Consider the following 57,472-nt stretch of genomic DNA (forward strand, 5'->3'; position numbering starts at 1 on the left):
TGCGCGGCCCTCCGTGACAGGCCGCGGCTCCGGATGCGCGGCCCTCCGCTCCCTTCGGCGTGGCCTCGCTCCGGGTGAGCCCGGCGACGCAGGCCGCCAGGTTGCGCAGGGTCTGCTCGTCGTCACGCGGCGGCGTCCGCGCCGCTCAGCGGCCGGCGTCCAGCAGGGAGCGGCAGTACGGCCGCTGGAACGGCTCGTAGTGCGCGCACGGGTCCGGCTGGTGCATCCACCGCGGTCCGGGGCCCGGAGCCGGCCGGAACGGAGGCCGGCGGTCGCGCTCCCGCCGGGCCGCGGGCCGCTCCGGGCCGCCGCGGCTCCCGGCGCGCGGCGCGGCCTCGGTTCTGCGCGGCGTGCTCTTTCGCGGCGTGCTCTTTCTCGGCGCGGCCTTTCGCGGCGCGGCCTTTCGCGGCGCGGTTCCGGCCGAGCCGCTCCCACCGCCCGCCCCGGCGGTGCCGGCGACCGGTCCCGCCGGGCCGCCGGCCCCCGTCGAACGGCCGGTCCCCGCCGGCGGGCGGACGCCGATCCGCGGCGGCACTCCCGCGGACCAGGCGCGGCGGTCGCCGCGGTGGCCTTCACCGGACGTCGCCGGGTCCTCCCCCCGGTCGTCGGACGCGCTGCGCCGATCGGCCGGAGCCCGCCTCGGGATCGCGGACCGGGGCGGGATCGCGGACCGGGGCGCCGGCCGCGCGTGCTCCCCGGGTGCGCGGGGCGGCGGGGACACCTTCCGGGCGGCTTCGGCGGCGGCCCCCGTCGCGGCGGACGGCTCGGGACGGCTCCACGTGGACGACCACCCGCCGAGGGCGGCCGCGACGGCGAACACGCCGATCAGCGCGGGCAGGACGAGGCGGCCGCGGTGGAGCCGCCTCCGGGCCCCGGCGGGCCCATGCCCGGGTTCCGGTACGGCCTGCGGCGTGGCGGGCCGGAAGAGAGGAGGCAGGACCCGTTCCCCGGGCGGGTCCGCACGGCCCCCGGCCCCCGGCACCGGGATCGCGGCGGACGCGGTGACGGCCCGCTGCGGAGCCGTCGGCGGCCCGGTGTCCGGGCCGGCGGGCGGCCCGCCGTCCGGGCCGTGGGGGTCGTCCACCCCGGCATGAGAGGCGGGACCGTACGGCATGCGGCCGCGTCGTGCCGCGGTGGCGGGGTCGTCCTGCACGTCACCTCCGGTGATCCAGTTTCCCGGGAATCGCAGAGCGTGAACATTCTGTCACGGAAAGTCCTCGCAGGGTCGGCGGCTTCGCCGGATACGGCCATGCGGGCCTGCGCGGCCGCCGCCCAGGGCGGACGGGGTCCCGGATCCCCCCGATGTCCGGGCGCGGCGGCCGTGCACGCCGGGTGCCCGGCACGCACTGTCCGGATCACTCTCCAGAGGACACTATGAACAGATGAAGGTCCGTCATCTCAACTGCGGGACCATGACCCCGCCGGCCGCGCCGCGCATGGTCGCCCACTGCCTGCTCCTGGAGACCGCGCACGGCCTGGTACTGGTCGACACCGGTTTCGCCCTCGGCGAGGACCGCCTGGAGGCGACTTTCCTGCGCACGGCCCGGCCCTCCCTCGACCCCGCCGAGTCCGCCGTACGGCAGATCCGGGACCTGGGCCTCGACCCCGGCGACGTGCGCCACATCGTGCTCACCCACCTGGACCCCGACCACGCCGGCGGGCTGCGGGACTTCCCGCACGCCCGCGTCCACGTGCACGCCGCCGAACTGGCCGCGGCCACCCGCCCCGGCGGCGGCGCGGCCCAGCGGCGCCGCTACCTGCCCGCCCAGTGGGCGCACGGCCCCGACTGGGCCCTCTACGACGACGCGGGAGAGGAGCTGTACGGCCTGCGGGCCCGCCCCCTGGACGGGGTGGAGGGCGTGGCGCTGGTCCCGCTGGCCGGGCACAGCCGGGGCCACTCCGGCGTGGCCGTGGACACCGGGGACGGCTGGCTGCTGCACGCCGGCGACGCCTACTGGTTCCACGGGGAGCTCTCCGCGCCGCCGCACTGCCCGCTGACGCTGCGCCTCGCCCAGCGGCTCATCGCCGTCGACCACGCCCAGCGGATGGCCAACCTGGTCCGGCTGCGGGAACTACCGGAACGGGTCCGGGTCTTCAGCGCCCACGACGCCGCCGAACTGGCCCGCTGCACCACGGGCTGACCGGCCGTACCGGACGGCGCGGAGGCGTGCTCCGCCGCCGGCCGGGGAGCGCGTCAATCCCGGCCTTCCAGGTCGCCCTCCGCCTTGAGGTAGGCCTCCTGCACCCCGGCCAGGATCTCCGGGTCCGGATGCTCCCACATGCCCCGGTCGGCGGCCTCCAGCAGCCGCTCGGCGATGCCGTGCAGCGCCCACGGGTTGGACTCCGCCAGGAACGCCTGGTTCTCCGGGTCCAGGACGTAGGCCGCGGCGAGCCGGTCGTACATCCAGTCGGCGACGACCCCGGTGGTGGCGTCGTAGCCGAACAGGTAGTCGACGGTGGCGGCCAGCTCGAAGGCGCCCTTGTAGCCGTGCCGGCGCATCGCGGCCAGCCAGCGCGGGTTGACCACCCGGGCCCGGAAGATCCGGGAGGTCTCCTCCGACAGCGTCCGGGTGCGGACCGCGTCCGGGCGGGTGCTGTCGCCGATGTAGGCGGCCGGGGCCCGGCCGGTGAGGGCGCGGACGGTGGCGACCATGCCGCCGTGGTACTGGAAGTAGTCGTCGGAGTCGGCGATGTCGTGCTCGCGGGTGTCGACGTTCTTGGCCGCCACCGCGATCCGCCGGTAGGCCGTCTCCATGTCCTCGCGCGCCGGGACGCCGTCGACGCCCCGGCCGTAGGCGAACCCGCCCCAGACCGCGTAGACCTCGGCCAGGTCGGCGTCGTCGCGCCAGTTGCGGCTGTCGATGAGCGGCAGCAGCCCCGCCCCGTACGCGCCCGGGCGGGAACCGAAGATCCTCATCGTCGCCCGGTCGCCGCGGCCGGAGTCGGCCAGCACGTGGGCCCGGACGTAGTTGTCCCGCTCCGGCTCGTCCAGGGCCGCCACCAGCCGTACGGCGTCGTCGAGCATGGCCACGACGTGCGGGAAGGCGTCCCGGAAGAACCCGCTGATGCGGACGGTGACGTCCACCCGGGGCCGGCCCAGCTCGGCCGGCGGGATCGCCTCCAGGCCGGTGACCCGGCGCGACGCCTCGTCCCAGACGGGCCGCACCCCGAGCAGCGCGAGCACCTCGGCCACGTCGTCCCCGGCGGTGCGCATGGCGCTGGTCCCCCAGACCGAGAGCCCGACCGAGCGGGGCCACTCGCCCGTCTCCTCCCGGTAGCGGGCCAGCAGCGAGTCCGCCATGGCCTGCCCGGTCTCCCAGGCCAGCCGGCTCGGCACCGCCTTGGGGTCGACCGAGTAGAAGTTGCGCCCGGTCGGCAGCACGTTGACCAGCCCGCGCAGCGGCGACCCGCTCGGCCCGGCGGGCACGTAGCCGCCGTCCAGGGCGTGCAGGATCGCATCGATCTCGTCGGTGGTGCGCGCCAGCCGGGGCACGATCTCGGTCGCCGCGAACCGCAGGATCCGCTCCACCTGCGCGGGGTCCGCCCCGGAGCCCGCGCCGCCCCCGCCCGGCCCCGCCGCACCGCCCGATCCGGGTACGGCACCGCCGCCCGTTTCAGGTGCGGCGCCACCCGGCCCGGACACGGCACCGTCCGGCCCGAGGACGGCACCGTCCGGCCCGAGGACGGCGGCGACCACGCCGGAGGCGGCGTCCGGGTCCCAGCCGCGGGACTCCATGGCCTCGACCAGCGAGCGGGCCAGCGTCTCGGCCCCGTCGACGCCCGCCCGGTCCGCGCCGCCGTCCTCCGCCAGGCCCAGCGCCTCCCGCAGGCCGGGCAGCGCCTCGCTGCCCGCCCACATCTGCCGGGCCCGGAGCATGGCCAGCACCAGGTCGACGCGGACCTCCCCCTCCGGGGCGGCGCCCAGCACGTGGAGGCCGTCCCGGATCTGCACGTCCTTGACCTCGCAGAGCCAGCCGTCCAGGTGGAGCAGGAAGTCGTCGAACTCCGCGTCGTGCGGGCGGTCCCCGACCCCCAGGTCGTGGTCGAGGCGGGCCGCCTGGATCAACGTCCAGATCTGCGCGCGGATCGCCGGGAGCTTGGCCGGGTCCATGGCCGCGATCGAGGCGTGCTCGTCGAGGAGCTGCTCCAGCCGCGCCATGTCCCCGTAGGTGTCGGCGCGGGCCATCGGCGGCACCAGGTGGTCGACCAGGGTGGCGTGGGCGCGGCGCTTGGCCTGGGTGCCCTCGCCGGGGTCGTTGACCAGGAACGGGTAGATCAGCGGCAGGTCGCCCAGGGCGGCGTCCGGGCCGCAGGAGGCGGACAGGCCCGCGGACTTGCCGGGCAGCCACTCCAGGTTGCCGTGCTTGCCGACGTGCACCACCGCGTGCGCGCCGAACCCGTCGGCCAGCCACCGGTAGGCCGCCAGGTAGTGGTGGCTCGGCGGCAGGTCGGGGTCGTGGTAGATGGCGATCGGGTTCTCGCCGAAGCCGCGCGGCGGCTGGACCATCACCACGACGTTGCCGGCGCGCAGCGCGGCCAGCACGATCTCGCCCTCCGGGTCGCGGGACCGGTCGACGAACAGCTCGCCGGGGGGCGGCCCCCAGTGCTCCTCGATCCGTTCGCGCAGGTCCGCCGGGAGCGTGCCGTACCACTCGGCGTAGGCGCGCGCGGCGATGCGCACCGGGTTGCCGGCCAGCCGCTCCTCGGTGAGCCAGTCGGGGTCCTGCCCGCCCGCCGCGATCAGCGCGTGGATCAGCGCGTCGCCGTCCTGGTCGGCCACGCCGGGCAGCTCGTCCTCGGCGCCGGTGTCGTAGCCGTGCCCGCGCAGCGCGGCCAGCAGCCGCACCAGGCTCGCGGGGGTGTCCAGGCCGACGGCGTTGCCGATCCGGGAGTGCTTGGTCGGGTAGGCCGAGAGCATCAGCACGATCCGCCGCTCCGCGGGCGGGACGTGCCGCAGCGCGGCGTGCCGTACGGCGATGCCGGCCACCCGCGCGGCCCGCTCGGGGTCGGCGACGTAGACGGTGAGCCCGTCGGCGTCGATCTCCTTGAACGAGAACGGCACGGTGATGATCCGGCCGTCGAACTCGGGGATGGCGACCTGGGAGGCGGCGTCCAGCGGGGAGAGGCCGTCGTCGCTGCCCTCCCAGGCCTCCCGGCTGCTCGTCAGGCACAGTCCCTGCAGGATCGGCACGTCCAGCTCCGCCAGCGCCCCGACGTCCCACGCCTCGTCGTCGCCGCCGGCCGACGCGGTCGCCGGGCGGGTGCCGCCGGCCGCGAGCACCGTCACCACCAGGGCGTCGGCCCGGCGCAGGGTCTCGATCAGCGCGGGCTCGGCGGTGCGCAGGGAGGCGCAGTGGACGGGCAGCGCCCGCGCGCCGGCGGCCTCGACCGCCGCGCAGAGCGTCTCGACGAACGCGGTGTTCCCGGCGACGTGGTGGGCCCGGTAGTACAGCACCCCCACGACCGGGGCGTCCGCGGGGACGTCTCGGCGGGCCTCGCGCTCCAGCACGCCCCAGGCCGGGGTCGGCTGAGGAGCGGCGAACCCCTCGCCGGTGAGCAGCACGGTGTCGGACAGGAACCGGTGCAGCTCGGCGAGGTTGGCCGGGCCGCCGTGGGCGAGGTAGGCGTGCGCCTCGGCGCAGACGCCGCCCGGGACCCCGCCGCGGCCGGACAGCTCCATCAGCTCGGCGTCGGGCGCCTGCTCGCCGCCGAGCACGACGACGGGCCGGGGTCCGGCGAGCAGGGCGTCCAGGCCCTCCTCCCAGGCGCGGCGACCGCCGAGCAGCCGGACCACGACCAGGTCGACGCCCTCCAGCAGCGGCGGCAGGTCGGCGGCGGCGAGCCGGGCGGGGTTGCCCAGCCGGTAGGCGGCGCCGCTCGCGCGGGCGCTGAGCAGGTCGGTGTCGGAGGTGGAGAGCAGCAGGATCACGCGGCACGCCCCTCGGGACGGGGGCACGGCGAAGGGCGCACGGGAACTCTTCCTCCCTCGGGGTCCTCGCCCCGGGTCGTCGGCGGACGCGACGGCCGGAGTCTCCTGGCTCCCGGATCGACGCTCCCCCCGGCCTTCCCGTCCGCATGCGGACAGTGGCCCGGTTGGGGGTCGCTCCCCGGTCACAGTGGCGGGACCGCGCCGGATTCACACCGGCTTCCTCCCTTTGCCTTCGCTTGACCATGAGGGTACGGCAGTCCGGCCGTCCGGAGGAACCCGGCGTTACCATCCTCGGCGTGACCGTTCCCGACTTCTCCGGATCTCCCCGTGTGTCCGGCTCCTCCGGCGTCCGCGGCGGGCCGGGGCTCCGCCGTCCCGCACCCGCGCCCGCCGCGCCCGGATCCCCCGGGGCGCCCCGGTCCCCCGCCGGACCCGGCCCGACGGGACGGTCCCGGCCCGACGGGTGTCCCGGGGCGCTGCAGACGCACGCCGCCGCCGACGGCGGGCTGGCGCGGATCCGCGTTCCGGGCGGACGCCTGGCCTCCGCCCGGCTGCGCGCGCTGGCCCGGGCCGCCGCCGAGTGCGGCACGGGGGTCATCGAGCTGACCTCCCGGGCGAACGTCCAGGTCCGCGGGCTGGGCGAAGAGTCCGGTTTCGCGGCGCGGATGGCGGAGGCGGGCCTGCTGCCCTCGCCGTCCCACGAGCGGGTCCGCAACATCCTGGCCTCCCCGCTGAGCGGCTGCGACGGCCGCGGGCTGCTCGACGCGGGCCCGCTCGTCGCCGACTTGGACCGGGAGCTGTGCGCCCGCCCGGAGCTGGCCGCCCTGCCCGGCCGCTTCCTGTTCGCCGTCGACGACGGCCGGGGCGACGTCGCCGGGCTCGGCGCCGACGCGGGCATCCTGCCACTCGGCCCCGATCGGGCCGCGGTCCTCGTCGCGGGAACCGACAGCGGCCTGCGCGTCGCGGTGTCCGAAGCGGTTCCCGCGCTGCTCGCGGTGGCTGGGGCGTTCCTGGCGGAGCTCGCGGACGCGCCGGCCACCGCCTGGCGGATCGGGGAGCTGCCCGGCGGTCCCGGCCGGGTCGCGGCACGCCTCCGCACCGAGGCGACCGGTTCGGCGGTCGCCTCGGCGGGCGCTTCCGCGGGCACCCCGGCGGGCGCTTCCGCGGGCACCCCGGCGCAGACCCCGACGCAGACCCCGTCCGGCACCCCGGCGGAGACCCCGGTGCGCACCCCGGCGCAGACCCCGCCGGGGACCCCGGCGGACGCCGCGGCGCCCCCCGTGACGGACGCCGGGTCCGGCGAGCCGGTGGTGCCGCACCCGTCCGCACGCGGGCCGGTGGGCGTCATCGAGCCGGTCCACGGGCACGGGGACCGGGAGGGATACGGGCACGGGGACCGGGAGGGATACGGGCACGGGGACCGGGAGGGATACGGGCACGGGGACCGGGAGGGATACGGGCACGGGGACCGGGAGGGATACGGGCACGGGGACCGGGAGGGATACGGGCACGGGGACCTCGGCGACCGGGTGGCCCTCGGCGTCGCGGTACCGCTGGGGCGGCTGACCTCGGCGCAGGCGGAACTGCTCGCCGGACTGGCCGCCGAGGTACGGCTCACGCCGTGGCGGGGGGTGGTCGTTCCCGGTCTGACCCGCGGCGAGGCGGCGGAGGCGGCCGTCCGGCTGGCCGACGCCGGGCTGGTCACGGACCCGGACTCGCCGTGGACCGGGGTGAGCGCCTGCACCGGCCGGCCGGGCTGCGCCAAGTCCCTCTCCGACGTCCAGGCCGACGCGGCCTCCGTCGTCGGCCTCGCCGAGGAGAACGCCGCCTCGCGTTCGATGAGATCGCCCCGCACCGGTACGCTCCCCGTGCACTGGGCGGGCTGCGAGCGCCGCTGCGGCCGTCCGGCCGGGCGGGTCGTGGACGTGGTCGCGATCGGCGACGGCTACCGGGTGGACGCGGACGGCCTCAGCCTGGCCTGTGCGGACATCGGACAGACCGCGGCCGCGGTGGCGGCCGCCAGAGGGGAAACGTGATCGACTACGTCCGCGACGGCGCGGAGATCTACCGCCGTTCCTTCGCCACCATCCGCGCCGAGGCCGAGCTGGGCGGGCTGCCCGGCGACGTCGCCCAGGTGGCGGTCCGTATGATCCACGCCTGCGGCATGGTGGACCTGGTCGCCGACCTCGGCTGGTCCCCCGGTGTCGTGGCCTCGGCGCGGACCGCGCTGCGCGCCGGGGCCCCGGTGCTGTGCGACGCGATGATGGTCGCCTCCGGGGTGACCCGCCGCCGTCTCCCGGCCGGCAACGACGTCGTCTGCACCCTCGGCGACCCCCGGGTGCCGGAGCTCGCCGAACGCCTGGGCACCACCCGCAGCGCCGCCGCGCTGGAGCTCTGGCGCGACCGGCTGGAGGGCTCCGTGGTCGCGGTGGGCAACGCGCCCACCGCGCTGTTCCGGCTGCTGGAGCTGGTCGAGGAGGGGGCCGGCCGACCGGCCGCCGTCCTCGGCCTCCCGGTCGGCTTCATCGGCGCGGCCGAGTCCAAGCAGGCCCTCGCCGAGCATCCGGCGGGCCTGCCGTACCTGGTCGTGCACGGCCGCAGGGGCGGCAGCGCGATGGCCGCCGCCGCCGTCAACGCGATCGCCAGCGAGCAGGAGTGACCACCGTGACCGACGATCCGACCGGCCCGACCAGCCCGACCGCGGGACACGACAAGCGTGACGGGTGCACCGGAGAAGACGGGCACGGCACGGGACGGCTCTGGGGGGTGGGGCTGGGGCCGGGCGATCCCGAGCTGGTGACCGTCAAGGCCGCCCGCCTCCTCGGCGCGGCGGACGTGATCGCCTACCACAGCGCCCGGCACGGCCGGAGCATCGCCCGCTCGGTCGCCGCGCCGTACCTGCGGGAGGGGCAGATCGAGGAGGCGCTCATCTACCCGCTCACCACGGAGACGACCGACCATCCGGGCGGTTACCAGGGGGCGATCGACGACTTCTACGCCGCGTGCGCGCTCCGGCTGGCCGCGCACCTGGACGCCGGGCGCGACGTGGTGGTGCTGTGCGAGGGCGACCCGCTCTTCTACGGCTCCTACATGCACATGCACAAGCGCCTGGCGCACCGCTACCCCACCGAGGTCGTCCCGGGCGTCACCTCGGTGAGCGGGGCCGCGGCGGTCCTCGGCCGGCCGCTGGTGGAGCGCGACGAGACGCTGACGGTGCTGCCCGGCACCCTGCCCGCCGAGGTGCTGGCCGAGCGGCTCGCCTCCGCCGACTCCGCCGCGGTGCTCAAGCTGGGCCGGACGTTCACCAAGGTCCGCGACGCGCTGGAGAAGGCGGGCCGCCTGCAGGAGGCCTGGTACGTGGAGCGCGCCACCACCGGCGGGCAGCGCCTGGCCCCGCTGGCGGAGGTCGACCCGGACAGCGTGCCGTACTTCTCGCTGGCCCTGATCCCCAGCCCGGTGAACGCCGGGCCGGTCCCGTCCGCGGATCCGGCCCATGCCGCGCAGCCCGCCGCCGGCGTCGGGACCGGCCCCGCGGACGGGACCGAGCAGGCCGGATCCGCGGCGGGGACCGGCCCGGCCGGCGAGATCCGCGGGATCGGCGGGGTCGGCGAGGTCGGCGAGGTCGGCGAGGTCGGCGGGGTCGGCGGGGTCGGCGGGGTCGGCGGGGTCGGCGGGGTCGGCGAGGTCACGGTCGTCGGCCTCGGCCCGGCGGGACGGCCGTGGCTGACGCCGGAGGCGCAGGAGGCGCTGGCCGCCGCCGACGAGCTCGTCGGGTACGGTCCCTACCTGGACCGGGTCCCGCCCAACCCGCGCCAGCGCCGGCACGCCACCGACAACCGGGTGGAGGCCGAGCGGGCCGCGCACGCGCTGGAGCTGGCCAGGGCCGGGTCCCGGGTGGCCGTCGTCTCCTCCGGTGACCCGGGGGTGTTCGCGATGGCGAGCGCGGTGCTGGAGGTGGCCTGCGAGCCGCGCTTCTCCGGCGTGCCGGTGCGGGTGCTGCCAGGCCTGACCGCGGCGCACGCGGTCGCGAGCCGGGCGGGGGCGCCGCTGGGGCACGACTACTGCGTGCTGTCGCTGTCGGACCTGCTCAAGCCGTGGGAGGTGGTGGCGGAGCGGATCAGCGCGGCGGCGCGGGCGGACCTGGTGCTGGCGATCTACAACCCCGCGTCCAGGAGCCGGACCTGGCAGGTGGCCGCGGCCCGCGACCTGCTGCTGGAGCACCGCGCGCCGCAGACGCCGGTGGTCGTCGGCCGGGACGTCGGCGGGGCGCACGAGCGCGTGACGATGACCACCCTGGCCGAGCTGGACCCGGCGGCGGTGGACATGCGCTGCCTGCTGCTGGTCGGGTCCTCGACGACGCGGGTGGCCGACCGCGGCGACGGCCGCCGGGTGGTCTTCACCCCCCGCCGCTACCCGGCATGACGTGCCCCTCAGGAGCACGGCGGGGCCGTCCCGCCCCGCCGGCTCCGGCTCCGGCTCCGGCTCCGGCTCCGGCTCCGGCCGACCGTCCCACGCGGCCGTCCCCGGTCCTACCCTGCGGCGCCGGAGACCGTCTCCAGCCAGGCGACCGCCTCCTCGACGGTCGGCACCGCGGGCACGCCGCCGGGGGCGGGCGGGCGCCGCACGACCACGACCGGCAGGCCCAGCTCGCGGGCGGCGTGCAGCTTGGCGGTGGTCATCTCGCCGCCGCTGTCCTTGGTGACCAGCACGTCGATCCGGTGCCCGCGCATCAGGGCGAGCTCGCCCTCGCGGGTGAAGGGACCCCGGCTGAGCAGCACCTCCGTCCGGCGCGGCAGCGGCGGCTCGGGCGGGTCCACCGAGCGGGCCAGGAACCACAGCCCGTCCAGGTCCGCGAAGACCGGCAGGCTCCGGCGGCCGGTGGTGAGGAAGACCCGCTCCCCCAGCGCGGGCAGCAGCCCGGCCGCGGCCTCCAGCGACGGCACCGGACGCCAGTCGTCGCCGGGCCCGGCCTGCCAGCCGGGCCGGCGCAGGATCAGCAGCGGGAGCCCGGTACGGCGGGCCGCCTCGACCGCCGAGGCGGTCATCCGGGCGGCGAACGGGTGCGTGGCGTCCACCACGGCACCGATCCGGCGCTCCGCCAGCCAGGCGGCGAGCCCGTCGGGACCGCCGAACCCGCCCTCGTGCACCTCCCCCACCGGCAGCTTCGGGTCGCGCACCCGGCCGGCCAGCGAGGACACCACGTGCGTCCCGGGCCGTCCGGCGAGCGCGGCGGCCAGCCTCCTCGCCTCGTCGGTGCCGCCCAGCACCAGGACGTTCAGCACCCCGTCCCCCCTCTCCCCCCGCGGAGCGTCCGCGGTCTCCGGCGCCGGGGCGCCGGGGTCGTCCTCCCCCGCGCGTGCCCGATCACCGGGACACCGTACCGGCCGGAGGACGGGCGGTGAGCGCGCCCCTGCGCCACGGCTGGACCACCGGCGCGTGCGCGACGGCGGCGACCGCCGCCGCCTACACGGCGCTGCTGACCGGCGAGTTCCCCGATCCGGTGGAGATCGTCCTGCCGAAGGGCCGCCGCCCGGCCTTCGCCCTGGCGCGCGAGTCCCTCACCGCGGGCGCGGCGACGGCCTCGGTCGTCAAGGACGCGGGCGACGACCCCGACGTGACGCACGGCGCGCTGATCTCGGCGACCGTGCGGCACGGCGCCCCGGGCGGCGGCGTGGTGTTCGCCGCCGGTCCCGGCGTCGGCACGGTCACCAAGCCGGGCCTGCCGCTGGAGGTGGGCGAACCGGCGATCAACCCGGTCCCCCGGCGGATGATGCGCGAGCACGTCGCCGAGGTGGCCGCCCGCTGCGGCGGAACCGGGGACGTGGTCGTGGAGATCTCCGTGGAGCGCGGCGAGGAGCTGGCCCGCCGGACCTGGAACCCCCGCCTGGGCATCCTGGGCGGGCTGTCCATCCTCGGCACCACCGGCGTCGTCGTGCCGTACTCGTGCTCGGCGTGGATCGACAGCATCCGGCGCGGGATCGACGTGGCCCGCGCGGCCGGTCACGCGCACGTCGCCGGGTGCACCGGCAGCACCTCCGAGCGGGTGGCCGCCGAGCTGTACGGCCTGCCGGAGGAGGCGCTGCTGGACATGGGCGACTTCGCCGGAGCGGTGCTGAAGTACCTGCGGCGGCATCCCGTGCCCCGCCTGACGATCGCCGGGGGGATCGGCAAGCTCTCCAAGCTCGCCGACGGCCACCTCGACCTGCACTCCGGCCGCTCCCAGGTCAACCCGGGCCTGCTCGCCGAGCTGGTCCGCGCGGCGGGCGGGGACGACGCCCTGGCCGGGCGGGTCCTGGCGGCCAACACCGCCCTGCACGCCCTGCGCCTGTGCCAGGAGGCGGGCCTGCCCCTGGGCGACCTGGTCGCCGGACGGGCCCGTACGACCGCCGCGGGCGTGCTGCGCGGAGCGCCGGTGGAGGTGGACGTGGTGGTCATCGACCGCGCGGGGGCGGTCGTCGGCCGCGCCGGGTGACCGCCGCCCCCGCCGCCCTCCGCGTCCGGTCCCGCCCGCCCCTCGGCGCCCCTCACCGCCCCTCAGCGCCCTTCATCGCCCCTCGGATTCCCTTGACCGCGCGTTCTTCCTGCCGATCGGACGGATACCGCCGGCCGGCGGATTCGAGCAGGGAGGTCCTTGCATGTTCCAGCCACAGAACTGGGGAGTCGGCAGAAGGCTGGGGGTGTCGTTCCTTCTCGTCACCTCGTTGATCATCGTCTCGGTCGTCGTGGGCCGCGCCGGGATGGACAACCAGCACGCCATCAGCATGCGGATGGACCAGCTGAAGCAGGTGGAGGACGACATCCAGCGGCTCAGCTACGCCGCCTCCGACGTCACCGGCTGGCAGGGGCTGGTCGCGGCCGACGCCGGGGCCTTCGGCGGCACGGCGGCCACCGCGCCCGACGCCTACAACCGCAAGGGCGAACTGGAGAGCAAGAAGGCCCTCTACGCCACGATCGACGCCACCCGGGTGGACTACCTGACCGAATCCGAGCGCGCGCGATTCGACACGCTCCGGCCCGCCTGGGACCGCTTCTTCGCCTGGGACGACAAGATCATGGAGCTGCTGCGCCAGGACACCTCAGCGGCCCGGGCCGAGGCCATGAACAGCATCAACGGCGGTGAGGCCGCCGACGCGTACTCCGCCAGCCTGGAGATCAACGCGGCGCTGGTCGCCTCCCTCGCCGAGCGGGTGGACGCACTGCGGGCGGAGGCCGCCGGGGTGCGGGCCGACAGCGAGCGCATCCTGCTCGGCACGCTGGTCGCGGCGCTGCTCGTGGCGGCCGGCTTGAGCGCCGCCGCCACCCGCTCCGTGGTGCGCCCGCTCCGCACGGTCGTGTCCGCCCTCGGCCGGCTGGCCCGCGGGGACCTGACCGTGCGGCTGAGGATGAGCCGCCGCGACGAGCTCGGCCGGCTGGGCGACGCCGTGGACGCCACCGCCGGATCCCTGCACACGACGGTGACGGCGCTGGTGGACCACAGCACCTCCCTGGCCGCCTCCTCGGTGCACCTGTCCCGGGTGGCCGAGCAGATCGCGGCCTCCGCCGAGGAGTCCAGCCTCCAGTCCGGCGTGGTGGCCGCCGCCGCCGCGGACGTCTCGCACAACGTGGAGGTGGTGGCCGCCGGCGGCGAGGAGATGGGCGCGGCGATCGGGGAGATCTCCCGCAGCACCTCCGCCGCCGCCTCCGTGACCGCCGAGGCCGTGCGCGTGGCCGAGACCACCAGCGCGATGATGGCCCAGCTGGAGACCTCCTCGGCCGAGATCGGCGACGTCGTCAAGACGATCACCTCGATCGCCGAGCAGACCAACCTGCTGGCGCTGAACGCCACCATCGAGGCGGCGCGGGCCGGGGAGTCCGGCAAGGGCTTCGCCGTGGTCGCCGGCGAGGTCAAGGACCTGGCCCAGGAGACCGCCAAGGCCACCGAGGACATCGCCCGGCGGGTCCAGGCGATCCAGGCCGACACGACGGCCGCGATGGAGGCGATCAGCCGGATCGGCGAGATCACCGAGCGGATCAACGACCACCAGGCGGCGATCGCCGCGGCGGTGGAGGAGCAGACGGCCACCACCGGGGAGATGAACCGCAACGTGGCCGACGCGGCGAGCTCCAGCAACGAGATCGCGGCCAACATCGCCGGGGTCGCCCAGGCCGCGGCGGTCACCACCGCGGGGGTGGAGCAGTCGCACCGGGCCGCTGCGGAGCTGGCCGAGATGAGCACGTCGCTGCGCACGCTGGTGAGCCGCTTCACCGTCTGAGGGAGGGGCCCGCGGTTCCGCCGCGCGTCGCGCCGCCCGCTACACGTCCCGGCAGCGGGCGGCGGAGTAGAGGTGGCTGTCGGGGAACTCCGCGGCGGTCAGGACGCGGCCGACGACGATCACGGCGGTGCGGACGACCCCCGCGGCCCGGACCTGCTCGGCGATGTCGGCGAGGGTGCCGCGCAGGACCACCTCGTCGTCGCGGCTGGCCCGCGCCACCACGGCCGCCGGGCAGTCGGCGCCGTAGTTGGGGACCAGCTCGCCGACGACCTGCTCGATCCGCTGCACGGCCAGGTGCAGCACCACCGTGGCCCGGCTCCGGCCGAGCGTGTCCAGGTCCTCGCCCGCGGGCATGGGGGTGGCCCGCGCGGAGGTCCGGGTCAGCACGATCGTCTGGCCCACCCCGGGCACGGTCAGCTCCCGCTTCAGCGAGGCCGCCGCCGCCGCGAAGGCCGGCACGCCCGGGACCACCTCGTACGGCACCGCCGCGGCGTCGAGCCGCCGCATCTGCTCGGCCACCGCGCTGAACACCGACGGGTCCCCGGAGTGCAGCCGGGCCACGTCGTGCCCGGCCGCGTGCGCGGCGAGCATCTCGGCGACGATCTCGTCCAGCGTCATCCGCGCGGTGTCCACCAGCCGCGCGCCGGCCGGGCAGTCGGCCAGGAGCTCCGCCGGGACCAGCGATCCGGCGTACAGGCACACGGGTGAGGACGCGATCGCCCGCTGCCCCCGCAGAGTGATCAGATCCGCGGCGCCCGGCCCCGCCCCGATGAACCGGACCGTCATCGCTCCCCCTCCGTCCGCGGGCGCGGGCGGCGCCCCGCCTCCGCCGTCTCCGCCGCCGTCGTCATCGTCTCCACCGTCGCCACCGCCACCGCCGTCGTCATCGTCGTCCGTCCTCCGGTTTGACCGCCGTCCAGACCGTCACCGGCATCAGGGGCCGCCAGCCGGTGAACCCGCCGACCGGGGCCGCCCGGCTGACCGCCAGCCGGACCAGGTCCCCGCCGAGCTCGCCGTACCAGGAGGCCACGACGGACTCGGACTCGACGGTCACCGCGTTGGCCACCAGCCGGCCGCCGGGCCGCAGCGCCGCCCAGCAGGCCTCCACCACGCCGGGCACGGTCACCCCGCCGCCGACGAAGACCGCGTCGGGGGACGGGAGACCGGCGAGCGCGGCGGGGGCGGGCCCGGTCACCACGTTCAGGTCCGGGACGCCGAGCCGGGCCGCGTTCCCGGCGATCCCGGCGGCGCGGGCGGGATCGCGCTCCACCGCGACGGCCCGGTTCGCCCGGTGGCCGCGCAGCCACTCGATCGCGATGCTCCCCGCCCCCGCGCCGACGTCCCACAGCAGCTCGCCGGGGACGGGCGCGAGGCGGGACAGGGTCACCGCGCGCACCTCCCGCTTGGTGAGCTGGCCGTCGTGCGCGAAGGCGTCGTCGGGCAGACCGGGGACGCACGGCAGCGGCGCGGTCCCGGGATCGGCCCGGCACTCGACCGCGACGACGTTCAGGTCGTGCGTCACGGGCAGGGCCCAGCGGCCCGCCGTCCCGGAGACCACGCGCTCCTCGGGGCCGCCGAGCCGTTCCAGGACGGTCACCGGGCTGCCGCCGTACCCGTCGGCGGCGAGCAGCGCGGCGACCCGCGCGGCGGAGCGTCCGTCGGCGGCCAGGACCAGGATCCGGCGGCCCGGGTGGAGTACGGCGCGCAGCGACTCGGCCGGGCGGGTCACGAGGCTGACGACCTCGGTCCGGTCGACGGCCCAGCCCAGGCGGGCGCAGGCCAGCGAGACCGACGACGGGTGCGGGAGCACCCGGATCCGGTCCGGGCCGAGCAGGCGGGCCAGCGTCGTGCCGATGCCGTGGAACATGGGATCGCCGCTGGCCAGCACGCAGATCCGGCGGCCGGAGTGCGCGGCGATCAGGCCGGGCAGCGCGGGCACCAGCGGCGAGGGCCACACGACCCGCTCGGCGGTGGGCTCGGGGACCAGGGCGAGCTGCCGCGCGCTGCCCATGAGCACCTCGGCGGTGTGCAGTTCGCGGCGCGCGGCCGGCGACAGCCCGGCCCAGCCGTCGGCGCCGATCCCGACGACGACCGCGATGGGGACCGCGGCGGCGCTCGTGGCAGGGCCTGCGGCGGTGTCCGGCGGGGGTTCCGCGACGGGACCCGAGGGGGCGTCAGACATTGCCCATGACCCGGGTGACGCGGATCTCGATCACGACGCGGGACGGGTTCTCGCGCGGCGTCCTGTAGCGCTCGGCGTAGCGGCGTTCGGCGTCGGCGACCGACGCCGGGTCCCTGCGGACCACCGCCCGGCCCTCCAGCGTCGACCAGCGCCGTCCGTCCGCCTGGCAGACCGCGACCGGCACGCCCTCACCGGCCGCCTCCCCGGCCTCCGGCACGTGGCCCGCCTTGCGCGAGGATCCGGAGGTGATCACCCGCGCGATGCCCGCGTCGGCGTCCAGTGTCACCCCCACCGGGACCACGTGCGGGGTGCCGTCGGGCCGCAGGGTGGTCAGCGTGCACAGGTGGCGCTCCCGCCAGAAGGCGCGGAACCCGTCCCCGAGATCCTTCAACACCCCGCCCTTCCCTGATCGTCATGGTTCAGGGCGACATGGTAGAGGGTGCCCGGCGACCGCACCCCGCCGGGCACGGCGGAGCGATCGGACGACGGCGCGGCCCGGCGGGCACGGCGCGGATCAGCTCCCCGGGCTGTAGATCACCTGCTCCGGGGCGACCCGGACCGTGATGCGCTGCTCACCCGGCTGGCGGTACGGATAGGAGTCCACGTTCAGGTACTTCTTCGCCAGCCGGTCGATGACCGCGTCGGCGCCCTCCAACTCCAGCCGCGCCGTACCCGAGACGCTCACCAGGTGGAAGGGGTCCTGCGGGTCCAGGACGCTCACCGACACCCGGGGATCGGCGCGCAGGTGCCGCTCCTTGGCCCGGCCGACGGCCGTGTTGAAGACGACGTCGTCGCCGTCGACGTCCACCCAGACCACCGTGCTGTGCAGCGAGCCGTCCGGCCGCAGGGTGGTCACCCAGCCGTGCACCGGCCGGCGGAGCAGTTCCCTGGCGTCGTCGTTCAGCTTCCCCACGGGGACCTCCATGATCGGTTCGTTATGCCTACGGACCGATCGAACAACCTCCCTCGGTGATCTGTTCCGTTCCGCCACGCGTTCCCGTGATCCGCGTTCCCGTTCCCGACCTCCCGTTTACGCAGGCTTCCTCCCCGCCCCGTTCACACCGGCCGTCCCTCCGCCCCCGCTCATACGGCGCGCCCGCGCGGGTAAGGGCCGCCCATGACCGAACTCCGCCAGAGCGATCCCGCCGAGCCGGGCATCCGGCGCCGCCGCAGGGGCCGTGGTTTCAGCTACCACCACCCCGACGGCCGGCCGGTCCGCGACCGCCGCGCCCTCGCGCGGATCAGGGCGCTGGCCCTCCCCCCGGCCTGGACCGACGTGTGGATCTGCCGCTCGGCGGACGGGCACATCCAGGCGGTCGGCACCGACTCGGCCGGGCGGCGGCAGTACCGGTACCACGACGTCTGGCGCGCCGAGCAGGACCGGATCAAGTTCGACCGGGTGCTGGAGATGGCCGACCGGCTGCCGAAGTTCCGCGACCGCGTCGCCGAGCACCTGCGGCAGCGCGGGCTGACCCGCGAGCGGGTGCTCGCGGCGGCGGCCCGGATGCTCGACATCGGCTTCTTCCGGGTGGGCGGTGAGGCGTACGCGTCGTTCGGCCTGGCGACGCTGCGGATGGAGCACGTCACCTGCGCGGCGGGCCGGGTCACCTGCGCCTACCCGGCCAAGGGCGGCAAGCACCGCGAGATGGAGATCGTCGACGCGGACGTGTGCGCGGTGGTCACCGCCCTGCACCGGAGCGGCGAGGAGGGGGAGCTGCTGCGCTACCGGGACGGCTCCCGCTGGGCGGACGTGCGCAGCGACGACATCAACGCCTACCTGCGCGAGACGTTCGCGTGCGAGGTGTCGGCCAAGGACTTCCGGACCTGGCACGCGACCGTGCTCGCCGCGGTGGGCCTGGCCGTCTCCACCCGGGCCCGGTCCCGGACCGGCCGGAGGCGGGCGGTCAGCAGGGTGATGACCGAGGTGGCCCGCTATCTCGGCAACACGCCCGCCGTCGCCCGCGCGTCCTATGTCGACCCCCGTGTCGTCGAGGCCTACGACAAGGGGCGGACCATCGCCCGGGCGCTCACCGAACTCGGCGCCGAGACCGGCTTCGGGCAGCTGGCCACCCACGGCGGCGTGGAGCGGGCCGTCATCGCGCTGCTGCGCCGATCATGAATTCTCCGCCCGTGATTTTGCCGACCTTTTCTCTCCCCAACCCGTATGAACCCGACAGGCGCGGGCATCCGAGTGAACAAGTTGAGCCGACATCTGTCGGATTTATCCCACATTCATTGGATTTAATGTGACTTCTCATAATGACATCGCCTTCATCACACACTGGTCCCGCCTCGCGGCCTGCCTCAGCGAGGACCCGGAGTTGTTCTTCCCCATCTCGCTCCAGGGGCCGGGCCATGTCCAGCACGAGCACGCCAAGGCCGTCTGCCGGCGCTGCCCGGTGCGTGCGCAGTGCCTGGAGTACGCCCTCAGCACGCACCAGATGCACGGCGTCTGGGGCGGCACCAGCCCCGACGAACGGGCCGCGGCCCTGACGGGCACCCGGCAGGGCGCCAGCATGTGACACGGCGTACGACGCCGGGCCCCGCGCCCACCGCGCGGCGGGCCCGGATTGGAGGCCCCTCGACCGGTAGCCACGGCGGGATCGGACGACCCCGCAGACTTCGGGTACGAGCCCGGCGGCGTCTTCGGCCACTCCCACGCCATGGGCGGGTTCAAGGGCAGCCACGCCGAGTACGTCCGGGTCCCGTTCGCCGACCACGGCGCCTTCCCCGTTCCGGAGAGGGTGGACGACACCAGCGCCCTGTTCGCCTCCGACTCCGCGCCCACCGGCTGGATGGGCGCCCATCTGGGCGGTGTTCCGCCCAGGGACGTAGGCGTCCGGGCGGGCCCGCACCGCACCGCTGGGAACGGTTTCCAGGGCCGTGACCCAAACGTTCACCTGCGGTCGATGACGGGCTCCGCCCATACCGGGCATACTCCTGCACGTGCAGCGTCGTCATCCGTTTCTCGACCATCCCGGACCGCTCGCCTTCGCCCACCGCGGCGGGGCCTCGGAGAACCGGGAGAACACCCACGCCGCCTTCGCCCGCGCGGTGGAACTCGGCTACACCTACCTGGAGACCGACGCCCACGCCACCGTCGACGGCGTCCTGCTGGCCTTCCACGACCACACCCTGGACCGGGTGACCGACCGGCGCGGCCGGATCGCCGCCCTGCCGTACCGGGTGGTGCGCGAGGCGCGGATCGGCGGCGTGGACGAGATCCCGCTCCTGGAGGACCTGCTGGGCTCCTGGCCGGAGGCGCGCTTCAACATCGACGTCAAGGAGGCGACGGCCATCGCGCCGCTGGCCGAGGTGGTCCGGCGGACCAACGCCTACGACCGGATCTGCCTCACCTCCTTCTCCGACGAGCGCCTGCTGCGCGCCCGCGCCGCGATCGGCCGCGACGTCTGCTCCGCCCTCGGCCCGCGCGGCGTCGCCACCCTGCGCGCCGCCGCCAGCACCGCCGCCTACGGCCGGCTGCTGTCCCGCCTGGCCCGCGCCGGGGTGCCGTGCGCGCAGGTCCCGGCGGGCTTCCGCGGCCTGCGGGTCACCACCCCGTCCCTGGTCCGTACGGCGCACGCCCTCGGCATGCAGCTGCACGTGTGGACGGTGAACGACCCCCAGGAGATGGAGCGCCTGCTCGACCTCGGCGTGGACGGCGTGATGACCGACAACATCTCCGGGCTGCGCGGGGTGCTCGAAGCCCGCGGCCAGTGGCATCCCGGCAGGCTCGCCGCCTGACCCGGCGCGGCCCGCCGCCGCCCTTCGGGCCGCTCCCCGCGGCCCTCCCCGGTTTCCCGGCCCCGACCATCCCGGCGCGACTCCCCGATCCCCCTCCCCCAGCGAACCGAGGACGCCATGACCGCCGAAACGGCCGTCGAAGAGACCCCGCAGTCCCGCCGCCGCGAGCAGCGCGGCTGGTACTGGTACGACTGGGCCACCTCGGCCTTCAACACGACCGTGATGACGGTCTTCCTCGGCCCCTATCTCACCGAGATCGCCAGGACCGCCGCCGCCGGTGCCGAGTACGTCGACGTGCTCGGTTTCGACGTCCGGCCCAGCGCCTACTACTCGTTCGTCCTCGGCGCGGCGGCGCTCCTCCAGATCGTCCTGATGCCCGTCGCCGGAGCGCTCGCCGACCACACCGGCCGCAAGCGGGAGCTCCTCGGCTTCTTCGCCTCCCTCGGCGCGATCGCGACGCTGCTCATGTGGTTCGTCTCCGACGGCCGCTACCTCCTGGGCGGCCTGCTCTTCCTGGTCGGCAACGTGGCCTTCGCCGCCGCCTTCGTCGTGTACAACTCGTTCCTGCCGGAGATCGCCACGGCCGACGAGCGGGACCGGGTCTCCACCCGGGGCTGGGGCTTCGGCTACCTCGGCGGCGGCCTGCTGCTCGTGGTCAACCTGGCGCTCTACACCCGGTACGAGGCCTTCGGCCTGACGGAGGTGAACGCGGTCCGGCTCTCCCTCGCCTCGGCGGGCCTGTGGTGGGGCGGCTTCACGGTCATCCCGCTGCTGCGGCTGCGCAACCGGCACGCCCTCGCCCCGCGCAGCGAGACCCCCCGCCAGGCGGTCGCCGGCAGCTTCCGCCAGCTCGGCCGGACCGTTCTCGACCTGCGCCGCTACCCGCTGACACTGGCCTTCCTGCTGGCGTACCTGGTCTACAACGACGGCGTGCAGACCGTCATCTCCTTCTCGGCCACCTACGCCGACCAGGAGCTGGGCCTGAGCAAGGAGACGCAGATCACCGCGATCCTGATGGTGCAGTTCGTCGCGTTCGGCGGCGCACTGCTGCTGGGCTGGCTGGCCGGCCGCCTGGGCACCAAGCGGGTGGTGCTGGGCAGCCTGGTGGCCTGGACCGTCGTGGTCGGGATCGGCTACTTCCTGGAGAAGGGCGCGGAGATCCAGTTCTACGCGATGGCCTTCGCCATCGCGATCGTGATGGGCGGCACCCAGTCCCTGTCGCGGTCGATGTTCTCCCAGGTGATCCCGGCCGGCCGGGAGGCCGAGTACTTCAGCCTGTACGAGATCAGCGACAAGGGGGCGACGTTCCTCGGCTCGACGCTCCTGGCGGTGACCCTCCAGCTGACCGACAGCTACCGGACGGCCATCCTCTCGCTGGTGGTCTTCTTCGTGGTCGGCTTCGCCGGACTCGCCGCGATCAACCTGCCCAAGGCCGTCCGCGCGGCCGGCAACCCGGTCCCCGAGCGGCTCTGAACCGCCTCCGGGGACCGGCGCGGGGCCACTCCGCCGAGGACGGCGGCGAAAAGCGCGATTGGATCACGCCGTGCGTGGGAATCCACACACGGTATCAAGCGTTGTACGCCGTGGGAGTTCACCCCCTCACGACGGGGCCCTTCAGGAGGCATTGAGACATGGGCGAGCGTGCGCTGCGCGGTACCCGACTCGGGGCGACCAGCTACGAGAACGACCGCAACACCGATCTGGCCCCGCGTCAGGAGGTTTCCTACACCTGCCCCAAGGGCCATCGGTTCGACGTCCCCTTCGCGGCCGAGGCCGAGATCCCCGCGATGTGGGAGTGCCGGATGTGCGGTGTCACCGCGATCCGGGTGGACGGCGAGCTGCCGGAGGCCAAGAAGTCCAAACCCCCCAGGACGCACTGGGACATGCTGCTGGAGCGGCGCACGATCGAGGACCTGGAAGAGGTCCTCAACGAGCGCCTGGCGATCCTCCGGGCCCAGCGCCGCAAGAGCGCCTGACCCGACGGGCGCTCGCCGTCCGGCGAGGCCGCGGACCACTGCGGGACCACTGCGGGACCACTGCGGGACCACTGCGGGACCCCGGCACCCCTCGGGTGCCGGGGTCCCGTGCCGTCCAGGGCCGGTCTGCGCTGTTCATCAACTGACTTTTCCGGCATTCTTCTCATCGTCATGGGAACCGCAACACGAGTGCCGCAGACCCGCAGCATGGACGGCGAGGAGCTCTCCGCCGACCACGCCTGGGCCACCCTCCGCAGGTACGGCCGCTGGCACCTGGCGCGCGACTCCTACACCCGGTTCCGGTACGGCGACGGCCTGACCAACGCCCGCGCGCTGGCCTTCCAGATCTGCCTGTCCATCATCCCCGGCGCCATCGCCCTGGTCGGGCTGAGCTCGGTGATCGACCAGGAGCGCCTGGGCCAGGTCCTGGAGCTGACACTGGGCCACCTGGCCCCCGGTCCGGGCGTCGAGGCGGTCAGGGACGTGCTGGACGACAGCCACCGGCAGGCGAGCCGGACCGGCGGCACCCTGGCCCTCTCCTTCGGCCTGCTCACCGCGCTGGTCTCGCTGACCAGCGCGATGGCGCAGGTCGAGCGGGGCGCGAACCGCATCTACGGTGTCGAGCGGGACCGCCCGTTCCACCGCAAGTACGCCAGGGCCCTGGTGATGGCGCTGACCGCGGGCGCCTCCATGACCGCGGGCTTCACGGTGATGGTCGGCGGCGGCGCGATCGGGCGCGCCCTGGCGGAGGTCTACGACTGGAGCGAGGGCGCCCGGGAGGCCTTCGGGCTGGTGCGCTGGCCGCTGGGGTTCCTGCTCGCGCTCCTGTCGACCTCCGTGCTGTTCCGCGCCTCCCCGCGCCGCCGGCAGCCCGGCCACACCTGGCTGGCCTTCGGGGCGCTGGTCGCCCTCGTCCTGTGGACCGCCTTCACCCTGCTCCTGGCCCTGTACACCGAGAGCAGCGGCACCTTCGGCGCCACCTACGGCCCGCTCACCGCCGTGATGGCCCTGCTGCTGTGGTCCTTCCTCAGCTCGACGGCCCTCTTCCTCGGACTGGCCTTCGCCGCCCAGCTGGAGGCCTGCCGCGCCGGGGACTCCACGCCCTGCGGGCCCGACCCCGGTCCCACCGCCGAGGAGGAACGCGAACCCCTGGTGGGGGCGGTGGGCTCGGCGGCCATCGCGGCCGTGCGGGCCGGCGTCAGGGCCGTGCGGGCCGCGCTCCGGTTCTGGCGGCGCAGGAGATCGGCCGGCTAGCCCTCCCGCGACCGGCTCCTACGGACGACCGGCTCCTACGGACAGCCGGTTCCTACGGACGGCCGGCGACACCGATCCCGCGCGGCGGGTAGACGTGGTCGAGCGCGTGGCCGGGCGGCAGGATGCAGCGCCGGTGCGCGTTCTCCTGCGAGCAGCGCAGGGCCGCCTCCCGGCGCGGCAGCGTCGCCTGCGCGCCGGATCCTTGACCGCCGTCCGAGACGCCTGCGAAGACGCCGTACTGCCCGTCCGGCATTGAGTGCTCCCAACCAGGTGGCGGATCGGCCGTGGCCGCGGGAGAAAAATTCTACAGAAGTATCCCCATCGTTCGCATAACTACCTTTTGACGCTTTCATGTCGATCAGTGTCAGATCCCCCGATCAGGACAGGCTCCCCGATCAAGGCTCGGGGCGGGCGGCGGCCCCGCTCCGCGGTCCCCATAGCACGGCGATAGGGATTTTTTAGCAGATTCCCGGCAAGCCTCTCGGCCAATATCGTGACGGCACCTCGCCTGACCACCCCCCCATCGGCCGAGGAGGCCCGACAGAGATGTCATCGATGTCAAGGATCCCCCGTTCCGCCCTCGTGTTCGCCCTCGGACTCGCCTTCGTCACGACCGCGACCCCCGCCCAGGCCGTCCCCGCCCCCGCCGCCCCCGCCGTCCGGGCGGCCCAGGGCGCCCAGGCCGCGGTCCGCGTCGTCCGCTACGACGCGAGCCGCGCCGCCGAGTTCCGCTCGGCCGTGGACCAGGCGGCCCAGATCTGGAACGGCAGCGTGAGCAACGTCCGCCTCGTCGCGGGGAGCCCCGCGGACTTCGTCGTCCTGGCGGACAACGGCTGGCCCCGCGCCCAGCCCGTCGGCCTGGGCCGGGGCACGGTCTGGATGGGCCGGCAGGCCACGGGCCAGGGCTACGACCCGCTGCGCATCGCCACCCACGAGATCGGCCACATCCTCGGCCTGCCCGACCGCCGAACCGGCCGGTGCACCGACCTGATGTCGGGGTCGAGCGCGGGCACCGGCTGCACCAACCCCTACCCGAGCACCGCCGAGCGGGCCGCGGTCGACCGGAACTTCGCGGGCCTCACTCCCCCGGCGGTGGAGTTCGGCGAGATCTACGTCGACGTCCCCGTCGGCGCGGCGCCGTAACCGCGGCCCTCCCCGGTCCCGTCCGCGCCCTCCCGGCGTACGGCGGCGGCCCCGGCGGGGCGCGGACCGCCGGAACCGCCGGAACCGCCGGAACACGGACGGGACCACCGGGACCACCGGGACACGGACGGCGCCGCCGGGACCACCGGCGCCCCGCGGGCCGGGGAGGCACGGAAGCCGTCCGGTGAGAACGGGCCGGTTCCCGGGCAGGACGTGGTCGTGACCATGACCCGTATCAGCGTCTCCTGCGACGCGGCGGCCGGCCCCGAGCGGGTGTTCGCCGTCCTGACCGACTGGCCGCGGCACGACGAGTGGATGGTCCTGACCCGCGCGCGGGTCACGGCCGGCGACGGGCGCAGTGCCGGGAGCAGGCTGGCGGCCTTCACCGGCGTGGGTCCGCTCGGCTTCCTGGACACCATGGAGATCACCCTGTGGGATCCGCCCTCGGCGGTCGAGGTCCGGCACACCGGGCGGCTGGTGCGCGGCACCGGCGCCTTCCGGGTGCTGCGCCGCGAGGGCGGCGGCAGCACGATCGTCTGGGAGGAGGAGCTCGACCTGCCGTTCGGCGCCGCCGGGCGGCTCGGCTGGCCGCTGCTGCGTCCGCTGAACGAGGCGCTTTTCCGGCTCTCCCTGCGCCGTCTGGCCGAGCTCAGCTCACCGTGACGGCCGCCGCGCACCGCCCCGGCCACCGGACGGCCACCGCACGGCCACCGCGGGCCCGGACCGCACGACCACCCGGCGGACGTCCTGCGAGGCCGTCCGGCGTGCGCCCGGCTCTTCTCCGGGGGCACGACCGCCGATCAGCGGCCGGTGAGGTCGCGACCGGAGTCGCGGGAGACCGGTCCGTCCGGCTCGTCGCGGACGACCTCGCCGTGGATGACGGGGCCGCGCCCGTCGGCCCGGCCGCGCGCCGCCCCGTCGAAGGGCGCGCCCATCGGGCCGAACGGCGCGCCGAAGGCGAGGCCGGGACCGCCGGTCCGCGCGGCCAGCGTGCGGATCCTGCGGGCGAAGAACCAGGTGCCGAGCCGGCGCATCAGCGGCCGGGTGAACGGCAGCACGAGCAGGAACCCGGCGACGTCGGTGAGGAAGCCCGGGGTGAGCAGCAGCGCCCCGCCCGCGACGATCATGGCGCCGTCGGTGAGCTCCCGGTCCGGCATCCGCCCGCCCTGCAGCGCGCTCTGCAGGCTCTGCCAGGCCCGGCGGCCCTCGCGGCGGACGACCCAGGCGCCGAGGAGGCTGTCGGCCAGCAGCAGGGCGATCGTCAGCGGGCCGCCGATGACCTGCCCCACCTGGATCAGCGCCCAGATCTCCAGGACCGGGACCACCAGGAAGGCCAGGAAGAGTAGAAGGCGCATCGTTTCCTCACTCGTGCGGACGCCGTACGAAGGAGACAACGCCTGCGGGGCCCTCCGCGTTCCATCACCGCCCTGGGCGGCTCTGCCCCAGGGCGGCGGAGCACCGCCCGCGGCGCGGCGCGTTCGTCCGGTACCCCGGAAATCCGGCCGGTGATCGGTAGCATGGGCGAATCGTGATGAGTTACGTGATTCTGGGCTGCCGCCTGCTGCTGCTGGGGATATTCCTGGCGTCACTGGCCGGCAAGGTGCGGGGCCGTCAGGCGTTCCGGGAGTTCGTCGCGGCGACCGTGACCCTGCTGGCCGTGAGATCCGTTCCGGCGCGACGGCTCGCGCTGCTCGCGATGGCGGCGGAGGCGGCGATCGTGGTGCTGCTCGCCGTGCCGGCCACGCTGCCCGCGGGCTTCGCGCTGGCGGCTTTCACACTCGGCGGTTTCGGGTACGCGCTCGCCCGCGCACTGAGACAGGGCAGAGCGGCCCCCTGCCGCTGCTTCGGCTCGTCGTCGGCGCCCATCGGCGGGCGTCACGTGATCCGCAACCTGGTGCTGATCGCGGCGGCGGTGACGGCCCTGGTGGCGACGCTCGGCGGCGCGCCGCAGGCCGTCGGGACGCCAGGGATGATCATCACCGCGCTGGCGGCACTGGTCTGCGTGGTGCTCGTCACACGCCTGGACGACATCGCGGAGCTGTTCCGCCCCACGGTCGCCGGACGCTGAGGCGACGGGCCGCGGTCCCGGCGCTTCCCGCGCAGCCTCCGAGGCGAGGGCGTCCGGGCCACCGGCGCGGCGGCACGTCGGGGTCACGGGCGGGCGGACATCGCGCGGTGCACCACGCCGAGCAGGTGCTCGCCGGTGACGTACCCCCAGTGGCGGGAGTCGGCGCTGCGCGCCCGGTTGTCACCCAGCACGACCAGGCACCCGGCGGGCACGCGGACGTCGTGGTCACCGGCCTCACCGACGGCCGGGCGCACCTCCGGGGGCACCGGTTCCCCCGGAACCGCGACGACCCGTTTGATCAGCCAGCCGCCGGGAGCGTCCCCGGAGCCCACGGGGGGCGGCCTGCGCGCCACCATCACCTGCCCGGCGCGCACCCGCGGCAGCGGCACCCGGCGCACCAGCACCCGGTCCCCGTCCCGCAGGGCCGGCTCCATGCTGGGCCCCTCGACGGTGACCACCACCAGGCGGCGACGCACCCACAGCAACGTCCCGGCCAGCGGCACGCCCAGTGCCGCGCAGACCACCGGCAGGACGGCGGTCATCCCGGCGCCGTCGCGGGCAGCTCGTCGGCGTATCCCCGGGCCTGGAGCGCGAACAGCCGCGCGTAGACACCGCGCCGCTCCAGGAGGCCGGCATGGGTGCCCGTCTCGGTGATCTCACCGCCGTCCAGCACGACGAGCCGGTCGGCGTCGCGAAGCGCGCCGAGGCGGTGGGACACCAGCAGGCTGGTGCGGCCGGCGCGGTGCGCGGCGATGCTCGCGTGGACCCGTGCCTCGGCCTCGGCGTCCAGGCCCGAGCTCGGCTCGTCCAGGATCAGCAGATCCCGTTCGTGACGCAGGAACGCCCTCGCGAGCGCGAGCCGCTGCCACTGGCCGCCCGAGAGGACGACGCCGGTCTGTGCGCCGTCGTCGTCCGGTTCCGGCAGGAACATCCTGCTGAGCAGGGTGTCGTATCCGCGGGGAAGGGCCGAGAGCACGTCGTCGATCCCGGCGCGCCGCGCCGCGTCCTCGATCCGGGACGGATCGTGCAGGGCGTCCAGATCCCCCATGCCGATGTTCTCCCGCGCGGTGAGGTCGTAGGACATGTAGTCCTGGAAGACCACGCCGACACGCCGCCGCAGGGCCGCCGGGTCCACGTGGCGCAGGTCCACGCCGTCCCACAGCACGGCCCCCCGCGTCGGGTCGTAGAGTCGGCACAGGAGCTTGATGAGCGTGCTCTTGCCCGCGCCGTTCGTGCCCACCAGCCCCACCGACTCCCCGTGGGGAATGGTGAGGTTCACACCGCGCAGCACCCACTCGTGCTCGTCGGAGTAGCGGAACCACACGTCCCGCAGCTCGATGCCCCGGCGCAGCGCGGGCAACCGGGCGGGGGGATCGGCGACCGGCAGGTCGGGGGCCGCGCGCGCCACCCGCAGGTAGTGCCCGAAGAGCAGCAGGTGCTGGTGGATGCCGGCCAGATGGTGGATCAGGCCGGTCAACGCCGCCTGCATGCCGGCCACCGCGGCCACGAACATCGCGATGTCCCCCGCGGTCAGCGCCCCCCGGCCCGCCGCCAGCACCGCCCAGACCAGACCGGCGCCGGCCACACCGGCGCCCAGCAGTCCCAGCCCGCTCTGCACCGCGGCCTCGCGACGGTCGGTCTCCCGCTCGGTGGCGTGCGCGGCGCGCAGTTGCGCGAGCATCCGGCCGCGCAGGAAGTCCCCGAGGCCGAACAGGCGCACCTCCTTGGCGGCACGGGGGTCGGACAGCAGCGCGGAGTAGAACAACCGGCGGCGTTCGACGGGCCCGATCAGCCACATCATCGCCGCCCGCCGCCGGGACAGCGCGAGCTCCGCCAGCAGCGCGGGCACGGCCGCCACGACGACCAGGAGGGCCATGGGAGGACTGAGCAGGAAAAGCGAGCCGAAGAAGCCGAGACCGGTGGCCAGGGACTGGACGAGCCCGAACGTGCTCGTCACCACCATGGCGGGCGTGCCGTCACCGGCCTGCTCGGCGAGCCGGAGCCGGTCCAGGAACCGGGCGTCCTCGAACCTGCTCAGTCCGGGGAACGTGTTGACCGCCGTGTAGAGCCGGTCCTGTGCCAGCAACGCCGTCCGCCGTCGCGACTCCTCGCGAACGTACTGGGTGATCTGCGGCAACGCCGCCGCCACGGCGCCGACGAGGGCGAGCCCGGCGGCGAGATGGGGCAGGGGCAGGTCCGTGCCCGCGCCCGGTGCCGTCACCCGGTCCAGGACCAGCTTGGTGAACCAGGCCGCGGTCACCGGCAGGGCCCCGGCGGCCACCGTCAGCACCAGGTCGAGCGCGACGTGGCCCGGTGCCGCCCGGAACGCCAGCGCCCACGCCGGTGCGAATCCCGCCAGGAGCATGCGCGGGCGAGGCTGGGCGGCCGTCATCTCAGGGTCGCGGCGGGCAGCGTGTCGAGGGTGGATCCGGTGGTGACGACCGTGCCGTCGTCGACCACCAGCAGGGCGGGGAACGAGTCGACGGCGAAGGCCGAGGCGACCGGCCCGTCGTAGCGCTCCAGCACGACCCGCGCCACGGCGTCCGCCCGGTCGACGAAGTCCTCGGCGTCCTCGGCCCGTTCGGCGACCACGACGATGAGCACCCGGTCACGGCCTCCGGCGAAGGCGCGGGCGTAGTCCACGAACTCGGGGAAGCGTTCCAGGCACGGCGCGCAGGTCGTGGAGAAGAAACCCACCGCGGTCCGGCCGGTGAGCTGGGCGCGGGTGAGCGGGGCGCCGTCCACGGTCACCGCGGTGAAGTCCGCGACCGTCATGCCGGGGGAGAGCGCCCGGCCCGCGGGCCGGGTCGCCGCCGGATGCGACGCCAGCGCCCTGTCGTGCTCCCGCAGACGCCGGATCACGCCGAACGTCAGGACCAGGTTCAGAGCCCCGACCAGCCCCACGAGGACCACGGCCGCGAGCAGGTACGTCGTCATCGCATTCTCATCCTTCTCCAACGGTGGAACGGCCGCTCCGACCGGTCACGGGACGGTGCGGGACGGCGACCACCGGGTGGTCCCCGTCCCGGCCCCGTCAGTGGTAGCGCTTGTCGCAGGTACGGACCCACTGGCAGCCGTTGCAGGTGTACCTGTAGTACCAGCCGCCGGTGTCGCAGGCGGCGCCCCAGTACCGGTAGCCCTTGCCGTAGCTGCTGCAGGGGCACGGGTCGGCCTTCGCCGTGACCTGGGGGGCGAACACGCCGAGAAGGCGGTCGGCCAGTTTTCCGATGTTCGCGGACATGATCTGAACATCCTTTCCGTGGGGGCGGATCGATGCGCTCATCCGAGGTCGCCTGGCGAACCTGGGCAGACTGTCGATGCGGTAGGAGGTCCCGCCTCGAGATCGTGTCACCGCCACGGATGCGCGCCGTATACGTCCCGTATAGACGGCCGACCGCATGGGGGGATCACGGTGCGTCCCTTCGGCACCGGACCGTCGTCCCCGAGCCTGCGACGCCCGACACGGACGCCCGGCGCCTGGCACCCGGCGCCCGGCACCCGGAGCGGGGCCGGGGCCGTCCCGGAAAGGGGGTCAGCGGCCCCGGGCGGCACCGAGCCGGTCGAGGTGGTCGCGTACCACCCCGGTCTTGCGGTGCCGGAGGTCCTCGAAGAGGGCCAGGGCGCTCTCGAGATGGACCAGCGCCTCCCCGTCGTGCCCCAGCGCGGCGTGAGCGAGGCCGAGCGCCTCGTGCGCGTCCGCGCGCAGCGAGGTGTCACCCGCCCGTACGGCGAGCGCGAGGGCGCGCTCCCCGCACGACACGGCCTCCCCGACGGCGTCCATGTCGCGGTGGAGCGCGCTCATGCTGACCAGGATCTGGGCGATGTCCCGATCGCCGCAGCCCGTCTCGCTGATCCTCAGGGAGGTCCGGTAGTGGCTCATGGCGCGGGTGAGGCGTCCGGCGAGGTGGTCGGCCTCCCCCAGGTTGCTGTGCAGCAGGGCGGTGAAGTGGTGGGCGTCCGGCAGTCGCGCCCCCAGGGCCCCGGCCTCCTCCAGCCACCGGATCGCCTCCTGCGGCCGACGGGCGTTGATGTACGCGGCGGCGAGGTTCAGCAGGGCCGTGGCCGCCCCGAGGGTGTCGCCCAGCCCGAGCCGGAGCCGGTGCGCGCGGTGACAGGCCGAGACGGCGCGCTCGGTGTCGCCCAGCAGGCTGTGCGCGATGGCGAGCCGGCCGGTGACCATCGCCTCGCCCACGGGGTCCCCGGCCGTCGCGGCGGCCTCGGCCGCGACGGTGTAGAGGTCGGCCCACTGGCCGGTGTGGTGGCGCCGGTGCAGCCACCCGAACATGGCCGCGGCGATCTGCCAGGCCAGGGCCGGATGCGACTCCGCCGCCCGCCGTACCGCGGCGTCGAGGTTCGCGGCCTCGGCGTCGAACCAGGCCAGGGCCGACGCGTCGTCGGTGAACCCCGCCGGCGGGGCGGGGGAGACGAAGTTGGGCCGTTCCTTGGGCCGCAGGACCCGGTCGGCCGCGTTGGCGACATCGCGGTACCAGGTCAGCAGCGCGGTCGTGCACCGCTCCCGCTCGTCCGCGCCCTCCTCCGCCAGGAACCGCTCACGTGCGTAGATCCTCACCAGGTCGTGCATCGTGTAGTGGTCGCCGGGCACGGGCGCGAGCAGGTGGACGGACACGAGCCGGTCGAGCAGGTCCCGGGTCTCCCCGGCCGGCCTGCCCGACATGACCGCGGCGACGGCCAGCGACGGTTCGGGGCCGGGGTGCAGCCCCAGCAGCCGGAACATCGCCCGGACCGGTTCGTCCAGCGGGCGGAGCGAGGCGTGCAGCACCGCCCGGACCGATATCTCGTTCTCGTCGACGGCGAGCCTGTCCAGGCGCACGCGCTCGTCGGCCATCTCCGCCACCAGCGCGGGCAGGGCCTCCTCGTACGCAGGCATCTCCAGCCGGGAGGCCGCGATCCGCAGGGCGAGGGGGATCCGGTCGCACAGCTCGGCGAGCTCCTCCACGCCCGTGGCGTGACCGGCGGGGGCGAGCCGGTCCCGGATCAGGGCGACGGCGTCGGCCACCGGAAGCGGTCCGAGCGGGACCCGCGGAACACCGTGCGTGGTGGCGAGCCCGTCCAGGCGGAGCCTGCTGGTGATCAGTGTGAGGCTCGGCGCGCCTCCCGGGAGCAGCGCGCGCACCTGCGCGGCCGAGGCGGCGTTGTCGAGCACGATCAGCATCCGCCGTCCGGACATCCGCGACCGGAACACGGCGGCCCGCTCCTCGGTGTCGGCGGGGATCCCCCACGGCGGGACGTCCAGGGCGCGCAGGAAACGCTCCAGCACCAGTCCCGGGTCCAGCGGCCCGCCGACCCCGAACCCGCCCAGGTCCACGAAGAACTGCCCGTCGCCGAACAGGTGACGCGCCCGATGGGCCCACCGGACCGCCAGGGCCGTCTTGCCCACGCCCGGCGGTCCCACGACGGCGGCCACCCGGGCCTCCTCGCCGGCGTCCGCCGCGATCCCGTCCAGGCGCGCGAGCTCGCCGTCACGCCCCACGAACCCCAGGGGACTCGCCGGCAGCTGGGCGGGCACCGCCCGGTGACCGGACGCGGGCGGGCGTGCCCGCGTGGCGCGGTCGTCCGTCCCGGGCGGGCGGTCCTCGCCGGTGTCCCACAGCCGAGGGCCGGTGGTGTTCCACAGCCGAGGGTCGGCGGTGAGGATGGCCCTCTCCATCGAGCGCAGCTCCGGGCTGGGCTCCAGCCCGAGCTCGTCCGCGAGGATCGCCCGCGCCCGCCGGTAGGTCTCCAGGGCCTCCGCCTGACGGCCGGACCGGTAGAGCGCGAGCATCAGGTGCGACCAGAGGCGCTCGCGGAAGGCGTGGCGGTTCACCAGCGCCGTCAGCTCGGCCACCAGGGCGGCGTCCTGCCCCAGGCACAGATCCGCCCTTATCCGTTGCTCGATCGCCACCATGTGCCACTCCTCCAAGCGGGAGCGCTCCTCGCGCAGGGCGAACTCGCCGGAGAGGTCGGAGAACGGGGGCCCCTGCCACAGCTCCAGCGCCTCGCCGAGCGATCGCCGGGCTCCCGCGGCGTCGTCCGCGGCCAGGGCCGCCTGCCCGTCCTGGACGAGCCCGACGAACCGGCAGGCGTCGACCTCGTCGCAGCAGGCGTCGATCCGGTAGCCGGCGTGGCCCTCGCGCAGGATCCGGCCGGTTCCCAGGACCAGGCGCAGGCCGCGCGCGTAGAGCCGGAGGTTGGCCTCCGCCGACGGCGGGGGCGCGGGGCCCCACAGCGCGTCGACGAGCCGGTCGACGGAGAGGAAGCCGTGCGGGTGGCCGAGCAGCACCGCGAGGAAGAGCCGCTGCTTGGGCGGTCCCAGCACCGGGACGGTGTCACCGGACCGGACGCGTAGCGGACCCAGGATCTCGAACTGCACGATGACGCTCCTTTGCGCACCACGTACGGAGTCGCCCCGCATGCTCGCGACGGCGCCGCCCGTGCGGCGCGACGTCACGGGGGCACGGACGCGCGCACACGACCCGCGGGGGGATTCGGCGGTGAGGCGGACCGCTCAGTGGCGGGGGATGCCCGGGGTGACGAGCAGGTCCTCTTGACGTCCTCCCCCGTCTGAAGACGGGGGATTCCAACAGCAACTACCCCACAAGGAGGAGGTCGCGTTGAGGTTCACGGTTCACCGGCCCGCCCAACGGCGAGCCTCCCCGCGCAGCCACCGTGCGCCCCACGGCGGTGTCCCGGAGGTTGCAGGCCGCGTTCACGTCGGCGTCGGCCCGATGCCCGCAGGCGACGCACCGGAACACCGCTTGGCTCTCGCGGCTGTCCGGGGCGCGGTGCCCGCAGGTGTTGCAGGTCTGCGACGTGTACGCGGGGTTGATCTTGACGACGCGGCCGGGGGCCTTGTCCTCCAGACGGGTCACGAGCCGCCCCCACCCGGCGGCGAGGATGGCCCGGTTCAGCCCTGCTTTCTGGCGGACGTTCGTTCCCGGCTGCTCGACGGTGCCCTTCGCCGACCGGGTCATGTTCCGGATCTTCAGGTCTTCGACGGCGATGACGTCGAACCGGCGCGCCAGATCGGTGGAGGTCTTCTCCACCCAGTCCCTGCGCCGGTCACTCTCACGGGCTTTCAGCCGGGCGAGGGCGGCCTTCACCTTCGCCCGCCGGTGGGAGCCGCGGCGGGCGCGGGCGAGTTTCCGCTCAAGCCGCAGCAGCCGCCCGGCCTCGGGCTTGCGCAGGCCGGGAGCGGTCAGCAGTTCCCCGGTCGACAGCGCCGCCGAGGCGGCCACACCCCGGTCCACGCCGACGGCCTCACCCGTTGCGGGCGCGGGCACCGGCTTCGGGACGGCGGCGAACGCGACGTGCCAGCGTCCAGCGCTGTCGCGGGTGATCCGGTACGACTTCGCCCCGCCGGGCACGGCGCGGGACCAGCGGAACCGCACCCAGCCGACCTTCGGGATCTTCACCTCGCCGGTGTTGCGCGACAGGCGCCGCACCTGGTCGGCTTTGACGGCGACGATCCGGAACCCCTCACTCCGGCCGCGTCTGCGCCACGTCGGGCGCCGGTGGGTGCCGCCGAAGAAGTTCGCCATGGCCTGGGCGAAATCCTTCAGCGCCTGCTGCTGCACGACGATCGACCCGGCGGCCAGCCAGCCGAAGGCCGCTCGCGCCGCGGTGAGCTGGCGGCACTGCTCGGCGAACCCCGGCGCGCTTTTTCGGCCCGGCGTCCAGTGCGCGTGCTGCTCGACGGCGAGGTTCCACACGAACCTCGCGTGCGCGCAGTGCTCCGCCAGCGCCGCCTCCTGGGCGGGGGTGGGGGAGAGCCGGTACCGGGACATGCCATCAATTTACCATCGGAGAGATGGGTTGTGGCGGGTATTCTGCCGACATGAAACAGATCACGTTGCGGCTTCCCGACGACCTTCACGCACGGCTCAAGGAGTTGGCCGAGCATGAGCACCGGTCCCTGCACGCACAGGTGCTGTACATCGTGCAGCAGGCCGTCCCGGCTCCGCCGGACCGTCCCTGACGGGACGCCCATTCCTCCCCGGCCTGAAGGCCGAGGCATCCTGGGCGGACTGAGGTGAAGAGGGAACCACACGCCGCGGTAGGACGCGAGATCGTCCGTCACGTACTCCGGCGCACCCGCCCCGGCGTGGGCGAGCGCTTCGGCTGGCCTGGTCCGGTACCGCCGGAACCGGAGCATCGCCGCGTCCAGCTCCGCGGAGACCCGCTCGGCGTCGGCGGCGCACCCCGCCTCGGTGAGCCCCCATCCACCGAAGACACCCGGGGTACGCGCGACGAGACCGGCCACCGCGAGGTCGATCCGCTCGGACTCGACATCGGACTCGGACATCCCCGTCGCCTCGGCGAGACGGTCGAGCTCGACGAACCCGATGCCGCGGAGGGTGTGAAGCGTCAGCAGGTCCACGCTGGTCACGTGGGGCAGGTTCGACACGCCGATATGCTACCGCGATGGCCTGGATTCACCCGATCTCGGCGAACGTCGAGGAGACCGCGAACGTCCGCTGACTTCCGGCATGGTCGGGGTATGCCCCCGGTTGCTGATCATCCTGCACGCGGTCTCGAGGCCGAAGCGCGCAGCCGCCGGATCGGCCGGCCGCTCGCTCATCCGGCCGACCGGATCGAGTGGATGACGCTGGAGATCCGCCGCCGCTCACCGGTGAAGGTCGCAACCATCCGGCACACGGCCGAGGCGGCGTACTCCGGCACCGTGTCGGAGTACGCCGCCTCGGGACACCGGGCGCGCGTGCGTGATGACTGCTTCGGGTCGGGGCCCGCCTTCGGCGTCGACCCGCCGCGGTGCGGGGTCCGGATGGGTCCGGTCGTCCATGCGGCGGGTGCCGGCCGGGGCGGGCGAGCCGATCCGGGCCCGTGCCGGTCCGCATGACCCGGCCCTCTACCGGGCCGGGCCGGCCTGCCCGCCGTCGAACACCTCGGCGACCAGGCGCTGGGACGCCCGCTGGAAGGCCGCTGCCATCGACAGATCGGCGTCGTCGACGTAGTTCAGCGCGGCGGTCAGCGTCGTGGCGCCGTCGGGCGTGCTGTACATCAGCGCCGCGTGGCCCGCGATGCCGCCGTTGTGGCTGATGACGGTGCGGCCGCCGTCGGTGGTCAGCACGAACACGCCCAGGCCGTAGTCCATGTTCGGGATGCCCGTCGGGTGCGGGGTGCACATCTCGGCCAGCAGCGCGGCGGGCAGGAGCCCGCCGCCCGTCAGCGCGGAGACGAACGTGTGCAGGTCGCGGGTGGTGGAGATCATGTCGCCGCCGCTGGAGATCCAGGAGGGGTTGTGGCAGGTGACGTCGACCGTCGTGTGCTCGCCGTCCTCCTCGTAGCGGTAGTAGGCACGGGCGTGCGGTGCGGGCAGGTCGGTCTGGGTGGTCGGCTGGACGGTGCCCGCCAGGCCCAGCGGGCCCAGGATCCGCCGGTGCATCTCCTCGGCGACCGGACGGCCGGTGACCTTCTCGATCAGCAGCCGGGCCAGCACGTAGTTGGTGTTGGAGTAGCTCCAGCCGGTCCCCGGCGCGAAGCGCGCCGGCTTGGACAGCGCGAGCCGGACCAGGTCGTCGGGCCGGTGGGTCGTGAACCGGCTCTCCGCCCATGCCTTGCCCGAGGTGGTGGCGGGGCTTCCCGGCACGAATGTGCCGTCGGGGTCGTAGTCGCCGGTGAAGTTGAAGATGCCGCTGGTGTGCTGCAGCAGCATCCGCACGGTGATCCGCTCGTGAAGGTCGAACCCGGGCAGGTGGCCGGTGACCGGGTCGTCCAGTCCGAGGCTGCCTTCGGCGACCAGTTGCAGCACCACGGTGGCGATGAAGGTCTTGGTGTTGCTGCCGATCCGCACGTGCCCGTCGATCGGCGGTGCGGTGCTGTGGCCCGGCTCGGCCGTTCCGGCGCCGACGGTCCATTCGCCGTGTTCGTCGTGCACGCGCAGCGTCACGCCGAGGAAACCGGAGTCGATCATCTCGTCGATGGTCTTGCGCAGCTGCGGGCGGGTCTGGGCGGGGTGGGTGGTGGGCATGGTGGCGTGCTCCTTGAGGGCTGGTGCGGGATTCAGCTGGAGGGGATGGGACCGCTGCGCCCGGCGGGCCTAGGGTGCGGGCTCTGCGGGGCGCTTTTGCTACAGGCTGCGGGCGGTGATGTCGCCGTAGGCGGTGGTCGCGTGGATGGTCAGGCCGGCGGCGGCGCCGTCGGTGTTGGCCAGCGCGTTGCGGATGCGGCCGTAGGTGGTGCCGGCGTCCAGGGACGCGGAGGCTCCGCGGGCGGCGCCGACGGTGATGTCGCCGTGCTCGGTGCGCAGCGTGACGGTGCCGTGCACGGCCTCGGTGATGCGCAGGTCACCCTTTCGGGTGCTGATCCGGGCGGGGCCGCCCAGGCGGCCGACCGAGACGTCGCCGGCCTGGAGGTCCAGGTGGGCGCCGGCGGTCTCGTCGAGCTTGACGGTGGCCTGGGCGCCGGTGAAGGAGACGTCGCCGAGGCGTCCGACGCCGCGCAGTTCGGCGCCGGCGGCGGTGGCCTCGATGCGTGAGCCGGCGGGCAGCCGGACGGTGACCTCGATGGAGCCGGAGGGGCCGAAGAGGCGGTTCGCGGGGTCGGGGGTGCGGATGCGCAGGACGCCGTCGTCGTAGGTGACGGTGGTCTGCTGGGCCGCGGTGACGTCGCGGCTCCTGGCGGGGTCGGCGGGCAGGACCTCGACCGTGGTGTCGGTCCGGTCGGCGGCGATGAGGCGGATGCGTCCGGCGGGGATGTCCAGGACCGCTGCGATGGGGGCGGGGGTGGTGAACGTGTGCATGGCGTGCTCCTTGGCCTGTGGTCGTGTGCCGTCGTCGGCGTATTGTTTCCGACGAGGGAAAAGCTACGTTGCTTTCATGATGTCGGCAACAAGTGTGTTGCACATAATCATCATTTGCGCAGCCTATAGCCTTGAAATCATTGCAATGGTTCTGAATTCAACGCAATGATCTCGGGCGATTCGTTGCAACCGATGGAGAGTGAACGCTACGTCGTCGACGACGACGTCATGTACCAGTCCACGATGGCCGGCGCCCGATCCACCGCCCACCTCGGCCGGATCGCCCGCCAGGGCGTGGACGTCCTGGGCCCCGACACCCCGGCCGCCGCCCGCCTGGAGAACATCGTCCGCTTCGTCGACTTCGTCTCCGAGAGCATCGCCCGCGCCGCGGACCAGGCCCGGGAGATCCTCCACACGAAACCCGAAGCGACCTCGGACGACCTCGCCTGAACGACATTCGGATCCTGGTAATGGCCGTGGGGAAGGCTCAGCACAGGTCGGGCACACCGGTGTGGATCACGCTGGCGGCGGCGCCGGCGGTCGGCCGTTCCGTCCCGTGCGGTTCGGTACGCGGCCGGCGGCGGCGGAGCCTTCAGGCGGCCCGCGCGGCGAAGCGCCGCGCCACGAAGGCGACGAGCGCCTCCACCAGCCGCGTGGCCAGCACCTCGATCACGAGGACGGCCGCCCTGGTGAGAAGGGCTGACAGGAAGTCGCTCATGGGAACCTCCAGGGGTCGGAACCGCTCGGGGCCGGATCCACGGCCGGATCCACGGACCGCGTTCACGGCGTGGAACCGGCCTGCGCGTGCTCTCCCCCCTCTCCGGCCGGGCGGACGCCTCCGGACCGGCGACTCCCGCCCGCCGGCGTACGGCGGGCGGGCCGTCGCGCGACAGCCGTTCGGCCGTCGCCCCGAGGGCGGTCGCGACGGCGGCGGCGCCGAGGCCGATGGACCACCCGACGGGCCCCAGGGGCCGTGAGCCGAAGAACCGGCTGACCCCCGGGGTCGACACGACGAGGCCCAGGACGGCGAGGGAGGCCAGCGCGGCGGCCACGACCACCGGGTCCCGCCCACCTTTGGCGAGGGTCTGCAGCAGCTGCGCCGCGACCAGGGCGACCAGGGCGACCGTGTCCGCCCGTCCGCGCGTTCCGGTCACCCGCCCGGCCAGCCAGGCCGCCGCCGCGGCGGCCGCGGTGGTGACGGCCCGCAGGTGGATGTCGCGGGTCAGGGAGGCGCCGAGCGAGCGCTCCGGCCCCTCGGCCATCAGCCGCTCCGGACTCGCCGCGGCGGGCGGCCGTACGGCCACCACCATGGCGGGCAGCATGTCGGTCAGCAGGTTGACCAGCAGCAGCTGCCGGGCGTTCAGTGCGCCGCGTCCGGTGAGCAGGCTGGAGCCGACCGTGAAGGCGATCTCACCGATGTTGCCGCCGAGCAGGATGCTCAGGGAGTCGCGGACCGAGCTCCACATGGCCCTGCCCTCGATGATCGCGTCGACGATCGTCTCGATGCGGTCGTCGGTCACCACGACGTCCGCCGCCGCCCGGGCGGCGGGGGTGGCGCGGGAGCCGAGGGCGATCCCGACGTCGGCCGCGCGGATCGCGGGGGCGTCGTTGGCCCCGTCGCCGGTGACCGCCACGGTCTCGCCGGCCTGGCGCAGGCAGGAGACGATCCGCGTCTTGTGCGCCGGGGTGGCGCGGGCGAACACCGCGACCTCGGGCAGCGCCTTCGTCAGGATCTCGTCGTCGACGTCGTCCATCTCGGGGCCGGTCATGACACGCCGCCCGTTCAGCACGCCGAGTTCGGCCGCGATCGCCTCGGCGGTGCTCGGGTGGTCTCCGGTGACCATGACGACCCGGACGCCGGCCCGCGTCAGGTGCGCGACGCTCTCGGCGGCGGCGGGCCGTACCGGGTCGGCCAGGCCCAGGAAGCCGAGGAAGCACAGGTCGCCGACGCGGGACCCGTCGAGGTCGCGCCGGTCGGAGGCGGGCCGCTGGGCCACCGCGAGCACCCGGTGGCCCTGCCGGGCGAGCGCGTCGACCTCCCGTTCCAGCTCCAGCCGGAGCTCCTCGCCGAGTGGCACGGTCCGCGCGTCCCGGAGCACCGTCGTGCAGCGGTCGAGCACGGTCTCCGGGGCGCCCTTGACGCTCAGCAGGTGCCCGGAGCCGCTCACGCCGAGCACGGCGTGGTAGCCGCGCTCCGGCTCGAAGGGCAGCTCGTCGATCCGCCGCCAGGCGGTCAGCCCCTCCTGCGGGGTCACCCCCAGCCGGGTCGCGCCGTCGACGACGGCGCGGTCCGTGGGGTGGGCGATGACCCGTCCCTCCTCCGCCCGGGGACTCGCGCGCAGCGCCGCGGCGACGATCGGCCGCAGCCCGGCCGCCGGCTCGTCGACGGAGTGCCCGGTGCGCCCGTCCGAGACGCGCCGCAGGCTGAGGCGTCCCTCGGTGAGCGTTCCCGTCTTGTCGAAGCACAGGACGTTCACCCGGCCCAGCGCCTCGATCGTCGACGGGTTGCGCACCAGCGCGGCGCGCTTCGACAGCCGCCGCGCGGCGGCCAGCTCCGCGACCGTGGCGATGAAGGGCAGCCCTTCGGGAACGGCCGCCACGGCCAGGCTCACCGCCGGTGCGAGCCCCGCCGCCAGGGACCGGCCGCGGAGCAGGTCGACGGCGAGCAGGGCCAGACCGGACCCGGCCGAGAGCGGCAGGATCCTCCTGCCCAGCTCGCGCAGCCGGAGCTCCACTCCGGTCGGCGGGCGCGGTCCCGCGGCCAGCCGGGCACCCCGGCCCGCCTCGGTCGCCTCGCCCGTCGCGACGACCACCGCGTGCCCCGCGCCCGCGGCCACCGTCGTGCCCTGGTAGAGCATGCAGCCGCGCTCGGCGACGGCGGACGCCGTGGTGGGCGCCGCCGTCTTGGCGACCAGTTGCGACTCGCCGGTGAGCGGCGACTCGTCGACCTCCAGGCCCACCGCCTCCAGCACCCGGCAGTCGGCCGGTACGGCGTCGCCGGCGCGCAGCTCGATCACGTCGCCCGGGACCAGTCCCGCCGCGGACGTCCGCGTGTGCCCGCCGGGCCGGCGCAGCCGCACGGGAACGCAGGAGTCCTCGGTGAGGCGGCGCAGCGCCCGGTCGGCCCTGACCCGCTGTGCCCCGCCCACGAACGCGCTGACGACCGTCACCCCGCCGATCAGCAGCGCGTCCAGGACCGAGCCGATCAGCGCGGACACGCCCGCCCCCGCCGCCAGCGCCGGGGTCAGGGGGTTGGCCAGTTCCTGCGCGGACGCGCGGATCAGGGAGTGCGGCTCCGGCGCGGACCGGTCCTCCTGCCCCGCCGTCCTGCGTCCGGCGGCGTCCTCGGCGGTGATGCCGTCGGACGACGAGCCGAGCCGGGTGAGGACGTCGGCGGCCGACATGGCGTACCAGGGCGTGCCGTCGGCCCGGACCGGGACCGGTGTCCGCCCCGCGGCGCGGCCCGACAGCTCCCCCAGGGCGAGCGCGGCCAGGGAGACGCAGTGGCTCACCAGGTGCGCCCGGCGGGACGACGCCGCCTCGGGCCCGGCGAGGGCCAGCAGCGCGCCGACGCCCGCTCCGGCGACGCCGAGCCGTACGCTCCGCCGGCTCGTCCTCTCGGCCTCCGGCAGGCAGCTCAAGACCAGGTGGGCCGCGTTGAGGTCGCCGAGCACGTCCGCGTCCCAGGGTACGCGGCCGGGCCGGTCCGCCACCCCGATGCCGAGGTCGGCCCGGGCCAGCGCCTCGCGCAGGTCCGGGGACCCGCCCCGCGACACCACGGCGACGGCGTGGCCCCCGGCCTGGAGCGCGCGGACCGCGGCGGCCGTCCGCGCCCCGCCGGGGGCGATCCGGCGCGCGGAGAGGCGCGCGGCGAGACCGCGGTCCCCTCCCGCCAGCAGGACGGCGCCCGCGTCCCGGGCGGCGGCGGCGAGGGCCTCGGCCAGCGGATCGACCGCCCGCGCCAGCGCGGCGACGGCGACCGGTTCGTCCCGCAGGGTCACCAGCACGGCCCTCAGCCCCCGGGCGCGCCAGGCCCGGACCTCCCGTGCCGCCGGTCCGCCCCGGCCGGGCGCCGGTCCGACGGCCCATTCGCCGTCCTTCCGGCGCGCGCCGGGGTCGTCCGGGTCGAGCAGGGCGTGCAGCCGCGCGTGCAGGGTGCCGTCGTCCACCCCGTCGGCGCCGCCGCCCGCCGTACCGCCCTCGCGGTTCCCCGCGGCGCGGCGCGGCCCGCCCGCCGCGCCGCCCGCACCGCCCGGGTCTCCGGCCGGGCCCGCGATCCGTACGACGCGCTCGACCGCCCATGAGCCGGTGAGCAGGACCTCCGCGTCGAGGACGACCGTGTCGACGCGGTCCATGCGGCGCAGGGCGTGGGAGGCGAGCACCACCGCGCCGCGTCGTCCCAGGGCGCGGGCGACCGCTCCCGCGAAGGCGTGGCGGCCCAGCTTCGCCTGCTTGGGCGTGGCCGCGACCATCATGGCGTGGCTCCGGCGGCCGCTGCGGCTGAGCAGCCGCGTCGCGGCGCAGGCCCCCAGCGTCACCGGGGCCGCGACGTCCGCGTACCGCTCGATCGGGCCGCGGGGCAGGGGGGCCGGACGCGGGCGCACCGGCTTCGCGATGTACCGGTAGGCGCCCCGGGCGCGGGCCAGTTCCCGCTCCAGCCGCCGCCAGGCGCACCGCGCGGCGCGCGCCTCGGCGTAGTGGACGACGGTCCCCGCCGCCTGGACGAGCAGCGCCGACGGGCTCAGCGCGAGCGTCTGGGCGACGACGTGGCCCGCGGTGAACAGCGTGTCGGTGGTCGGACGGCCGATCCGGCGGTTCAGCTCCTCCCGGAGGAGGGGGGTGGAGTCGGCCAGTTGCAGCAGGGCCGGTACGGCCGGGGACAGCCCCGGCAGCCGCACGGCCTTCCCCACGAGCGCCAGGCCGGCCCCGGTCAGCTCCGCGCAGAGGCGGGCCGCGGCGCGCGCGTGCCGCTCCGCCACCCTGATCCGGGGCGGGTACGGAGCTCCGCCCCCGCTTCCCGGGTCCAGCTCCGAGCCCGTATCCGGGTCCGGGTCCGAGCCCGTGCCCGAGCCCGGGTCCGAGCCCGGGTCCGAGCCCGGGTCCGGGTCCATGCCCGTGCCCGGATCCGGGTCCGGCGGCCCCGCGTCCGTGCCCGGGTCCGCGTCCAGCCCGGTGACGACCGACAGCAGCTCGCCGTGGCGGGACCGGTCCTCGGCGATGCCGACGAAGACGCAGCCGAGGGCGCCGTTGACCTCCGCCCGGCGCACGCCGTCCACCGCGCGCAGCCGTGCCTCGAGCCGCCGGGCGGCCGCCTCCGTGCCCGGCCCGCCGATCGTGTGCAGGTCGATCCGGATCCCCCCGGGACAGGCGCGCACGCGCCGGTGGCGGGGCAGGACGCCCGCGAGCGCGTCCGGAACGACGTCCCGGAGGATGCCGGCGGGAACCGCGAGCAGCCGTGACAGGACCATTCACCCTCCTGTGGAGCCGGATCCGGCGGGCGGAGACGGCCGGGTCACGCGGACGTGCTCCCGCCGCCTCCGCCGTTCCCTCCGGCGCCGTTCCCGCCGGAGCCGTACCCGCCGCCGGGGCTCCCCCGCCGGGCCGGAGGGCTCTGCCCGCCTCCGGTCCGGGAACGCCGGGCGATCACCGTTCCGACGCCGATGGCGGCCGCCACGGGCCACTCGATCAGGCCGAACGCGGCGAGCGCGCCGAGCCCTCCGTAGTAGGCGAGGCGTTCCCGAGACGGAAGGGGCGGAAGTGCGGGCAGGAACGCCCTGGCGGCCCCGACGACGCGGCCGACCTGCCGCCCGTCGACCCGCGGCGGCCGGAACTCCAGCGTGATCATGGGCAGGGTCAGGGTGAGCGACCCCGCGGCGTCCCGCTCCCCCGCGAGCCCCGCGGGGTCCACGAGGTCCACGAGGTCCACGAGGTCCACGAGGTCCACGGGCCGTGCGGTTCTCCCGGGCCTCGCCGCGGGCTTTCGTCCGGCCGCGCCGGAGCCGGACCGCACGCGCTCGCGCGGCGGCCGGGTGGTCTGAGCGGTATCCGTCATGGCCCCTTCTCTCAAAAGAGTCGGGGGGCGCTCTCCACGGTGTCGGCCGGCGGGCGGAAGGTCCTTCCGGCCGCCGGAGGGTGACCCTGAGGTCGTTCCGGTACCTTCCGCCGGCCCGGTCCGCCGAAACGTGCGCGCCGGATCCGGCGCGGGGGTCAGCGGGAGCGGCGCAGCCTCCGGGGCAGGCCGGTCACGCCCCACAGGGTGACCCGCCACAGCGCCTCGGCGATGACGTCCCGGCTCATCTTGCTGGCGCCGACGGTGCGCTCCACGAAGGTGATCGGCACCTCCGCGACGCGCAGGCCGTGGCGGACCGTGCGCAGGGTCAGGTCCACCTGGAAGCAGTAGCCCTGCGACTCGACGTCGTCCAGGCCGATCTTCTCCAGCGTGGAGGCCCGGTAGGCGCGGAAGCCCGCGGTGGCGTCGCGGACCGGCATGCCGAGCATGATCCGGGTGTAGACGTTCGCGCCGCGGGACAGGAGCTCCCGCGAACCGGGCCAGTTGACCACCTTGCCGCCGGGCACCCAGCGGGACCCGATGGACAGGTCGGCCCCGTCGGCCAGCGCGTGGAGCAGTTTGGGCAGTTCCTCCGGCTGGTGGGAGCCGTCGGCGTCCATCTCCACGAGCACGTCGTAGCCCTCGGCCAGGCCCCAGCGGAACCCCGCGATGTAGGCGGCGCCGAGCCCCTGCTTGCCGGGCCGGTGGAGCACGTGGACGTGGTCGTCCTGCGCCGCCAGGCCGTCGGCGATCTCCCCGGTGCCGTCGGGGCTGGCGTCGTCGGCGACCAGCAGGTGCGCCTCGGGCACCGCCGCGCGGACCCGCTCGACGATCACCGGGAGGTTCTCCCGCTCGTTGTACGTCGGGACGATGACGAGCACCCGGCCGACCATCCGCTCCATCACACGTCTCCCACCTGCTGGTCATCACTGCGTGTCACCGGCCGCGCCGGATCGCGTCGCCGGAGGACCGGAACCGCGGCCAGCGCGGCCGTACCCATCAGTATCAGGGCCCACTCGGGTAGTGCGCCAACCGTGGTGGCCACCGTCGCCCGCGTGCGGACCGGGACCCGCAGCACCGCCATGTCCTGGACCAGCTCGCGGGTCTCCCAGACCACCTTCCCCTCCGGGGTCACGGAGGCGGAGATGCCGGTGATCGCGGCGGTGACCACCGCGCGGTTGTGCTCCACCGCGCGCAGCCGGGACATGGCCAGCTGCTGGGCGGGCAGGCCGGTCAGCGCGTAGGTCGCGTTGTTGGTCTGCACCACCAGCGGGCTGGCGCCGGTCCGGACGGTGCCGCGGACGACGCCGTCGAAGGCGACCTCGTAGCAGTTGACCGCTCCGACGGTGACCGGTCCCAGTCGCAGGTCGCCGTCGCGGGTGCCGGGCACCGACTGCTTGCCGACCAGGCCGGCCCGCTCGAACAGGGCGAGCACGAGGTCCTGCATCGGGGTGAACTCGCCGAACGGCACCAGCTTCTGCTTGTCGTAGTAGGCCCCGGGCCCGGTGACGGGGTCCCAGACCAGGCTCCGGGTGGCCCGGTTCTCCTCGCCGATGCCGACCACGGCTCCGACCAGGACGGGCACGCCGACGTCCTTGACCGCGGCGTCGATCTCGGCGCGGGCCGTCTCGCTGCGGTAGGGGTCGATGTCGGTGGAGTTCTCCGGCAGCACCACGATGTCGGGCCGGGGCATCGCGCCCGCCCGTACGGCCCGCGCCATCTCGTGGAGCCTGCCGGTGTGGTTGCGCAGGACCACGGCGGGCTCGTCGCCCAGCGGGGTCATCCCCCGGCCGGGCACGTTGCCCTGGATCACCCCGACCGTCACGCTCCTGCCCTCGTCGCCCGGCCGGGGCACGGCGAAGGCCGCGGCCGGGACGGCCAGGGCCCCGGCGAGCGGGAGGACGAGGTGCCGGACGAACCGCGGCCCCGCCGGCCGGGCGAAGGGCCGGTCGGCGGGCGGGACCGAGGATGGGACCGAGGGTGGGACCGAGGGTGGGACGGAGGACCGGGCGGGGGGCGGGACGGGCACCCGCAGCGAGGCGAGGGCGAGCAGCCCGCCGCAGAGCACCACCGCGAAGCTCACCAGCGGCGCTCCGCCCAGCGCCGCGTACGGGGTGAAGACCGACTCGCCCTGGCTGAAGGCGACCCGCGCCCAGGGGAAGCCGCCGAAGGGGAAGACCCCCCGCGCCCACTCCGCGGCCACCCAGAGCGCGGCGCTCCACAGCGGCCACAGGGGCAGCCGCACGACCAGGGCGGCACCGGCGGCCCAGGCGGCGTAGAAGAGGCTCTCCAGGGCGATCAGACCCAGCCAGGCGTCCACCCCGATGGGGGTGACCCAGTGCAGGCCGGGGCCGAGGAAGGCGAGCCCGCCGACGTAGCCCAGCCAGGCGGCGCGGCGCGGCCGGGCGCCGTGCACGGCCCGGATCATGAGGGCGGCGCCGAGGGGGGCCAGGAACCAGAGCCCCAGCGGCGGGAAGGCCAGGAAGAGCAGCAGGCCGCCGACGGCCGCGGCGGCCGCCCGGCCGGACGGGTCCCGCCACCGGGAACGGCCCGGCGCGCCCTCGGGCGACGCGGCGGGCGGAGGGATCGGCGGAGCACCCGGCGGAGTCCCCGGAGGAGGGGGCGTCTTCTCCTGCACCACGGAGGCTCCTCACGGACGTCGGACCTGGCCGGACCCGGGCGGGCCCGCCAACCGAACGCTACCCCCGGCACGGCAGCGGGGTGACCTCCAGGGCGGACGGATGCCCTGGGGATCACCCCGAGACCTGCAGACGCCGGCACGGGAGCGGGAAGAGTGCCCGGACGAACCCTTCGGACCGGTTCCGTCCCGTCGGCGGCGGGCGCGGATTGCCGTTGTCTACTGGGTGTCCAGGCCCCTCCCGGGTCCGTTCCCCCCGCCCGGCTGGGGTGCCCCGACCCGACTGACCACAGGTCCTGCGCCTGGCTGTACGGACGGAGTCACGCTCCGCCGCGGGCGAGGAACCGGTGCTGTCGGAGGCGGCCAACCGGCCAGTCCCGTGCTGGACTGGGCAGCAAAACTACCGACCTCAGCTCAGATGTCAACCTCGCCCCCAGCTGCGGAAACACCTCGTTTCCGCAGCTGGGAAGCGGTCGTCCCAGCCGCGCGCGGCCTTGCTCCGTGTCCGGATCGCCGCCGCCCCCGACGGCGGTCCCGCGACGGTCCTGTGACATCTCCGTGACCGCTCTGCGGCGGATCCGTGATGTCCCTGCGAGGGGCCCCGGCGGCTCAGCCGCTCCGGCGCCGTTCGAGCCCGGCGAGCGGCTCGGGCAGCGGGGCCCCGTGGACCACGCCGAGCCGCCGCGTCGCCCTGGTCAGGGCGACGTACAGGTCGCTCGCCCCGCGGGGCGACTCGCTCAGGATACGGTCCGGCTCGACCACGATGACCGTGTCGAACTCCAGCCCCTTGGCGTCGGCGACGCTCAGGACCGCCGCGGGGGCGTCCAGGGCCGCCGTGCCGGGCCCGGCGACCGCGCCGTCGACGGCCCGGGTCACCACCTCGCCCAGCTCGGCTCCGAGGGACTCGGGGACGAGCACCGCCAGGCGGCCGCCCTCGACGATCTCGGCCTTGACCACCTCGGGCAGGGACTCCAGCGGGGAGGCCGCCCAGGGCCGCTCGCCGGTCTCCCGGACCGAGGCGGGCGCGGTGAGCCCGGGGCCGACCAGCGGGAGCACGGCGGCGGCCACCGCCATCAGCTCGGTGGGGGTGCGGTAGTTGACGGTGAGGTTCTCGACCCGCCACCGCCCGCCCACGTACGGGTCGAGCACCCGCTCCCAGGAGCGGGCCCCGGCCGCCGACGCGGTCTGCGCCAGGTCGCCGACGATCGTCATCGACCGGGTGGGGCACCGGCGCATGACCATCCGCCAGTCCATCGGCGACAGCTCCTGCGCCTCGTCCACGATGATGTGCCCGAAGGCCCAGGTGCGGTCGCCCGCGGCCCGCTCGGCGGTGGTGAGGTAGAACTCGTCGCCCAGGTGCCGGGCGGCGAACCTCTCCGCGTCCATGATCTCGGACAGGCCGGTCAGCTCCAGCACCTCCTTGGCGTAGGCGAGCTGCATGCTGTCCTCCTCGCGCGCGGCGGCGCGGGCGGCGGCCTGCTCCTCCTCGGCCATCCACGCCCCGGCCCGCAGCACGCCCGGGTCGATGTCGCCGAGCAGTTCGGCGGCCTCGTCCAGCAGGGCCACGTCGGCCGGCGACCACCAGCCCTCCCCGGTGCGGGGCGGCTCGCGCAGCAGCAGCGCGCGCTCGGCCGGGCTCAGATCGGCCGCGGCGTACTCGAGCCGCTCGCGGGAGGTGAACAGCCCCAGCAGGAGCTGCTGCGGGGTGGTGTAGGGCCACAACCGGTTCAGCGCGGCCTTGACCGGCCGCTCGGTGCGGAGCTCCTCGCGCAGGTCGGCCAGCTCGTCGTCGTCGATGACGCCCTTGCCCAGCAGCTTGGCGGCCTGCCGGGCGAGGGCGTTGAGCAGGTGGCGGACGAAGACCGCGCGGGCCTCGTTGTGGGGGCGGCGCGAGCGGGCGGCCCGGTTGCGCGCGGCCTCCAGGGTGCGGCCGTCGAGGCTGAGGGTGTAGCGGTCCAGCTTGATCTCGATCGGCCGCCGGGGCACCCGCTGCCGCTCCCGCACGGCGCGCGCCACGACCTGGGCCATCCGCTCGTCGCCCTTGACCGCGGCCGTCTCGGGCCGCTCGGCGGCGGTCGCGGCGACCCCGGGGTACAGCTCGGCGACCGTGGACAGCAGCACGTCGGTCTCGCCCAGGGAGGGCAGGACCTGCTCGATGTAGCGCAGGAAGGTCAGGTTGGGGCCGAGGATGAGCACGCCCCGGCGGGCCAGCTTCTCCCGGTGGGTGTAGAGCAGGTAGGCCGCCCGGTGCAGGGCCACGACGGTCTTGCCGGTGCCGGGCCCGCCCTGCACGACGAGCACGCCGGACAGGTCCGAGCGGATGATGCGGTCCTGCTCGGCCTGGATGGTGGCCACGATGTCGCGCATCCGGCCGGTGCGGTGGGCGCCCAGGGAGGCCAGCAGCGCGGCCTCGCCGTTGAGCGTGGCCGCGTCCTCCTCGCTGAGGGCGTCGAGGTCGAGCAGGTCGTCGTCGACGCCGATCACCCTGCGGCCCCTGGTCTGCAGGTGCCGGCGGCGGGTGACGCCCATCGGGGAGGCGGGGGTGGCCCGGTAGAACGGCTGCGCCACCGGTGCCCGCCAGTCGATCAGCAGGCGGTGCTGGTCGTCGTCGGCCAGGCCGAGGCGGCCGATGTAGAGGGAGGTGTGGTCGGCGTTGTCGAGCCGGCCGAAGCACAGGCCGTTCTCCACCGCCCACAGGCGCGCCAGCCGCTCGGCGTACATCCCGGCGAAGCTGTCGCGCTCCGAACGGTTCTGGTGGGTGCCGCCGCCCCCCTGGGCCAGCACCCCGTCGAGCTGCCGCTGGGTGCGGTCGCGCAACAGGTCGAGCCGCTCGTAGAGCGAGGTGACATACTCCTGTTCCTTGGCGAGCTCGATTTGACGGGTTGCCGTCGCTCCACTATCTTTGCCGCTAATAGGATACTCCGGGCCATATAAATGCATTGTGCTGGTTGCTATGACAAACCATCACCCTAGCAGGTCCGTTGAGATGTTCCCATTCCCCGATCTCCCCGAGGCGGCCTCCTGCGGCGACCGCAGGAGGCCGCCCGCCCGCCGTCGTCACGGCTTGGTTTCGGGGCCCCTCCCTCCTTGACGGCCCCTCCGGCGGCTCCTTAGATTCTCCTCGAGTTAGGAAACTTTCCTAACTCGATGACGACGTCCTGGAGGGACCGTGCCCCAGCCGACCCCGGGGACCCCGAGCCTGCTGCGCGCCATCAACGACCGGGCCGCGCTCCAGGCGCTCCTGGAGCGCGGCCCGCTGACCCGCCCGGAGATCGGCGCCCTCACCGGCCTGTCCAAGCCCACCGCCTCCCAGCTCCTCCTCCGGCTGCAGGAGGCCGGGCTGGTCGTGCCGGGCGGCGTCCGGGAAGGGCTGCCCGGACGCACCGCGGAGGTCTACCGGCTCAACCCGTCCGCCGCCTACGTCGCCGCGCTGGACGTCACCCGCACCCACATCGACGCCAGGGTCGCCGACATCACCGGCGCGGTGGTCGGCGAGTACCGTCAGCCCACTCCGGCCGCCGCCGCCCCCCGGGACGCCGAGCGGGCCACCGAGGAGGCCGTCCGCAACGTGCGCGCCGCCCTCGACGGCGCGCACGCCCCCGCCGCCCTGCGGCACGTGGTCGTCGGCGTGCAGGGCGCGCCGGACCCCGGCACCGGCGCGCTCGGCTACGCCACCGCCGAGGACCTGCCCGGCTGGCTCGTCCCCGACCTCGTCGCCACGCTCGGCCGGCGGCTGGGCGTCCGGGTCGCCGTGGAGAACAACGTCAACCTGGTCGCGCAGGCCGAGCAGGCGCACGGCTCGGCCCGCGGGCACCGCGACTTCGTGCTGCTCTGGGCCGACGAGGGCCTCGGCGCGGCGCTGGTGCTCGGCGGGCGGCTGCACCGCGGCGCCACCGGCGGCGCGGGCGAGATCGGCTACATGCCCGCCCCCGGCGCCCCCACCGCCCGCGAGACCGGACGCTACGGCGACCACGGCTACCAGGCGCTCGGCGGCGGTCCCGCGGTGCTCAGGATCCTGCGCTCGCACGGCGTGCACGGCGACGGCCCCGCCGCCGCGGTGAGCCGGGCCGTACGCGCCGCCGGATCCGGCGGCCCGGAGGCCGCGGCGGCCCTGGCCGGGCTGCGCGACGTCGCCGGGCGCCTGGCCGTCGGCCTGGCCTCGATCACCGCGGTCGTCGATCCCGAGATCGTCGTGCTGACCGGCGGCACCCTCCTGGCCGGCGGCCGACTGCTGCGCGACCTGGTCGAGGAGGAGCTGCACGCGCTGACCATCCCCCGGCCGCCCCTGCTGCTCTCGGCCGTCGAGGGCAACCCCGTCCTGGCCGGCGCCCTCGACCTGGCCCTCGCCGCCGCACGTGAGGAGGTCTTCGGCTCCACCCTGTCCTCCTGAGGGTCCTCCTGAGGGTCCTCCCCCTGAGAGGCCTCCTCCGGTCCTCTTGAGCCCCTCCCGCCCCTGCCCCCGCCCCTGTCCCCGCCACCGACCCCGTCCCCGTCCCTTTCCGCCGTTCGTGGGACCTCCGGCTCTTCCGATTCATCCGGTCATCCCACCCCCCGATCGAGGAGGCCACTGTCGTGAACCGACGGTTTCTCACCCTCGCCACGGCCGCCGTCGCGGCCGCGGCCCTGACCGCCTGCACCGCGGGCGACCGGAGCGCGCCCGCGCTCGGATCCCAGCCGAAACCCTCCGGGAGCGCCGCCGCGGCGCTGCCCGCGGCGACCATCGAGCTCTGGCACGGGTTCAGCGCCGACAGCGAGGTCAAGGCGTTCGAGGACGCCGTCGCCGGGTTCCGCAAGAAGTTCCCGCAGATCACCGTCAAGCTGACGAAGGGCGTCCAGGACGACCAGATCACCCAGGCCGTCCGCGGCGGCACCGCCCCCGACGTGGCCGCCTCCTTCACCACCGACAACGTGGCGCAGTGGTGCCGCAGCGGGGTCTTCCAGGACCTCACCCCGGTGATCGCCCAGGACGGCGTCGACCTGTCGGTGCTCCCGGCCGCCGCGCGCTCCTACACCGAGTTCGAGGGCCGGCGCTGCACGCTGCCGATGCTCGCCGACGCCTACGGCCTCTACTACAACAAGGCCCTGATGAAGGGCGAGCAGCCGCCGAAGACCCTCTCGGAGCTGACCGCGCTGGCCAAGAAGCTCACCGTCCGCGACGCCGACGGGAACATCGAGGTCGCCGGCTTCATCCCCAGCGTCCAGTACTACGAGAACTCCCCCTCCCACCTGGGCCCGATGGTCGGGGCCAGGTGGTACAACGAGGACGGCACCTCGGCGATCGGCTCCGACCCCGCCTGGAAGAAGCTCCTGACCTGGCAGAAGGAGCTCATCGACTGGTACGGGTACGACAAGCTCGACAGGTTCCGCAAGGGCCTGGGCGACGAGTGGGGCGCCGAGCACCCCTTCCACGAGGGCAAGGTCGCGATGGCGGTCGACGGCGAGTGGCGCAACGCCATGATCACCGGCGACGCGCCGGACCTCGACTACGGCACCGCCCCGGTCCCCGTCGCCGACGACCGGCCCGAGCTGTACGGCAGCGGCTTCACCGCGGGCACCGTGATCGGCGTGCCGAAGGGGGCCGGGCACCCGCAGCACGCCTGGGAGCTGGTCAAGCACCTGACCACCGACACCGGCAGCCTGGTGACGCTCTCCAACGCGCTGCGCAACGTGCCGACGACCAGGGCCGCGATGGACTCGCCCGACCTGAAGAAGGACGCGAACTTCCAGACCTTCCTCGACATCTTCAACCACCCCAAGACGAGCACGCTCCCGCCGAACGTCAACAGCGTCTTCAACCAGGAGGCTCTCACCACCTTCCTCGTCGAGTGGGAGAAGGGCTCCGTCAAGGACCTCGACGCCGGGCTGGCCGGGGTCGACAAGCGCATCAACGACAAGCACACGCTCTCCGGGGGCTGATCCGCGATGCGTCCCACCCCTGCGGCGCCGCCCGCCCGGCGGCGCCGCGAGGGCCTGCGGGCCCTCCTGTGGCTGTCGCCCTGGCTGATCGGGTTCGCGGTCTTCTTCGTCTACCCGCTCGCCGCCACCGTCTACTTCTCCTTCCACCGCTACGACCTGTTCACGCTGGAGTTCGTCGGCCTGGACAACTACCGCTACCTGCTGACCGACGACCGGGCCCTCACCTCGATCGGCAACACCCTGTGGCTGGTCGTCTTCATGGTCCCGGCCCAGTTGCTCTTCGCCCTGGGGGTGGCCTGGCTGGTCACCCGGCTGAAGGCGGGGGCCGGGTTCTTCCGGACGGTCTTCTACCTGCCCTCGCTGATCCCGACGGTGGCGGGCACGGTCGCGTTCGTGTTCCTGCTCAACCCGGCCACCGGCCCGATGAACCAGTTCCTGGAGCTGTTCGGGATCGCCGGCCCGGACTGGTTCGGCGACAAGGACTGGGCCAAGCCGAGCCTGACCCTGCTCGGCATGTGGGGCACCGGCAACACCATGGTCATCTTCCTGGCGGCCCTGCTCGACGTGCCGAAGCACCTGTACGAGGCGGCCGCGCTCGACGGGGCGGGGGCCTGGCGGCGGTTCCGCAGCGTCACCCTGCCGACGATCTCCCCGGTGCTGCTGTTCTCCGCGGTCACCGGCGTCATCTACGCCCTGCAGTACTTCACCCAGGCGATGATCGCCGCCCGGGTCGCCTCCGGTTCCACCGACTCCCCCGGCAGCAGCTTCACCCCCGGCTACCCGGAGATGTCCACCCTGACCCTGCCCCAGTGGCTCTTCCAGATGGGCTTCCGCGACTTCTCCATGGGGTACGCGTGCGTGCTCGCGCTGCTGCTGTTCGCCGCGTCGATGCTGCTCACCCTGGTCCTGCTGCGCCGGTTCCGCGGACTCGAGGAGGTCTCGTGAGCACCGCACCCGCCGTCCTCCCCCGCACCCCGGGCCCCGCCGTCCGCCGACCGACCGCCGCGGGTCTGCGCCGGCGGCGGGCCCTGCACTGGATCGCCGTCCACTCCGTCGCGATCGCGCTGGCGATCATGTTCCTCGCCCCGCTGGTCTTCATCGCGCTCACCGCGCTCATGACCGACCAGCAGGCGCTGACCAGCCGGTTGTGGCCGCACTCGTGGAACTGGGGCAACTTCGCCGAGGTGTTCGCGCGCTCGCCCCTGCTGCAGTGGATCGGCAACACGATGCTGTACGCGGGCCTGGGCACCGCGTTCATGCTGCTGTCGTCGGTCCCGGTGGCCTACGCGCTGGCCCGCTTCCGCTTCCCCGGGCGCCGGGCCGCCTTCCTGGCCGTCATCACGATGATGATGCTGCCGCCGCAGGTGGTCGCCGTACCGGTCTACCTGATCTGGGCCCGCGCTGAGCTCACCGGCACGCTCTGGCCGCTGATCCTGCCCATGCTGCTCGGCGACGCCTTCTCGATCTTCCTGCTCCGCCAGTTCCTGCTGACGATCCCCAGGGAGTACACCGAGGCGGCCCGGGTCGACGGCTGCTCGGACCTGGCGACGCTGCTGCGGATCGTCCTGCCCATGGCCCGGCCGGCCATCGCCGCGGTGGCGCTGTTCCAGTTCTTCTACTGCTGGAACGACTACTACGGCCCGCTGCTGTACGCCTCCACGAACGTGGACAACTGGACGCTCTCCATCGGGCTGGCGTCCTTCAAAGCACTGCACAGCGTGCAGTGGAACCTCACCATGGCGGCCACGCTGCTCGTCATGGCACCGGTGATAATCGTGTTCTTCCTCGCCCAGAGAGTCTTCATCGAGGGCGTCACCTTGACAGGAGTGAAGGGTTGAAACTCGCCGTTGTCGGGGGCGGCTCGACGTACACGCCGGAGCTGATCGACGGGTTCGCGCGGCTGCGGGACGAGCTCCCCCTCACCGAGATCGCACTGGTCGACCCGGACGCCTCCCGCCTCGACCTGGTCGGCGGCATGGCCCGGCGGATGCTGGCCCGCGCCGGCCATCCGGCGAAGGTCGCCACCACCGCCTCGGTCCCCGAGGGGGTCGCCGGGGCGCAGGCCGTGCTCCTGCAGCTGCGCGTCGGCGGCCAGGCCGCGCGCAACGTCGACGAGACGCTCCCGCTGGAGTGCGGCTGCGTCGGCCAGGAGACGACCGGCGCGGGCGGCCTGGCCAAGGCCCTGCGCACCGTCCCGGTGGTGCTGGACATCGCCGAGCAGGTCCGCCGGCACGCGCCCGGCGCCTGGATCGTCGACTTCACCAACCCGGTCGGCATCGTCACCCGGGCGCTGCTGGAGGCCGGGCACCGCGCCATCGGCCTGTGCAACGTGGCCATCGGCTTCCAGCGCCGCTTCGCCGCCGCGCTGGACGTCGCGCCCGAGCGGATCGCCCTGGGCCACGTCGGGCTGAACCACCTGACCTGGGAGCGCTCCGTCCTGCTCGACGGCGTGGACGTGCTGCCCCGGCTGCTGGACGAGCACGGCGAGCAGATCGCCCAAGACGTCGGCCTGGAGGCCGCGCTGATCCGCCGCCTCGGCACGGTGCCCTCCTACTACCTGCGCTACTTCTACGAGCACGACGGCGTCGTGGCCGAGCAGCGGGCCAGGCCGTCCCGCGCGGCCGAGGTCGCGGCGATGGAGGCGCGGCTGCTGGAGCTGTACGCCGACCCGGCGGTGGACACCAAGCCCGCGCTGCTGGAGCGGCGCGGCGGCGCGTTCTACTCCGAGGCCGCCGTCGCGCTGATCGCCTCGCTGCTCGGCGACCGCGGCGACACCCAGGTGGTCAACCTGCGCAACGACGGCGCGCTGCCGTTCCTGCCGCGCGAGGCGGTCGTCGAGGTGCCCGCGACGATCACCGCCGCCGGGGCCCGGGCCCTGCCGGTCGACCCCGTGGAACCGCTCTACGCGGGCCTCATCGCGCACGTCACCGCCTACGAGACGCTGGCCCTGGAGGCGGCGCTGCACGGCGGCGAGGAGCGGGTCGCCGACGCGCTCCTGGCCCACCCGCTCATCGGCCAGGCGTCCCTCTCCGGCGACCTGGCCCGCCGCCTGGTCGAGGCCAACCGCCCGCACCTGCCCTGGGCGGCGGGCGCGTGAGGACGACCCCCCCGGGCACGGACGGTGAGCACACGAGGACCGCACCCGGCGCGGCCGGTGAGCACGCGGGGATCCCGCCGGGCACGGACGGCGCACGCGTGCGGACCGTGCTGGCCGTCGACGGCGGCAACAGCAAGACCGACGTCGCACTGGTGGCCGAGGACGGCACCGTCCTGGCCACCGGCCGCGGCGGCGGCTTCCGGCCGCAGAGCGAGGGCGTGGGCGCCGCGGTCGACGTGCTGGGCGACGCGGTGCGACGCGCGCTCGGCCCCGGGGCGGCCCCGCCGTTCGCCGACCACGTGGCCGCCTACGTGGCGGGCGCGGACCTGCCGGTGGAGGAGGAGACGCTCCGCGACGAGATCCTCGCCCGCGGCTACGGCCGCGAGGTGGCGGTCGGCAACGACGCCTTCGCGCTGCTGCGGGCCGGCGCCTCCGGCCCCTCGGGCGTGGCGGTGGTCTGCGGGGCGGGCGTCAACGCGGTCGGCGTCTCCCCCACCGGTGAGGTCGCCCGCTTCCCCGCGCTCGGCAGGATCAGCGGCGACTGGGGCGGCGGCCTCGTCCTCGGCGAGGAGGCCCTCTGGCACGCCGTGCGCGCCGAGGACGGCCGCGGCCCGGCCACCGCGCTGGAACGCGCCGTGCGCGGGCACTTCGGCGCCCGCACCGTCGAGGAGGTGACGCTCGGCCTGCACTTCGGCGACCTGCCCCACGCCAGGCTGCACGAGCTGGTGCCGGTGCTGATGGCGGTCGCAGCGGCGGGTGACGCGGTGGCGCGCTCGATCCTGGCGCGGATGGCCGACGAGGTCGTCGTGCTCGCGGTCGTCGCGCTGCGCCGCCTCGGCCTGCTGGACTCCCCCGTCGAGGTGGTGCTGGGCGGCGGCGTGCTGACGGCCCGCGACGCGCTGCTGGACGACATGATCCGGCGGCGCTTCGCCGAGCGGGCGCCCAAGGCCGAACCGGTCGTCGTCACCCTCCCGCCCGTCGCGGGCGCCGCCCTGCTGGGCCTGGACGCTCTCGGCGCGGGCGAGGAGGCCAAGACCCGCCTGCGCGACCGCTTCCGCAGCCGCGTCTGAACGGCCGGGCTCGGGCGTCCGGGCTCGGGCGTCCGGGGCCGGACCCCGCTCCGCCCACCGCGCCGGGGCCCGTCCGGTCCCGGCGCGGCACCGGGCCGGGCCGCGCCTACGAGGGCTGCGGCGGCTTCTCCATCAGTTCGGGCGCGCGGTGCTCGTACGGCGTGCTGAGCACGACGGTGGTCCGGGTCGAGACGTTGGCGGCGGTGCGGATCTGGTTGAGCAGTTCCTCCAGCGCGAGGGGCGAGGCCACCCGCACCTTGAGGATGTAGCTCTCGTCACCCGCGACGCTGTGGCAGGCCTCGATGGCGCTCAGGTGCGACAGCCGGTCGGGGGCGTCGTCGGTGGCGGCCGGGTCGATCGGTTTGATGGAGACGAACGCGGTGAGCGGCAGGCCGATCTCGTCGTAGTCCACCAGCGCCGCGTACCCGCGCACCACCCCGCGCTTCTCCAGCCGGCGCACCCGCTGGTGCACCGCCGAGACCGACAGGCCCGTCTCGCGGGCGAGGTCGGTGAAGCTCATCCGGCCGTCCTCGGCCAGCAACGTCACGATCCGGCGGTCGATCTCCTCCACCCGCCCAAGGTAGCGCGATCCCACCCGGACCATGACCAACCCCTGATCACGATCCGGACCCGCCGCCGCCCCGCCTCGGCCCGTCCGCGACGATGGCGGTCGACACCGCCTCCCGGGCGGCGATGGCCGCCGTCGGCCTGCGGTACGTGCGCACGTTCCACCTGGACCGGGACGACCCGATCCCCGGCAGCGAGTTCGGCGAGGTCGAGTACGCGATCACCCGGCGGGAGCGGCTCGCCCGGCGGAGTCAGGCGCACGAAAGCACCTGAGGACGCCCGGCCCGCGCACACGGTCGCGGATCGCCGTCCCCGCCGGTGATGCATGAGAGGGCCCCGGGACCACCGGGCCCCGTACCCGGCGCAACGCCCCCTACCGGGGCTGATCGCCCCCGTTGTCCTCGGTCAGGTCTCGGGTACGGCGCAGCAGCGCCTCCCGTACCGGGTCCGGTGACAGGACCCGCAGCCTGGTGCCCAGACCGAGCAGGTAGTCGGCGAGCTGGTCGGCGTCGTTGCCGCCGATGTCGACGATCGTGGCGTCGGGGCCGTCCGGGCGGTGGGAGCCGATCGTCGGCGGGACCAGCCGTAGCGCCCGGTCCACGGGGTGCGGCAGCCGGACCGTCGCGTAGAGCGGGTACACGACGCCCGCGATGCCCCGGGAGACGAGGAGCACCGGGTCGGGCGGGTCGAGGAGTTCGACCGCGTGTCCGGTCGGCCGGACGTGCACCACCCGGTCGGCCCGGAACGTCCGCCACTGGTCCCGGGCCACGTCCCGGGCGACGAAGTACCAGCGAAGCCCGGTGAACACCAGTCGGTAGGGGTCGACGT

General features: G+C 75.0%; 47 protein-coding genes and 1 riboswitch (1 of these 48 cut by a window edge). Of the genes, 23 read left to right on the forward strand and 24 right to left on the reverse strand.

Annotated features, from left to right (window positions below; all coding sequences use genetic code 11):
- Positions 1-145: 145 nt before the first annotated feature.
- Positions 146-1,153 (reverse strand): hypothetical protein, encoded by a 1,008-nt coding sequence (locus HS045_RS21330; protein WP_196453213.1) that lies wholly within the window; start codon positions 1,151-1,153, stop codon positions 146-148.
- A 229-nt stretch (positions 1,154-1,382) separates the two neighbouring features.
- On the opposite strand from HS045_RS21330, the gene HS045_RS21335 reads away from it, so the two are divergent.
- Positions 1,383-2,141, forward strand: coding sequence for an MBL fold metallo-hydrolase (locus HS045_RS21335; protein WP_196453214.1), 759 nt, complete (start codon positions 1,383-1,385; stop codon positions 2,139-2,141).
- 53 nt (positions 2,142-2,194) lie between these two features.
- Here the strand turns inward: HS045_RS21335 and cobN are convergent, their stop codons facing one another.
- Complete coding sequence (cobN, locus tag HS045_RS21340; protein ID WP_196453215.1) at positions 2,195-5,929, reverse strand: cobaltochelatase subunit CobN; 3,735 nt, start codon at positions 5,927-5,929, stop codon at positions 2,195-2,197.
- 98 nt (positions 5,930-6,027) lie between these two features.
- Positions 6,028-6,152: riboswitch (cobalamin riboswitch) on the reverse strand.
- A gap of 73 nt (positions 6,153-6,225) precedes the next feature.
- On the opposite strand from cobN, the gene HS045_RS21345 reads away from it, so the two are divergent.
- Genes HS045_RS21345 through HS045_RS21355 form a run of 3 tightly spaced genes read left to right on the forward strand, consistent with a single transcriptional unit; the run spans position 6,226 to position 10,351 of the window.
- Positions 6,226-7,965, forward strand: coding sequence for a precorrin-3B synthase (locus HS045_RS21345; protein ID WP_307827634.1), 1,740 nt, complete (start codon positions 6,226-6,228; stop codon positions 7,963-7,965).
- The gene (locus HS045_RS21350) at positions 7,962-8,588 is read left to right on the forward strand and encodes a precorrin-8X methylmutase (protein ID WP_196453216.1); all 627 of its coding nucleotides are present in this window, start codon (positions 7,962-7,964) and stop codon (positions 8,586-8,588) included. Before HS045_RS21345 ends, HS045_RS21350 begins: the two co-directional genes overlap by 4 nt.
- A gap of 5 nt (positions 8,589-8,593) precedes the next feature.
- Positions 8,594-10,351 carry a precorrin-2 C(20)-methyltransferase gene (locus tag HS045_RS21355; protein ID WP_307827635.1) on the forward strand — a complete coding sequence of 586 codons (1,758 nt, stop codon included), beginning with the start codon at positions 8,594-8,596 and terminating at the stop codon, positions 10,349-10,351.
- 107 nt (positions 10,352-10,458) lie between these two features.
- On the opposite strand, the gene HS045_RS21360 is transcribed toward HS045_RS21355, so the two are convergent.
- Positions 10,459-11,208, reverse strand: a complete 750-nt coding sequence (locus HS045_RS21360; RefSeq protein WP_196453764.1) for a cobalt-precorrin-6A reductase — start codon at positions 11,206-11,208, stop codon at positions 10,459-10,461.
- A 119-nt stretch (positions 11,209-11,327) separates the two neighbouring features.
- Between HS045_RS21360 and HS045_RS21365 the strand changes: the two genes are divergently transcribed.
- Positions 11,328-12,401: a cobalt-precorrin-5B (C(1))-methyltransferase gene (locus HS045_RS21365; RefSeq protein WP_196453217.1), complete on the forward strand. Its 1,074-nt coding sequence runs from the start codon at positions 11,328-11,330 to the stop codon at positions 12,399-12,401.
- 163 nt (positions 12,402-12,564) lie between these two features.
- Positions 12,565-14,181 carry a methyl-accepting chemotaxis protein gene (locus tag HS045_RS21370; protein WP_196453218.1) on the forward strand — a complete coding sequence of 539 codons (1,617 nt, stop codon included), beginning with the start codon at positions 12,565-12,567 and terminating at the stop codon, positions 14,179-14,181.
- Between the two features lie 39 nt (positions 14,182-14,220).
- On the opposite strand, the gene cobM is transcribed toward HS045_RS21370, so the two are convergent.
- The 4 genes from cobM to HS045_RS21390 all read right to left on the reverse strand — a co-directional run bounded on the left by cobM (position 14,221) and on the right by HS045_RS21390 (position 17,276).
- Positions 14,221-14,967, reverse strand: a complete 747-nt coding sequence (gene cobM / locus HS045_RS21375; RefSeq protein WP_196453219.1) for a precorrin-4 C(11)-methyltransferase — start codon at positions 14,965-14,967, stop codon at positions 14,221-14,223.
- A gap of 97 nt (positions 14,968-15,064) precedes the next feature.
- Positions 15,065-16,363: a precorrin-6y C5,15-methyltransferase (decarboxylating) subunit CbiE gene (cbiE, locus tag HS045_RS21380; RefSeq protein WP_196453220.1), complete on the reverse strand. Its 1,299-nt coding sequence runs from the start codon at positions 16,361-16,363 to the stop codon at positions 15,065-15,067.
- On the reverse strand, positions 16,356-16,757 hold the full coding sequence (locus HS045_RS21385; protein ID WP_196453221.1) for a pyridoxamine 5'-phosphate oxidase family protein: 402 nt from the start codon (positions 16,755-16,757) through the stop codon (positions 16,356-16,358). Before HS045_RS21385 ends, cbiE begins: the two co-directional genes overlap by 8 nt.
- A gap of 120 nt (positions 16,758-16,877) precedes the next feature.
- Positions 16,878-17,276, reverse strand: a complete 399-nt coding sequence (locus HS045_RS21390) for a PPOX class F420-dependent oxidoreductase (RefSeq protein ID WP_196453222.1) — start codon at positions 17,274-17,276, stop codon at positions 16,878-16,880.
- A gap of 204 nt (positions 17,277-17,480) precedes the next feature.
- Between HS045_RS21390 and HS045_RS21395 the strand changes: the two genes are divergently transcribed.
- The 6 genes from HS045_RS21395 (at position 17,481) to HS045_RS21420 (ending at position 23,337) form a co-directional block, all read left to right on the forward strand.
- The gene (locus HS045_RS21395) at positions 17,481-18,482 is read left to right on the forward strand and encodes a DNA topoisomerase IB (protein ID WP_196453223.1); all 1,002 of its coding nucleotides are present in this window, start codon (positions 17,481-17,483) and stop codon (positions 18,480-18,482) included.
- A gap of 127 nt (positions 18,483-18,609) precedes the next feature.
- Positions 18,610-18,885 carry a WhiB family transcriptional regulator gene (locus HS045_RS21400; RefSeq protein ID WP_374191401.1) on the forward strand — a complete coding sequence of 92 codons (276 nt, stop codon included), beginning with the start codon at positions 18,610-18,612 and terminating at the stop codon, positions 18,883-18,885.
- A gap of 424 nt (positions 18,886-19,309) precedes the next feature.
- On the forward strand, positions 19,310-20,107 hold the full coding sequence (locus tag HS045_RS21405; RefSeq protein ID WP_196453224.1) for a glycerophosphodiester phosphodiesterase: 798 nt from the start codon (positions 19,310-19,312) through the stop codon (positions 20,105-20,107).
- A 117-nt stretch (positions 20,108-20,224) separates the two neighbouring features.
- The gene (locus tag HS045_RS21410) at positions 20,225-21,580 is read left to right on the forward strand and encodes an MFS transporter (RefSeq protein WP_196453225.1); all 1,356 of its coding nucleotides are present in this window, start codon (positions 20,225-20,227) and stop codon (positions 21,578-21,580) included.
- Between the two features lie 158 nt (positions 21,581-21,738).
- Positions 21,739-22,083 (forward strand): RNA polymerase-binding protein RbpA, encoded by a 345-nt coding sequence (locus tag HS045_RS21415; RefSeq protein WP_196453226.1) that lies wholly within the window; start codon positions 21,739-21,741, stop codon positions 22,081-22,083.
- 171 nt (positions 22,084-22,254) lie between these two features.
- Complete coding sequence (locus HS045_RS21420; RefSeq protein ID WP_196453227.1) at positions 22,255-23,337, forward strand: YihY/virulence factor BrkB family protein; 1,083 nt, start codon at positions 22,255-22,257, stop codon at positions 23,335-23,337.
- A 52-nt stretch (positions 23,338-23,389) separates the two neighbouring features.
- Here the strand turns inward: HS045_RS21420 and HS045_RS21425 are convergent, their stop codons facing one another.
- On the reverse strand, positions 23,390-23,590 hold the full coding sequence (locus HS045_RS21425) for a hypothetical protein (RefSeq protein WP_196453228.1): 201 nt from the start codon (positions 23,588-23,590) through the stop codon (positions 23,390-23,392).
- Between the two features lie 302 nt (positions 23,591-23,892).
- On the opposite strand from HS045_RS21425, the gene HS045_RS21430 reads away from it, so the two are divergent.
- On the forward strand, positions 23,893-24,480 hold the full coding sequence (locus tag HS045_RS21430; RefSeq protein ID WP_196453766.1) for a snapalysin family zinc-dependent metalloprotease: 588 nt from the start codon (positions 23,893-23,895) through the stop codon (positions 24,478-24,480).
- 225 nt (positions 24,481-24,705) lie between these two features.
- A complete protein-coding gene (locus tag HS045_RS21435; protein WP_196453767.1) occupies positions 24,706-25,143 on the forward strand; it encodes an SRPBCC family protein in 438 nt (145 codons plus the stop codon).
- A gap of 137 nt (positions 25,144-25,280) precedes the next feature.
- Here HS045_RS21435 and HS045_RS21440 read toward each other — a convergent pair whose 3' ends face one another.
- Positions 25,281-25,835 (reverse strand): FxsA family protein, encoded by a 555-nt coding sequence (locus tag HS045_RS21440; RefSeq protein WP_196453229.1) that lies wholly within the window; start codon positions 25,833-25,835, stop codon positions 25,281-25,283.
- Between the two features lie 176 nt (positions 25,836-26,011).
- On the opposite strand from HS045_RS21440, the gene HS045_RS21445 reads away from it, so the two are divergent.
- Entirely contained in the window at positions 26,012-26,548 is a 537-nt protein-coding gene (locus HS045_RS21445) for a MauE/DoxX family redox-associated membrane protein (protein WP_196453230.1), read from the forward strand.
- Positions 26,549-26,631: 83 nt separating this feature from the next.
- Here HS045_RS21445 and HS045_RS21450 read toward each other — a convergent pair whose 3' ends face one another.
- The 6 genes from HS045_RS21450 to HS045_RS21475 all read right to left on the reverse strand — a co-directional run bounded on the left by HS045_RS21450 (position 26,632) and on the right by HS045_RS21475 (position 34,332).
- The gene (locus HS045_RS21450) at positions 26,632-27,090 is read right to left on the reverse strand and encodes a S26 family signal peptidase (protein WP_196453231.1); all 459 of its coding nucleotides are present in this window, start codon (positions 27,088-27,090) and stop codon (positions 26,632-26,634) included.
- Positions 27,087-28,913, reverse strand: coding sequence for an ABC transporter ATP-binding protein (locus tag HS045_RS21455; RefSeq protein ID WP_196453232.1), 1,827 nt, complete (start codon positions 28,911-28,913; stop codon positions 27,087-27,089). Before HS045_RS21455 ends, HS045_RS21450 begins: the two co-directional genes overlap by 4 nt.
- A gap of 23 nt (positions 28,914-28,936) precedes the next feature.
- Entirely contained in the window at positions 28,937-29,485 is a 549-nt protein-coding gene (locus tag HS045_RS21460; protein WP_196453233.1) for a TlpA disulfide reductase family protein, read from the reverse strand.
- A 97-nt stretch (positions 29,486-29,582) separates the two neighbouring features.
- Positions 29,583-29,789, reverse strand: a complete 207-nt coding sequence (locus HS045_RS21465; RefSeq protein WP_196453234.1) for a hypothetical protein — start codon at positions 29,787-29,789, stop codon at positions 29,583-29,585.
- A 291-nt stretch (positions 29,790-30,080) separates the two neighbouring features.
- Complete coding sequence (locus HS045_RS35910) at positions 30,081-32,918, reverse strand: BTAD domain-containing putative transcriptional regulator (protein ID WP_196453235.1); 2,838 nt, start codon at positions 32,916-32,918, stop codon at positions 30,081-30,083.
- A gap of 217 nt (positions 32,919-33,135) precedes the next feature.
- The gene (locus HS045_RS21475) at positions 33,136-34,332 is read right to left on the reverse strand and encodes an RNA-guided endonuclease TnpB family protein (protein ID WP_196453236.1); all 1,197 of its coding nucleotides are present in this window, start codon (positions 34,330-34,332) and stop codon (positions 33,136-33,138) included.
- A 50-nt stretch (positions 34,333-34,382) separates the two neighbouring features.
- Here HS045_RS21475 and HS045_RS21480 point away from each other — a divergent pair, with 50 nt between their 5' ends.
- Positions 34,383-34,523, forward strand: coding sequence for an Arc family DNA-binding protein (locus tag HS045_RS21480; protein ID WP_196453237.1), 141 nt, complete (start codon positions 34,383-34,385; stop codon positions 34,521-34,523).
- An 891-nt stretch (positions 34,524-35,414) separates the two neighbouring features.
- Here the strand turns inward: HS045_RS21480 and HS045_RS21485 are convergent.
- From HS045_RS21485 to HS045_RS21515, 7 genes are all read right to left on the reverse strand, one after another.
- Complete coding sequence (locus HS045_RS21485; RefSeq protein WP_196453238.1) at positions 35,415-36,536, reverse strand: serine hydrolase; 1,122 nt, start codon at positions 36,534-36,536, stop codon at positions 35,415-35,417.
- 99 nt (positions 36,537-36,635) lie between these two features.
- A complete protein-coding gene (locus HS045_RS21490; protein WP_196453239.1) occupies positions 36,636-37,307 on the reverse strand; it encodes a DUF4097 family beta strand repeat-containing protein in 672 nt (223 codons plus the stop codon).
- A 206-nt stretch (positions 37,308-37,513) separates the two neighbouring features.
- Complete coding sequence (locus HS045_RS21495) at positions 37,514-42,775, reverse strand: cation-translocating P-type ATPase (protein ID WP_230884521.1); 5,262 nt, start codon at positions 42,773-42,775, stop codon at positions 37,514-37,516.
- Positions 42,776-42,819: 44 nt separating this feature from the next.
- On the reverse strand, positions 42,820-43,251 hold the full coding sequence (locus tag HS045_RS21500; protein ID WP_196453240.1) for a hypothetical protein: 432 nt from the start codon (positions 43,249-43,251) through the stop codon (positions 42,820-42,822).
- Positions 43,252-43,514: 263 nt separating this feature from the next.
- Positions 43,515-44,258, reverse strand: a complete 744-nt coding sequence (locus HS045_RS21505; RefSeq protein ID WP_196453241.1) for a polyprenol monophosphomannose synthase — start codon at positions 44,256-44,258, stop codon at positions 43,515-43,517.
- Complete coding sequence (lnt, locus tag HS045_RS21510) at positions 44,258-45,997, reverse strand: apolipoprotein N-acyltransferase (RefSeq protein ID WP_307827636.1); 1,740 nt, start codon at positions 45,995-45,997, stop codon at positions 44,258-44,260. The genes HS045_RS21505 and lnt overlap by 1 nt, the downstream gene beginning before the upstream one ends.
- 606 nt (positions 45,998-46,603) lie before the next feature.
- A complete protein-coding gene (locus tag HS045_RS21515) occupies positions 46,604-48,934 on the reverse strand; it encodes an ATP-binding domain-containing protein (RefSeq protein WP_196453242.1) in 2,331 nt (776 codons plus the stop codon).
- A 229-nt stretch (positions 48,935-49,163) separates the two neighbouring features.
- Between HS045_RS21515 and HS045_RS21520 the strand changes: the two genes are divergently transcribed.
- The 6 genes from HS045_RS21520 (at position 49,164) to HS045_RS21545 (ending at position 56,077) form a co-directional block, all read left to right on the forward strand.
- Positions 49,164-50,384, forward strand: a complete 1,221-nt coding sequence (locus tag HS045_RS21520; protein ID WP_196453243.1) for an ROK family transcriptional regulator — start codon at positions 49,164-49,166, stop codon at positions 50,382-50,384.
- A 182-nt stretch (positions 50,385-50,566) separates the two neighbouring features.
- Complete coding sequence (locus HS045_RS21525; protein ID WP_196453244.1) at positions 50,567-51,910, forward strand: ABC transporter substrate-binding protein; 1,344 nt, start codon at positions 50,567-50,569, stop codon at positions 51,908-51,910.
- Between the two features lie 6 nt (positions 51,911-51,916).
- On the forward strand, positions 51,917-52,855 hold the full coding sequence (locus HS045_RS21530) for a carbohydrate ABC transporter permease (RefSeq protein ID WP_196453245.1): 939 nt from the start codon (positions 51,917-51,919) through the stop codon (positions 52,853-52,855).
- Entirely contained in the window at positions 52,852-53,748 is an 897-nt protein-coding gene (locus tag HS045_RS21535) for a carbohydrate ABC transporter permease (RefSeq protein WP_196453246.1), read from the forward strand. The genes HS045_RS21530 and HS045_RS21535 overlap by 4 nt, the downstream gene beginning before the upstream one ends.
- Complete coding sequence (locus tag HS045_RS21540) at positions 53,745-55,007, forward strand: 6-phospho-beta-glucosidase (protein WP_196453247.1); 1,263 nt, start codon at positions 53,745-53,747, stop codon at positions 55,005-55,007. Before HS045_RS21535 ends, HS045_RS21540 begins: the two co-directional genes overlap by 4 nt.
- Positions 55,004-56,077 carry a BadF/BadG/BcrA/BcrD ATPase family protein gene (locus HS045_RS21545; protein ID WP_307827637.1) on the forward strand — a complete coding sequence of 358 codons (1,074 nt, stop codon included), beginning with the start codon at positions 55,004-55,006 and terminating at the stop codon, positions 56,075-56,077. Before HS045_RS21540 ends, HS045_RS21545 begins: the two co-directional genes overlap by 4 nt.
- Before the next feature lie 106 nt (positions 56,078-56,183).
- On the opposite strand, the gene HS045_RS21550 is transcribed toward HS045_RS21545, so the two are convergent.
- Complete coding sequence (locus HS045_RS21550) at positions 56,184-56,648, reverse strand: Lrp/AsnC family transcriptional regulator (protein WP_196453248.1); 465 nt, start codon at positions 56,646-56,648, stop codon at positions 56,184-56,186.
- 92 nt (positions 56,649-56,740) lie between these two features.
- Here HS045_RS21550 and HS045_RS21555 point away from each other — a divergent pair, with 92 nt between their 5' ends.
- Positions 56,741-56,917 (forward strand): hypothetical protein, encoded by a 177-nt coding sequence (locus tag HS045_RS21555; RefSeq protein ID WP_196453249.1) that lies wholly within the window; start codon positions 56,741-56,743, stop codon positions 56,915-56,917.
- Positions 56,918-57,017: 100 nt separating this feature from the next.
- Here HS045_RS21555 and HS045_RS21560 read toward each other — a convergent pair whose 3' ends face one another.
- On the reverse strand, positions 57,018-57,472 hold the 3' end of the coding sequence (locus tag HS045_RS21560; RefSeq protein WP_196453250.1) for a YafY family protein. 511 nt of this gene lie beyond the right edge of the window; the window shows 455 of its 966 coding nt (coding positions 512-966); its start codon lies beyond the right edge, outside the window — the gene reads right to left on this strand; the stop codon is at positions 57,018-57,020.

It is taken from the genome of Planomonospora sp. ID82291, assembly GCF_015711645.1.
GTDB lineage: Bacteria > Actinomycetota > Actinomycetes > Streptosporangiales > Streptosporangiaceae > Planomonospora.

Excerpts from the sequence above, each read along its gene's own strand:
- HS045_RS21335 (WP_196453214.1), top strand. The coding sequence starts at position 1,383 with ATGAAGGTCCGTCATCTCAACTGCGGGACCATGACCCCGCCGGCCGCG.
- HS045_RS21370 (WP_196453218.1), top strand. The coding sequence starts at position 12,565 with ATGTTCCAGCCACAGAACTGGGGAGTCGGCAGAAGGCTGGGGGTGTCG.
- cobM (WP_196453219.1), bottom strand. The coding sequence starts at position 14,967 with ATGACGGTCCGGTTCATCGGGGCGGGGCCGGGCGCCGCGGATCTGATC.
- cbiE (WP_196453220.1), bottom strand. The coding sequence starts at position 16,363 with ATGTCTGACGCCCCCTCGGGTCCCGTCGCGGAACCCCCGCCGGACACC.
- HS045_RS21395 (WP_196453223.1), top strand. The coding sequence starts at position 17,481 with ATGACCGAACTCCGCCAGAGCGATCCCGCCGAGCCGGGCATCCGGCGC.
- HS045_RS21410 (WP_196453225.1), top strand. The coding sequence starts at position 20,225 with ATGACCGCCGAAACGGCCGTCGAAGAGACCCCGCAGTCCCGCCGCCGC.
- HS045_RS21415 (WP_196453226.1), top strand. The coding sequence starts at position 21,739 with ATGGGCGAGCGTGCGCTGCGCGGTACCCGACTCGGGGCGACCAGCTAC.
- HS045_RS21420 (WP_196453227.1), top strand. The coding sequence starts at position 22,255 with ATGGGAACCGCAACACGAGTGCCGCAGACCCGCAGCATGGACGGCGAG.
- HS045_RS21425 (WP_196453228.1), bottom strand. The coding sequence starts at position 23,590 with ATGCCGGACGGGCAGTACGGCGTCTTCGCAGGCGTCTCGGACGGCGGT.
- HS045_RS21430 (WP_196453766.1), top strand. The coding sequence starts at position 23,893 with ATGTCAAGGATCCCCCGTTCCGCCCTCGTGTTCGCCCTCGGACTCGCC.
- HS045_RS21435 (WP_196453767.1), top strand. The coding sequence starts at position 24,706 with ATGACCCGTATCAGCGTCTCCTGCGACGCGGCGGCCGGCCCCGAGCGG.
- HS045_RS21440 (WP_196453229.1), bottom strand. The coding sequence starts at position 25,835 with ATGCGCCTTCTACTCTTCCTGGCCTTCCTGGTGGTCCCGGTCCTGGAG.
- HS045_RS21445 (WP_196453230.1), top strand. The coding sequence starts at position 26,012 with ATGAGTTACGTGATTCTGGGCTGCCGCCTGCTGCTGCTGGGGATATTC.
- HS045_RS21450 (WP_196453231.1), bottom strand. The coding sequence starts at position 27,090 with ATGACCGCCGTCCTGCCGGTGGTCTGCGCGGCACTGGGCGTGCCGCTG.
- HS045_RS21455 (WP_196453232.1), bottom strand. The coding sequence starts at position 28,913 with ATGCTCCTGGCGGGATTCGCACCGGCGTGGGCGCTGGCGTTCCGGGCG.
- HS045_RS21460 (WP_196453233.1), bottom strand. The coding sequence starts at position 29,485 with ATGACGACGTACCTGCTCGCGGCCGTGGTCCTCGTGGGGCTGGTCGGG.
- HS045_RS21465 (WP_196453234.1), bottom strand. The coding sequence starts at position 29,789 with ATGTCCGCGAACATCGGAAAACTGGCCGACCGCCTTCTCGGCGTGTTC.
- HS045_RS21475 (WP_196453236.1), bottom strand. The coding sequence starts at position 34,332 with ATGTCCCGGTACCGGCTCTCCCCCACCCCCGCCCAGGAGGCGGCGCTG.
- HS045_RS21480 (WP_196453237.1), top strand. The coding sequence starts at position 34,383 with ATGAAACAGATCACGTTGCGGCTTCCCGACGACCTTCACGCACGGCTC.
- HS045_RS21485 (WP_196453238.1), bottom strand. The coding sequence starts at position 36,536 with ATGCCCACCACCCACCCCGCCCAGACCCGCCCGCAGCTGCGCAAGACC.
- HS045_RS21490 (WP_196453239.1), bottom strand. The coding sequence starts at position 37,307 with ATGCACACGTTCACCACCCCCGCCCCCATCGCAGCGGTCCTGGACATC.
- HS045_RS21495 (WP_230884521.1), bottom strand. The coding sequence starts at position 42,775 with ATGGTCCTGTCACGGCTGCTCGCGGTTCCCGCCGGCATCCTCCGGGAC.
- HS045_RS21505 (WP_196453241.1), bottom strand. The coding sequence starts at position 44,258 with ATGGAGCGGATGGTCGGCCGGGTGCTCGTCATCGTCCCGACGTACAAC.
- HS045_RS21515 (WP_196453242.1), bottom strand. The coding sequence starts at position 48,934 with ATGCATTTATATGGCCCGGAGTATCCTATTAGCGGCAAAGATAGTGGA.
- HS045_RS21530 (WP_196453245.1), top strand. The coding sequence starts at position 51,917 with ATGCGTCCCACCCCTGCGGCGCCGCCCGCCCGGCGGCGCCGCGAGGGC.
- HS045_RS21555 (WP_196453249.1), top strand. The coding sequence starts at position 56,741 with ATGGCGGTCGACACCGCCTCCCGGGCGGCGATGGCCGCCGTCGGCCTG.